Raw genomic sequence first — 57,671 nt, 5'->3', positions numbered from 1 at the left:
CAGGGCGGGCCCGTCCGGGTTGCCGGCCACCGCGTCGGCCAGCAGACGAGGCAGCACGCGCGGTGGCAGTCCGGCGCTGCCGTGCTGGGAGAGCAACAGTGCCCGCTCCGACGGGTGCAGGATCTCGAGGGCGCCGATCCGGTCGAAGGGCCTGCGCGCCACCGCGTCGAGGACGCGGAGCAGGACGTCGACGATTCCGGCCGCGGTCCGCCGGTCGAAGAGGTCGACGGCGTAGGTCAGTGCGCCGCTCAGTCCGTCCCCGGTCTCCGTGAGATCCAGGGTCAGGTCCACCGGCGCGGCCACGGGACCCGAGTCCAGGACGTCGATCTCCAGTCCGGCGGCCACGAGAGTGGGCGGAGTCTGGTTCTGGAACGCGAACATGACCTGCACGACGGGGTGGTGCGCGGTGGAGCGCACCGGATCGAGAGCGTCGACGATCAGCTCGAACGGCACGTCGGCGTGGTCGAGGGCCGCCACGGTGTCCTCGCGCACCTGATCGACCAGAGCCGCGACGGTATCGGTACCGGTGACGAACGCGCGGTGCACGACCGTGTCGACGAACATGCCGACCAGCTCGTCGAGATCCTCGTGACCGCGGCCTGCCAGCGGTGTTCCGACGGCGATGTCCTCGCTTCCCGTCACGCGGGCGAGAGTGACGGCCCAGGCCGCCTGCAGGACCATGACGAGCGTCGCATGGTGGGCGGTGGCGAGCGCACGCAGCGCCGCGGTCGTGGCGTCCGGCACCGTCACGCGTACACGCGCCCCGCGGTGCGAGGCCACCGGCGGCCGCGGTCGATCGGTCGGCAACGGCAGCACGTCCGGGAGACCGGCCAGGCGGTCCGTCCAGAACGCGACTCGACCACGGATGTCGTCCGCGTGATCCTGTTGCCACACGGCGTGATCCGCGTACTGCACGGGCAGGGGGTCGACAGTCCACTCTCGGCCGGACCGGCGCGCCGCGTAGGACGCCGTGAGATCGCGGGTGAGCGGCGCCAGGGACCAGCCGTCCGCGGCGATGTGGTGCAGCACGAGAACCAGGACGTGATGCTTCTCGGTCACCGCCACGACGGAGGCGCGCAGCGGGAGATCCGTTGCCAGGTCGAACGGTGCCGACGCCATCCGCTCGAGGACGGCCTCCGGTGTCTCCGACTCCCGGTCGATCGCGATCCGCGCGTGATCGAGAACGTGTTGCTGCGGAACACCGTTCACGGCGGGGTAGACGGTGCGCAGTATCTCGTGGCGGTCGACCACGTCGGCGAGTGCGCCCTGTAGCGCGCCGTGGTCGAGGACACCGCGCAGCCCGAGTGCGAGCGGGATGACGTAGCCGCTGTCGCTGGAGACCGTGTTCAGGAACCACATGCGCTGTTGGGCGAACGACAGAGGCACCATGTCGGGGCGCGGCCGTGTCCGCCGCGGTGCGAGAGCGCTCCGAGGCACGGCGTCGATCTGCGCGGCGAGTGCGTGCACGGTCGGTGCCTCGAACACGCTACGGACCGGAACCTGCAGTCGGGCAGCGACTCTGGTGGCACTGAGGCAGTGGCCACCGAGCGCGAAGAAGTCGTCGTCGAGTCCGACGGGGTCCGCGAGTTCCAGGACCGTCGCGAAGATGGCCGCGACGGCGACCTGCCCGGCGGTGGACGGAGCGCGGAACTCGGCCGTGTCGAGGGGCGGGCGGGGCAGCCGCGCGCGGTCGAGTTTGCCCGACGTCGTCATCGGCAGTGCGTCCATCACGACCACCGCGGCGGGAACCAGATACCGCGGCAGTGCCGCCGCGGCGGCGGCCGACACCTCTGCCGCGTCGATACTGTGCCCGTCGGCAGCGACCACGTAGCCGACGAGACGCTCGTCGATCACCCCGGCCGCGGCGGCGCCGACGCCCGCGGCGCCGACGAGCGCGGTCTCGACGTCCCCGAGCTCGATCCGCAGGCCGCGCACCGTGATCTGGTGATCGGACCGTCCGAGGTACAGCAGGTCGCCGACGGCGTTGCGGCGCATCAGGTCTCCGGTACGGTACGTCCGCTGTCCGTCGGGAGCCGCGACGAGGCGGGACGCGGTGAGTCCCGGCCTACCGAGGTACCCGCGTGCGAGATGGTCGCCTGCGACGTACAGCTCACCGACCACGCCGTCCGGAACCGCGTGCAGGCGGACGTCGCGAAGCGAGACCTCGACGCCGAGAGTCGGGGACCCGACGGTCACGGGATCCCCGGCGGCCAGGAGTGCCGTCGTCGACCAGATGGTCGCCTCGGTGGGTCCGTAGACGTTGGTCATCGTCCGGCCGGGTGCCCACGTGTCGACGAGACTCGGCGGGCACGCCTCGCCGGCGCTCATGACGACGCGGAGGTCACCGCCGGGATCGGGTGTCGCGTCCAGCGCGCGGGGTGTCATCAGCGTGTGGGTGACGCGGTGCCGCCGCATCAGGTCGCGGAGTTCGACACCGGCGTAGACCTCGGGAGGGGCGACGACGAGTGCGGCGTCCAGTGCGAGTGCGATGACCAGTTCGCCGACGGACGCATCGAACGTCGTCGACGACACAGCGAGCACCCGGGCATCGGATGCCGGTGCGTGCCGGGCCCGTTGGTCCTGGACGGCGTTGTGGAGTCCGCGGTGCGTGACGGCGACGCCCTTGGGCCGTCCGGTGGATCCCGAGGTGTAGAGGACGTAGGCGAGGTGGTCGGGTCGCAGAGTCGAGCGACGGTCGCGATCGGTGATCGCTGCGTCCGACAGCGCCGCGACCGCGGCGAGTGTGGCGGGATCGTCGACCGTGATCCGGACGACGTCGGTCGGGAACGGTGCCGCCGTGTCCGTGAGCACCAGCGTGGGCGCCGCCTCGGTCAGGATGTCCGCGAGCCGAGCCCTCGGCTGCTCGGGATCGATCGGGAGGAACGCGGCTCCCGCGCGGCTGATCGCCGCGACGAGAACGAGGTACCGCGCCGACCTGGCGACGGCGACCGCGACGACGGTCTCGGGACCGGCACCGAGCGCGATCAGACGGCGCGCCCACCGGTTCGACGCTCGTGCCCACTCGTCCCGCGTGAGAACGGTGTCGCCCTCGATCACCGCGACTGCGGAGCCGTCCGCGTGGGCGTCGAGCAGGGCGGGGAGCGTCGTCGGGGTCGTGCGGGCGTCGGGATGCGTCCACGTGTCGGGCTCGTCCGCTCCGCGGATCGCGATGTCGCCCACTGCGATCTCGGAACCCGGGGCCGCCGCGCGCAGCACGTGCTCGAGGACGGAAGAGAGGCATTCCGCGGTCGTGTGATCGAACAGGTCGCACGCGTAGGTGAGGACGACCGCGAGGCCGGCGCCGGCGGGGCGGACGTCGACGGTGAGGTCGAAGGTCGCGGGTGCCGGCCCGACGTCGAGCACCTCGATGTCGGGACTGCCCTGGAGCGGATCCACGTCCTGGAAGGCCAGCACGACTTGGAAGACCGGGTGATGCGCCGACGTGCGAGCCGCACCGAGGGTGTCGACCACGTGGTCGAACGGGACGTGCGCGTGCGCGAAGGCGTCCACCGTCTCGTCTCGGGTGCGGGAGAGCAGCTCGGCGAACGACTCCGACGGATCCACGCGGGTGCGCAGCACGACGGTGTCGACGAACAGGCCGACGAGGTCGTCGAGCGCAGGATCCGGTCGACCCGAGATCGGTGATCCCACCGCGATGTCCGTCGACCCGGTCCAGCGCGCGAGGGCGACGGCGAGGGCGGTGTGCACGACCATGAACACCGTGGCCCGGTGAGCGACGGCGAGCTCGCTCAGTGCGGCCACGGTCGCGTCGTCGAGATCGAGGCGCACCGCGGCACTCGCCCGGCCGCGCCGCTCCGGGCGCGGTCGGTCGAGCGGCATGTCGAGGACGTCGGGCAGTCCGGAGAGACGGCACTTCCACCACGCCGCCGCGTCGGAGTCGACGCCCAGTTCCGTCTGCCGCACAGCGACGTCGGCGTACTGCACCGACAGTGGCGACTGTGCCGGTACTCGTCCGGAGCGATGGGACTGGTACGCCGACCGCAGGTCTCGCGTGAGAGGGGCGAGAGACAGACCGTCCGCGGCGATGTGGTGCACGGTCAGCAGCAGGACGTGCTCGTCGTCGGCGAGGCGCAGCACCTCGGCCCGCAGGGGTGGTTCGGTGGCCAGGTCGAACCGCGTGGTCCGGGCATCCGACAGTCGCTCCACCAGTGCGTCGGGTGCGACGGCGGTGACCGTGAGGGTGGTCGGCGCCGGGGGCGGCAGCACGACCTGGTGCACGACACCGTCCGCATCGGCGTAGACGGTACGGAGGATCTCGTGGCGAGTCATGACGTGACCGATCGCGGACGACAGCGCGCCGAGATCCAGGTCGCCGCGGACGCGCAACGCCAGCGGCATGACGTAGGACCCCGGTTCGTACCGGTCGAGGAACCACATCCGGTGTTGGGCGTGCGTGAGCGGGATGCGGTCGGGACGCGCAGCGTGGAACCCGTGGTCGGTGTACGCGTCTCCCGCATCGACGGCGGCAGCCAGCCCCGCGATGGTCGAGACGTCGAAGAGCGTGCGGAGCGTCAGGTCGCGTCCGGTCGCCGACCGGATGCGCGCGACGACCCGCGCCGCGCTGAGGGAGGTGGCGCCGAGCGCGAAGACGTCGTCGTCGGCACCCACCGGAGCGGAGGTCTGCAGGACGGCCTCCACGATGTCCGCGACGACACGCTGGGTCGGTGTGAAGGGAGTGCGGTGGACCCGGCCGCGGCGCGCGGGTGCGGGCAGCGCACGCTTGTCGACCTTGCCCGACGCGGTGAGGGGAACGGTGTCGATCTCCACGATGTCGTCGGGGACCAGATGGCGCGGAAGCGACGAGCGCAGCGACTGCAGCAGCGCCTCCGTGACGGCTGAACGGCCCTGTGCCGGAACGACGTATGCGACCAGTCGATCTCCGACGACCGCTGCCACCGCGCGGTCGATCAGGCCCGACCTCGTCAGCACGGCCTCGATCTCCGCCGGCTCGACGCGCACGCCGCGCACGGACAGCTGGTCGTCGCTCCGGCCGAGGAAGTACAGGTCGCCGGCGGCGGACCAGCGGACGCGATCGCCGGTCCGGTAGAGACGAGATCCGTCCGGTCCGGCGACGAACCGCTCCGCGGTCAGCGCGGTGCGATGCGCGTAGCCGCGGGCCAGTTGCGCACCACCGAGATACAGCTCGCCGGGGACGTCGACGGGAACGGGACGCAGGGCGTCGTCCAGCACGAGGGTCGTCGTGTTCCACACCGGCCGCCCGAGGGGGACGTCCGTCGTGTCGGCGTCGGTCACGACGTGGGCGGTGACGTCCACCGCCGCTTCGGTCGGCCCGTACAGGTTCACCACTCGTACGGGGAGCACGGCGCGGACGGCGGCGGCGACCCCCGCGGGCAGCGCTTCGCCCGACGAGAGGATCGTGCGCAGCGACGTGCAGGCGGCGAGGCCCGGTGCGTCCGCCATGAGCGCCAGCATCGACGGGACGGCGTGCACCACGCTGACGCGGTGCCGTGCGATCAGTTCCACCAGCAGATCGGCGTCGCGGTGGTCGTCCGGATCCGCGACGACGACGCGGGCACCGATCTGCCACGGCAGGAACAGCTCCCACACCGAGACGTCGAAGGTGGCGGGTGTCTTGTGGAGCACGATGTCGTCCGCGGTGACACCGACGAACTCGGCGCGCCAGCGCAGTTGGTTCACGATCGCGGCGTGCGACACCCCGACACCCTTGGGCTGCCCGGTGGAGCCGGACGTGAAGAGCACGTAGGCGAGGTGGTCCGGGCGCAGGGGTGCGAGGCGATCGTCGTCGGTGAGGGGTGTGTCGGAGAAGGACCCTAGGGGCGCATCGCTGATCGTGATCCATTCGACCGCCTCGGGAAGCGTTGCCGCACTCCCGATACCGAGCCGCGCTCCCGACATGGTCACCGTGTGTCGGAGCCTCTCGGCGGGATGGCCGGGATCGAGCGGGACGTAGTGCGCGCCGGTGGCCACGACGGCGTGCACGGCGACGAGCAGATCGATCGACCGCTCGAGCGCCACCGCGACGGCCGTCTCCGGTCCGGCGCCGCGGCTGATCAGGTACCGGGCGAGGCGGTGGACGCGAGCCGAGAACTCGGCTCGGGTGACGTGTCGATCGCCGTGAGTGAAGGCCACACGGGACGGATCCAGAGCCGGCACGGCGCCCGGGAGTGTGGTGGGGACGAGGGGGTGCCGGGTGGAGTTCCACGTCTCGGTGACGAGGGTGCGCTCCGTCGCCCCGAGCAGGTCGATCTCGGCGAGCACACGCGAGGGGTCGAGTGCCTCGAGCACCCGCAGGAGTCGGTCCAGCAGTCGGTCCACGGCGTCGGTGTCGAGGACGTCGCGGCGGTGCGTCGCGCGCACGACGAGGCTCTCTCCCGGTTCGACCGCCAGGGACAGCGGGTAGTGCGTCGCGTCCCGCGCCTCGACGCCGAGAACGGAGAGGTCACCCGCCGCCGCGGTCAGAGCGGTGCGATCCAGTGGATACGACTCGAAGGCGAGCGACGTGTCGAATCCGGCGCCCGGCCCGACCTCCGCCTCGATGGCGGACGGAGCGAGGTGATGATGATCGAGCAGCGCGGCCTGCTCACGCTGCAGTCGCTGAGCCGACTCCCGCACCGTCGCTGTGCGATCGAGCCGCACGCGAACCGGAACGGTGGAGATGAGGAGCCCCACCATGGATGCGGAACCGTCCAGCTCGGCCGGTCGGCCCGAGACGGTGGCTCCGAAGACGACGTCGGTACGGCCCACCGCGGAGCCCAGTACGAGTGCCCACGCGAGTTGCACGAGGGTGTTGACCGTGACCCCCGCGGCGCCGGCGCGCGCCACGAGTTCGGCGGTGCGCTCGGTGCTCAGCGTCGCGATGCGCTGTCCCGGTGCCTCGTCGGTTCCGGAACCGTGCGCGGGAGCGAGCAGCGTCGCCTCGGTCGACCCGGTCAGGGCCTCCGACCATGCCGCGAGCGAGGCCGTGGTGTCGCGTTCGCTCACCCACTGCAGGAAGCCGCGGAGTGAAGGCGGCGCGGGCCGGGGGTCCTCGCCGGCGTAGTCGGCCAGGAGGTCGGCGAGGACGATCGGCAGGGACCAGCCGTCGAGGAGCAGATGGTGATGGGTGAGCACCAGGGTGTGCCGCTCGTCCCCGGTGCGCAGCAGAGCGACGCGCAGCAGCGGTGCGGTGGCCACGTCGACGGCGACGCCGCGATCGTGCGCGAGGAAGGCGTCGAGCACGGCGGCAGGGTCGGGATCGGCCCGGACGTCCACTTCCGTCCACGGCACCGTGACGGATGCCGCGATCACCTGGACGTCCGTCCCGTCGGCGGTGGTGTCGAAGGCGACCCGCAGCGCGTCGTGACGGTCCAGCAGCGAGTGCGCGGCCCGCTGCAGACGGCCGCCATCGACCGCTCCACCGAGGTGCACGATCGTCTGCACCACATAGGGATCGACGCTCCCGGCGGCGAGGCGGGCATGCATCAGCAGGCCCGCCTGCAGTGGCGCGGTGGGCAGGACGTCGATCAGCGTGGGATGACGCCCGGTCCACCCGTCGACATCGAATGGTGTCGCATCGACCAGCGGGAAGTCCGACGGTGACCGCCCGCCAACGCCGGGGGTGTCGACGTGCCGCGCGACGGCCGTCGCCGCCTCGACCCACAGCGAGACGAAGGCCTCGACGTCCGCGTCCGCCAGGACGGCGTCGAGCGTGCTCAGTCGTGCGATCAGGGTGTCCCCGAGGACGACGGTGTCGATCTCGAGCACGGCGGCCGCACCCAGGTCGTCGGGCCGTGGTCCCGACAGCGGGGAGATGCCGGGAACCGGGAGCCAGTCACCGGTGTCCGTCGTCGTCATCCTGCCGAGGTGCGCGAACGAGATCTGCGGTGTCCAGCGCAGGGCGTCGCGCGCGTCGTCGTCGGCCCCGTGCCGCAGCAGCCCGTAGCTCGCGCCGTGGTCGGGAATTCGTGCGAGGTGGTCCTTGACCCGCCGGATCGTCTCGCCCGCAGCAGGTCCGCCGCGCAGCGCCTCGGCGAGGTCGAGACCCGTGAGGTCCAGTCGTACGGGGAACACCGTGGTGAACCAGCCGACGGTGCGCGCGGTGTCGGCGCCGGGAACCAGGTCGTCCTCCCGTCCGTGTCCCTCGAGTTGGACGAGCCTCGTCGGTGCGTCGTCCTGTCGCCAGGCGGCCAGCGCGAGGGCGAGCGCGGCGAGGAGCGCGTCGGTCGGCCCGGCGTGGAACAGGGTGGGCGCGCGGACCAGTAGTGCGTCGGCGATCTCTGCTGGAAAGGCGACGTCCCGGGCCGTCGTGTCCCGTACCCGATCCACGACTGGGTCGAGAAGTCGTTGTCCGAGAACGGGATCCGGGCCGTCCAGAACGCCGGTCCAGTACGGCAGCCGCGCGCTCGCGTCGTGCGCTGCGAGACCGGACGACCAGCGCCGCATCGACGTGCGGACGGGGGCGAGAGTCGGTGCGGCCCCGTCGCGCACCGCGGCCCACGACGCGACGAGATCGGCGACGAGGACGCCCCACGACACCACGTCCACCACCAGGTGGTGCGCCGCGATCACGAGTCGTCCCGCCGTGTGCTCGCCGACGCCGTTCCAGCCGAGCCCGAGCATCACGCCGTTCTCGGGATCGAGTGTCGCGACGATGTCCTCCACCGCGAGATCGGCGCCGCGGCGCAGCAGTCCGTCGACCCGGACGGCATCCCGCGGGCGCACCTCGAGGTGTACGCCGTCCGCGTCGCGGACGAGCACGGAGCGCAGCATGTCGTGGTGCGCGACCACGGCCTCGATCGTGGACACCAGGGATGCGCGGTCGATGCCGACCGGGAGCGAGAGCGTGAGGGTCTGAGCGAACCGATCCGGTGTTCCGCCGCGCTCCAGCAGGTGGCGCACGATGGGTGTCGGGTCGACGCGGCCGATGCCGCTGCCGGGTGGCTCGTCGACGGTGCCGACCGTGTCCGCCACGCGCGCGAGCCCGGCGGCACTGCGTTGTTCCACGACGTCACGAGCGCTGATCCGCACGCCCGACGCCGCCGCGACGGTGACCAGTCGGATCGAGAGGATGCTGTCACCGCCGAGCGCGAAGAAGTCGTCGTCGACCCCGACATCGTTGCGGGACAGCACGTGTGACACCGCGTCGAGCAGCCGCCGCTCGACGTCGGAGGCGGGTTCACGGCGGGTCGTGGTCCGGCGCTCCGGCTCGGGGAGTGCGCGGACGTCCACCTTGCCGGAGGCGCTCAGCGGGAGCGCGTCCAGCGGCACCACGTGCACCGGGACGAGGTGGCTCGGCAGCGTCCGGACGGCGGCGGCGAGAACGTCCGCGGGGTCGGCGTCACCGGTCACGTACGAGACCAGCTGCTCGCTGTCGCCGTCACGGCGGACCACTGTGACGGCCTGCGTCACACCGGGAACCGCGACGAGGGCCGTGTCGATCTCGCCGGGTTCGACGCGGCGTCCTCGTACCTTGACCTGACTGTCTGTGCGCCCCAGATACTCCAGGTCACCGGACGACGTCCACCGTGCGCGGTCACCCGTGCGGTACAGCCGCGTTCCGTCGACCCCGGCCACGAAGCGCGCCGCGGTCTCCGCCGACCGTCCGACGTACCCGCGGGCCAGGCCGGCTCCGGCGAGGTGCAGCTCACCCGGAACTCCGACCGGGACGGGTCGCAGGCGGGAGTCGAGCACCACGGCGCGCACTCCGGGCAGGGGACGCCCGATGGTGACGGTTCCGGACTCCGCCAGCGGCGCGGTCCCGGTGGCCCACACCGTGGTCTCGGTGGGCCCGTAGTCGTTGTGCAGCAGGAGGTCCGGTGACGTCGACCACCGGGACGCCAGCGCGGGCGAGCACACGTCGCCGACGCTGAGGACCTGTCGCAGCGACGGAGCTTCGGTCGGGGACAGTGTCTCGAGCACCCGCGGAGTCAGGATCGCGTGGGTGATCGATTCTCGTCGCAGCAGATCCTGCAGAGGTGCACCGGAGTACGCGTCGGAATCGGCGACGACGAGGCAGCCGGACAGTGCGAGGGCGAGAAGGTGTTCCGAGATCGACGCGTCGAAGGTTGGAGCCGCGACGGCGAGGACGCGACTGCCCCCGACCTCCGGAACCCGTGTCTCGGGACCGCGTGCGCGGTGGCCGGCCACGACACCGTGCAGTCCGGCGTGGGTGATCGCGACGCCCTTCGGACGGCCGGTGGAGCCGGAGGTGTACATGACGTAGGCGAGGTCGGTGATCGCCGGCCGCTCCCTCGTCAGCGGCTCCGGTGCGACGTCCGTGACGGCCACCCGGGTCGTTCCGCTCGGCAGATCGACGGGATGTCGATCCGTCGTGACGACGAGGGTCACCCCGGATTCGGCCAGCACGGCGGCGAGCCGCTCGACGGGGTCCGCGGGGTCGACCGGGAGGAACGCGGCACCGGTGCGCACGACGGCCCAGAGCGCGATCACCTGGTCGACGGACCGCGGAAGTGCCAGCGCCACCACGGTTCCCGGAGTCGCCCCCGCATCGCGGAGAGTGCGGGCGAGGCGCCCGGAGGCGTCGTCGAGTTCGCCGTACGTGAGCGTGGCCGTTCCGCCGCGCACGGCCGGCGCCGCCGGGTCGCTGCGCACGACCGCCGCCATGAGGTCCCCCAGCGTCGTCGCCGTCGGTGCCGGCCCGCCCGACCGGTCGAGCAGATCGGACGCCTCGCCGTCGTCCAGGAACGCGAGATCGCCCACGGTGGTGTGGTCGTCCGCCGCGACGATGCCGCCGAGGAGTCGCGTCAGCCGCACGCCGTGCCGGTCGATGTCGAAGGCGTCGTAGCGCTCCGGGTTCCACTGGATGTCCAGCGTCAGTGTGTCGCCGGTGTAGATGTTGATCGCGGTGTCGTGGACGGGCCCCGACGACAGGATGCCGACGGGAGCCGAGATGTCGTCGAACTGCAACGGGGCGACGAACGGCATGATGTTCACGACGGGGCCGAAGGAGACGCCGAACGGCCGCACCTCCGGTGCCAGAAGCTGATCCCAGTCCCGGAAGCGTTGGTGCCGAAGCGCCCCGGTGATCTCCCGCCGTACCTGTACGAGCAGTTCTCGCACCGTCGTGGTCGCGTCGACCGTCAGCCGCAGCGGCACCAGATTGGCCATCATCCCGGCCGTCGCCCGCAGAGCGGCGGTGGTGCGTCCGGTGACGGGGAAGCCGAGGACCACGACGTCGGTGTCGAGCACCCGCGACTGATGCACGGCGAGAGCGGCGACGACGGCGAGCGGGTCGGCTGCGGTTCCCCTCGGCTGGGTCCACGGCAGGCGCGTCGCGACGGGTTGCCGGGGTGCGCTCGGGGGTGCCGCCGACAGGGCCGTGGGGCCGCCGACGTCGGCGAGGTGCTCGCGCCAGTGGGCGAGGTCGGTGTCGTGGCGACGTGACGCGGCGTAGGCGACCTCCGCATCGTGGATGCGGGCGGCGGTGTCGGGCGTCGGCGCCGGTCCCGGAGCCGACGTCCCCGAGTAGTGGCCGGCGATCCGTCCGAGGAGGGTGAAGGCGCCCTGGCCGTCGAGCACCACGTGGTGGGCTCGCAGATACAGGAACGTGCGGTGATCGTCGAGTCGGAGGAACACGCATCGAACCAGCACGGTTCCGTGGAGATCGACGGGCTCGCGGAACTCGGCGCGCATCCACGCGTGAGCGGACGCCTCGGGGTCGGCGTCGCCGCGCAGGTCGAGCACGTCGAGGTTCATGACGGCGTCCTCGACGTGGATCAGACACGGCTCGTCGTCCTCTCCCTGCGCGAGGCGGGTCTGCCGCAGGCCGGACTCGGTGCCCGCGGCGTACATCGCCCGTTCCAACCGAGCGAGGTCGACACCCGAGCCGACCGGAGCGGAGATGTCGACGTACAGGGCGACGGTGAGAGCCGCGTCGGGATCGAGGCGCTGGGCCAGCCAGAACGGCCGTTGCGCACCCGTCAGGGGAACCCGGGCGGGGCCGCCGTCCGGTTCGGGGGACACGACCGCCCCCTCGTTCCGGTCGTCTCCCACAGGACGAAACCTATCCGCGGGAATTGCCCGTTCGGTCGGGCTCGCCGTCTTCTGGAGGACTCACAGGAGGCGGCGACGACTGCTGGTCCGGGCCACGCCCCACGGCTCGGGAAGAGAGACACATTAATAGTTGTTTACCTCAGGTATCTATCTATATAGTTGCAGACAGCAAGTAAACGAGTTCGAGGAGAGATCGCCGTGGCCGTCCACACCGAGACAGCAGAGCTGCTGATGGAAGAAGTCTTCCGCTTCGGCCGCGCACTGCGCGTGGCCGTGTCGACGGGGGACGACCGCACCGAGTTGCCGGCCGCCCTGGTCGGCGTACTGGGAACGCTCGCCACCCACGGCGAGTGCCGACAGTCCGAACTGGCGAACGCCATGTGCACCAGCCAGTCCGTGCTCAGCCGCCAGCTCGCCGAGCTGGTGGACGCGGGCCACGTCGTGCGTACTCCCGATCCCGACGACGGACGTGCCACCCGGGTTCGGGTGTCCGACGCCGGACTCGCCTGCTTGGACCGCATCAAGGAGCACCGAGTCGCACGGTTGTCCCGCATGTTGGGGGACTGGGACGAGGACCAGGCGAATGCCGCCCTCGACTCCATCCGTCGACTCACGTCCACCTTCACCGACGAGGCGCAGGCCCGGCACTCCGGCCAGCGCATCCTCTCGCATAACTGAGAATAGGAAGAACCACAGACATGACCGTCACACACGACACTCCGCCCTCCCGGGTGAGTGACACCGATCAGCTCTCGGCTCCCGCCGAGGCCGCCGCGGACTCGACCCCGATGACGCACCGGCAGATCCTCGAGGCCCTGATCGGTCTGCTCGCCGGGCTCTTCACCGCCCTGCTCAGCACGACCATCGTCTCGACCGCCCTGCCCACCATCATCGGTGACCTGAAGGGCTCGCAGACCGCGTACGCCTGGGTCATCACGACGGCACTGCTCGCCAACGCGGCCTCGACGCCGATCTGGGGCAAGCTCGCCGACCTCTTCAACAAGAAGCTGCTGGTCCAGAGCTCACTCGTCATCTTCGTCATTGGCTCCGTCATGGCCGGCCTCGCGCACAACGTGCCGATCCTGCTCGCCGCTCGCGTGGTGCAGGGCATCGGCATGGGTGGTCTGACCGCACTCGTCGTCGCCATCATCGGCAGCATCGTGTCTCCTCGTGAGCGCGGTCGCTACTCCGGCTACATGGGCGCCGTCATGGCCGTCTCGATGTCCGGCGGCCCGATCCTCGGCGGCGTCATCGTCGACAGCCCCCTCGGGTGGCGCTGGTGCTTCTTCGTCTGCATCCCGCTCGCCGTCATCGCTCTGCTGCTGCTGCAGCGCACGCTGCACATCACCACCGAGCGCAAGGACGACGTCTCCATCGACTGGCTCGGCGCGCTTCTCCTCACCGCCGGTGTGTCCGTGCTGCTCATCTGGGTCTCGTTCGCCGGCAAGGCCGGGTACTACGACTGGATCTCCCGTGAGACCGCGATGTACGTCGGCGGCGGTGTCGCTCTGCTGATCCTCACCGTCCTCGTCGAGGCGAAGGTCAAGAGCCCGATCATCCCGCTCAAGATCGTCACCGAGCGCACCACCGGACTCGCCATCATCGCCTCCGTCGCCGTGGGTGTCGGCCTGTTCGGCGCCACCACCTTCCTGGGTCAGTACTTCCAGACCGCTCGTGGCTACTCGCCCACCGCGGCAGGCCTGCTCTCCATCCCGCTCGTCGCCGGCATGCTCGTCTCGTCGGTCGGCTCCGGTCAGCTGATCTCCCGCTTCGGCAAGTGGAAGCCCTTCATCGTCACCGGTTCCTTCCTGCTCGTCGTCGGCTTCGGTCTGCTGGGCACGCTCGATCACGCCACCAACCTGTGGCTCGTGGGCGTCTTCATCGCCATCGTCGGCCTGGGCACCGGCATGCTGATGCAGAACCTCGTCCTCGCCGTCCAGAACACGGTCAGCGTGCAGAACATCGGCGCCGCATCGTCCACCGTCGCCTTCTTCCGTACCTTCGGTGGAGCCATCGGCGTCTCGGTCCTGGGCTCGGTTCTCGCCACCCGCGTCGCCGACAACTCGGCCTCCGGACTCGCCGCCCTCGGTGTCCCCGCCGGCTCCAACGGCGGCGGCACCCTGGACATCGGATCGCTGCCCGACCCGATCGCCGCGGTCATCCGTACCGCCTACGGTGACGCCACCGGACGCATCTTCCTGATCGCCGGGTTCGTCGCACTGGTCACCGTGCTCGCGGTGCTGTTCATCCCGAACCGCCCGCTGCGCACCACGATCGACCTGAAGCCGCAGGGTGAGCAGGCCGTGCCCGTCGAGGGCTCGGACGTGCAGGGCGAGACTGTCGTGGACATGCAGAAGGACGAGGCTCGCACCGACACCGCGGACACCACGGAGATCGCACCGGTGACCGCTCCCGTCGGCAAGCACGAGGCCGCGGAGGGCTCCGCACCGTTCGACGGACTGAGCACCGATGCCCGCGACCGGCTGCTGTCGCTGCTGCTGCCCAAGCCCGCGGAGACCCTCGACGCACTCGAGGAGGCCGAGGTGCTGCGCGCCGAGGTCGCCGAGCTCCAGCAGGAACTCGACTCCAAGATGCTGAGCTTCGACGCCGTGTGCGAACGACTGCGCCGGTTGGGTCTCAGCGAGGACCAGATCGCTCGCGTTCTCGGTGACGTCCACGTGCCGGACGTGCACTCGCGATTCGACGCCTCGCACAACTAGTTCGACGACGACAGAGCGGACGCACCCGATTCGGGTGCGTCCGCTCTCTCGTGCGTGGGATGCACGGGTTCCGTGATGTGCACACCCCTTCTATCCGGCGGACGAGGGTGTGCGGCGCGGGAACCTGTGTGCGCGAGCGCTCATCGGCCGTTGCAGGGGGTGTGTTCACCGGCAGTGGTGACTGCACACACCTTTCAGTCAGCTACACGGGGTGTGCGGACACCGAGAGGGGTGTGCGCTCCGGCCCAGACGCTGGACCAGTCGACCTACTGCACCGTCACGGGCATGCTCGCGTACCCGCTCGCACCGTCGGGAACGGTGTCGACGCGCACGTCCGTCTGCACCTCACCGGTGCCGTCGGTGGCCCGAGCCTCGATGCGGTGCTGGCCGGAGGTGGCCGTCCAGGCGTACGACCATTGGCGCCAGGTGTCGCGCGAGTACTCGTCGGAGAGGGTGGTCTCGGTCCAGGGGCCGTCGTCGACGCGGACCTCGACACGGGAGATGCCTCGATGCTGGGCCCACGCGACGCCGGCGATCATCACCGTGCCCGCCTGGACGTCCTTGCTGCCGACGGGGGTGTCGATACGGCAGGCTGTCTTGATCGGTCCGCGCTCGGACCATCCGCGGTCGGTCCAGTACGCGCGAGCCTGGCTGAACTTGGTCACCTCGAGGTCGGTGACCCACTTGGTCGCCGAGACGTAGCCGTACAGGCCGGGGACGACGAGGCGCGCCGGATAGCCGTGCTCGATCGGCAGCGGCTCCCCGTTCATGGCGACGGCGAGCATGGCGTCGCGCCCGTCCATGAGGACGTCCAGCGGGGTGCCGGCCGTGAAGTCGTCGTGCGACGAGGACAGCACCATGTCGGCCGATGCCTGCGGACGTGCTTGTGCCAGAATGTCTTTCAGGGCGTAGCCGGTCCAGGTGGCGTTGCCGACGAGGTCGCCGCCGATGGGGTTGGACACGCAGGTGAGCGTCACCATCCGTTCGATGGACACGCGCTGTTCGAGATCGGCCAGCGTCAGCGTCATCTCGTTGTCCACCATGCCGTGGATGCGCAGACTCCAGTCCTGCGAGTTCACCCGCGGCACCACGAGAGCGGTGTCGATCCGGTAGAACTCGGCGTTCGACGTGACGTACGGGGACAGGCCGGGAAGCCGGAGATCCGCGGCGGCGGGCACGGGCGGCGCCGGGCTGTCGGGCACCGGGACGGTGAAGGCGTTGCGGTCCTGCGTGACCGCCCGCGTGGAGGCGCCGAGCACCCGTCCCGCGGCGCCGGTCGCGACGGCCGCGGCAGCGCTGATCCCGGCGAGCATCACGAAGCGTCGACGGGAGAACCCCTCCGACGCGTCCGGGTCCGCGCGCTCGACGAGCGACCGTAGGACGAGGATGCCGACCGCGACGCCGACGACGGTGGGGAGGGCTGCGATCGATCCACTGCCGGAGCGCGAGATCGCCGCCAGGACCCCGAGTACGCCGAGAACCACGAACAGTGCCGATCCGATGGGTCGCCGAGCACGTTCGAGGATGCCTGCTCCGGCGGCGAGGAGGGCGATGACGACACCCATACCGATGAAGAGGGCGAGCTTGTCGGAGGTGCCGAACGTGTCGATGGCCCACTCGCGGACGCCTGCGGGGGTGTTGTCCACCGCGGCCGACCCCACAGCGACGATCGGTGACGAGTCCGGGCCGACCACGGCGGCGAGGAGTTCACCGACACCGAGCACGAGGGCGGCCGAGAGGATTCCGGACAGGGCCCTGCGCATCACGTTCACTGTGTCACTCTAGTCGCGCGAGCACCGTGTCCGAATAGTCGTTTCCGAAGGTGCCGTGGGGATCCACTCGCTCGCGTTCGGCCACGACGTCGTCGAAGCGCGGGTACAGCGAACGAAGTGTGCCCGCGGTGAGGGAGTGCAGCTTGCCCCAGTGCGGTCGTCCACCGACATCACGAGCGATCGCCTCCACCGCGTCGAAGTACCCACCCACCGGCCGCCGGTGGTACTGGTGGACCGCGACGTAGGCGGTGTCACGGCCGTGCGCGGTGGACAACCAGACGTCGTCGGCGGCGGCGCAGCGGACCTCGACCGGGAAGGTCACGCGGTAACCGGTCCGCGCGATCCAGGCCTCGATCGCGCGGATCACGCTCGGCACGGACTCGGGCGGCACCGCGTACTCCATCTCGCGGAAGCGGACCCGACGGGAGGACGCGAACACGGACGAGCTGCGATCGGTGAACGTACGACCCGACCAGGCCGCCGCCGACACCGTGTTCACCCTCGGGATGATGGACGGGATTCGCGTCGTCACGCGATTGATCACCTCGAAGGCGCTGTTGGACAACAGTTCGTCGTCGATCCAGGACGACACGCGGCCCACGGGAGACAGTGGCGTGTCGGCGGGCAGCCGCGTGTTGCGCTTGGTCAGCACCCGATCCGTGTGCGGGAACCAGTAGAACTCCGGATGGTCGACGTCGCGCATGTCGTCGGGGAAACGCTCGAGTGCCTCGCCGAGGCGACCCGGGGTCTCCTCGGCGTGCAGCGCGAAGGCCGGAACGCACCGCATCGTCACGGCGGTCAGGATCCCGAACGCCCCGAGGCCGAGTCGCGCGCACTCGAACAGCGGCCCGTCCGACACCGTGACCTCCGTGCCGTCGGCCAGCACCAGTCGCGCCCCGACCACTTGGGCGGACAGCCCGGCGAACCGCGCCCCGGTGCCGTGCGTGCCGGTCGAGATCGCACCCGCGAGTGTCTGCACGTCGATGTCGCCCATGTTGGTCAGCGCCAGTCCGCGGGCATGCAGGAGATCGTTCAGGGTGTGCAGCCGCGTTCCGGCGCGCACGGTGACGTCGGTGGTGCCGTCCGGTCCCGCGGCCACACCCTCGATGCCCGTCAGATGGTCGAGCGCCACCAGGACGCCGTCCGTCAGCGCGGCGCCGGTGAACGAATGGCCTGCTCCGACCGCGTGGACCCGGCCCTGCGCGCGCACGACGACGTCCGGGATCTCGTCGGCGCTGTGTGGTCTCACGATCGACACGGGCCGTGCGCGCTGGTTTCCCGCCCAGTTCGTCCATTCGGTCATGGATGGATACAAGTACTGGACAACCGTCCAGGTCAACCCCCTAGACTTCGACCATGACCGTGCGCCTCCCCGCCGATCTCCGGCGTTCGCAGCTGATCGAGGCCGGGCTCACCGTGGCAGCGGAGGCCGGGATCGCCGCCGTCACCGTGCGCGCCGTCGCCGAACACGCGGAGGCCTCGCTCGGCGTCGTCCACTACTGCTTCGAGAACAAGGAAGCGCTCGTCACGGCCATGGGCGAGGCGTTGGTCCAGGAGCTCGGCGCCGCCGTCGGCACGGCCCTGCACGCTGCCGCCGCCGACGGTCGGCGGGACTGCGCCGGCCCCCGTGCGCTGCGCGAGATACTGCACCGCGGCGTGGCCGCACTCTGGTCGGTCATCGAGAGCACGGCCGACCGGCAGCTGCTCACCTACGAGATCACCGCCTACTCGGTGCGCTCCGCGGGAGCCGGACCCGGCATCGGCACGTTGCAGTACCGCGTCATGGACACCGAGACGGAGAGCTTCCTCGAGGCGGCGGCCGAGGCATCACGGATGCGGTGGACCGAACCGATGGCGTCGTTGACGCGTTCCGCACTGGCGACCATCGACGGGGTGGTTCTCCGGTGGCTCGTCGACCAGGACACTCTCGCCGTCATCGCGGAACTCGACGACCTGGCCGCGCGCATCGCGGCGAAGGCGGTGCCGTCGTGACCGTGCTCGATCGGCTCGGTGCCGCGACGGCAGAGCTCGACCCGCCGCTGCTCGCGATCGACCAGGAGTCGCTCGCGGCCAACCTCGCGGACCTGGTGCGACGGGCCGGCGGTACTCCCATCCGTCTCGCGTCGAAATCCGTCCGTATCCGCGGTGTCCTCGAGCGTGCGCTGGTCGTGCGGGGGTTCGCGGGCGTCATGGCCTACTCGCTGCGAGAGGCCTTGTGGCTGAGCGAGGTACCGGACATCCTCGTCGGCTATCCGACCGTGGATCGACAGGCGCTCGCCACCCTGGCCGCGGACGCCGACGCGTGCCGCCGCATCACTCTCATGATCGACTCGCGAGCACACCTCGACGTGATCGACGCCGCCGGTCCGTGGGCAGCTCCGGTGCGGGTGTGTCTCGACGTCGACGCGTCGCTCCGCATCGGACCCGCACACATCGGCGTTCGTCGGTCGCCGCTACGTCGTCCGGCCGAGGTAGCCGCGCTGGCGCGGGAGGCGGTCCGGCGCGGCGCGTCCGTCGTCGGCGTCATGTTCTACGAGGCGCAGATCGCGGGGCTGCCCGATTCCGGACGAGCGGTGCGGTGGATGAAGCGGAAGTCGGCGTCCGAGTTGGCCTTCCGGCGACGCGCCGTGGTCGATGCCGTGCAGGACGAGGTGGGCGTGCTCGAGATCGTGAACAGTGGCGGCACCGGGTCGATCGAGGTGTCGGCTGCGGATCCGGCGGTGACCGAGGTGACGGCGGGATCCGGCTTGTTCGCGCCGACGCTGTTCGATCGCTACGACGCGTTCACTGCACGACCGGCGCTGTTCTTCGCGCTCCCCGTCGTCCGCACGCCGACGCGGACCATCGCGACAGCGTTCTCGGGTGGGTACATCGCCTCGGGACCGACGGGGGCCTCTCGCGTGCCGTCACTGATCGGACGCGGGGCGTTGATCCGCACCGAGGGGGCCGGGGAGGTCCAGACGCCGGTGGCGGGATCCGGTGCGGCGGTGGGGGATCGGCTGTGGTTCCGGCATGCCAAGGCCGGTGAGGTGTGCGAGCGCTTCACCGAGGCACACCTCGTGTCCGCGGACGGTTCTCGCACGACACTGCCCACCTACCGCGGTGAGGGCCGGGCCTTCGGCTGACCGGCATCACTCGTCGGGGCTCACCCGCATGAAGGCGCCGACCAACGACAGCTCCGCCGGTGTCGAGGGCAGATAGTGCGTCAGCGCGGGTGAGCGGACGACGTATGCGGCCCACTGCCCCCGCGACAAGGCGACGTTGATGCGGTTGCGCGACAACAGGAACTGCATGCCGCGCGGCACGTCCTCGGGGGCCGACGCGGCCATGGACACGATCACCACGGCGGCCTCCCGGCCCTGGAACTTGTCGACGGTGCCGCACGAGGCCTCGTGCAGTCCGGCATCGTCGAGCGCCGCGCGCACGGTGGCGACCTGGGCGTTGTAGGCCGCCACCACGAGCAGGTCCGAGGCGCCGAGCGGCCGTGTCTCCCCGTCACACGTCCAGGCCGATCCCACCAGTGACCGTGCGAGTCGGACGATCTCGACCGCTTCCTCTCGCGAGGACGTCGCGTTGTCCTCGTGGTCGACGAGAACTGTGTGCACTCCCGGGTCGACGCCGTCCAGGTGCCGTCCCAGCACTGTGTCGTGCGAGCGGAGCCGTCCGTCGTAGGACAGGTCGGACACCACGGAACACAGCTCGGGGTGCATGCGGCGAGTGGTGGCCAGGAAGTACCCGAGGTCGGCCGGGAGCGTGTCGGAGCCGTCCGCGAGCCAGCCCAGAGCAGAGGTGTCCACCGGTTCGGGGTGGCTGCCCTGGCTCACCTGCGGCAGCTGCTGCGGATCGCCGAGCAGCAGGAGGTTGCGTGCCACCCGCGCCACCGCAATGGTGTTGGCGAGCGAGAACTGGCCCGCCTCGTCGACGACCAGCAGGTCCAGCTCCTGCTCTGCGAACTCTTTGCGGTTGGTGAACGGCCAGGCCGTCGCACCCACGACGCATCCGCCGGTGTGTGTGGCCAGGTAGCCGGAGTACGAGTCCACGCCGAGCCACGAGTGCGTGCTGTCGGACGACCCCTTCTTGGCGACGCTCTCGGGATCGAGCCCGGCGGCGACGACACCGTCGAGAAGGTTCTCGATCACCGAGTGCGACTGGCCGACCACCCCGATGCGCCAGCCGTGATCGCGTGCGAGTGCGGCGATCACTCGCGATCCGGTGTAGGTCTTCCCCGTTCCCGGCGGCCCTTGGACCGCGATGTAGGAATCGTCGAGATCGAGGAGCGACGCCGTGATGGCCGCAGCGACCTGCTCGTCGACGACCTCGGCGAGCGGTGCGCCGGACCGGGTCCGGGGAGGATCACGACGCAGGAGGTCGACCACGGCCGAGGCGCGGACTTCGGGAAGGCGATCCGCTGCCTCCGCCGCGGTGGCGGCGATGGCCTCCCGCAGCGTGGTCGTGTTGACGAAGGCATCGGGCGTCGTGGCGACCGGTGCGACATCGTGGGGTTCGGCGCCCTTGGACAGCGACTCCTCGAGCGTGAGGTGGGCGCCGTCCTCGGACACCTCGACGATCGTTCCGGGCATCGTCCAGCGATACTGCGGGTTCGCGCGTCTGTCGGGCGCGATCCAGTCCGGAGCAGGCGGCGCGTAGAGCACGGTCACCTTCGACCCCACGCGCCCACTGCCGGGCCCGAACTCACCGCGCACCACGCTCGTGCGCCGCTGGACCCGCTTGCCGGGCGGTGTCGCCCACTCGGTCATGGACTCCACCACCTCGACCATGAACACGTCGCGGGTGTCCGCCCACTCGTCCATCGGCGAGGCCAGTCGGTCGAAGTGCGCCCACCAGTAGGGCTTCTCCTCGCGCTGGTGATATCCGACAGCGGCCGCGAGCAGGGCGATCGCCTGCTGGTCGGTCGTGCGTGAGACTGATTCACCGGCAAACTCCCACAGGGCGTCTCGCACCGCGTCCCGGTCCTCGTCGACCGGTTCGGCCGCACCGAGCGGACCCCGGGGCACCACACCCGCGCGCTCGGCGTGACCGAGCAACCAGTCGCGCAGTTCCAGCGTGGAGCGGCAGTCGTACTCGTTGTAGTCGGCGATCTCGGCGAGGACGCCGGCCGCCTCGTCGAGGTCGCCACGGTCGCGCAGATCGCACCACCGCGCGTACTCGGTGATGGAAGCGACGGCGTCTGCCACGTCGCCGCGGTGATCGGTCATGTACAGCGGTTCGAGCTTCTTGATGCTGTAGCTCGGTGCGCCGATGCGCAGGGCGGACCGCACGACGGGATACAGGTCGACGAGGATCTGCTGCCGGAGAAGGTCGTCGACCTCGTTCTCGTACACCCCGTACCGCGAGGCCAGACGCAGCAGAGCCGACTTCTCGTATGCCGCATAGTGATACACGTGCATGCCGGGGAACGCCTCGCGGCGTGCGCGCACGTACTCGACGAAGGCGACGAAGGTGGCCCTCTCCTCGTGCCGGTCGTGGGCCCAGAACGGCCGGAACGCGCCGTCGGACTCCATGACGCCGAAGAGGTACTCGAGCCCCCAGTCGGAGGAGCCGCGTTCGGCGTACAGCGGGTCGCCCTCGAAGTCGAAGAAGATGTCGCCCTCGTCCGGAGCGGGCAGTGCACCGAGAGCGCTCGGGGTGTGCACGTCGACCACCGGTGACCCCGACTGCTCCTGCTGAACCTGGGCGAGGGCCTGCGCGCGCAGGGTGCCGAGGGACCGCTCCGAGAGGTCCGCGACGGAACCGGTGTGTGCGGCCAACTCGTCGATTGTCGTGATCCCCGCGGCGTGCAACGTGGACCGCTGGGAGACGCGCATCCCGGCGACCAGCAACAGGTCACGCTGTGCCTCGACCTCGGGGGTGCAGTGCTCGCACCGGAAGCAGGCGCGAATGTCGAGGTCGGCCCAGGATGCCGGGAGCAGTTGCGTCAGGTGGCCGGACAGCAGGGCCACCATCTCGCGCCGTGCGCGGCGGTAGACGGGGAGGACGTCCGGCAGGTGCACGAGATGGTCGGTGCCGTCACCGAGGACGAGGTGGCCCGTGGCGGACGTGGGAACTCCGACAGCCTCGAGCGCGTCGGCGTACGCCGCGATCTGCAGGACCGACGGGACGCGCTCGGTGCGCGACAGCTTGGTGTCGTGCACCGCATAGGTGTCGGTCGACGGGTCGTGGATCAGGAAGTCGCTGAAGCCGAGGAACTCGCCGTCGAAGAACGTGCCCTGGTAGATGACGGGGACGCGCTGCTGCGCCGCGGCGAGGGTGGCCTGTGCGGCGGCGGCCAGCTCGGACGGGATGCTCTCGGCCGGCCGTTCGATGGTCACGACGCCGCCCGGATGCTCGCGCTCGAGTCTCAGCAGCTCGCGGGCCTCGTGCTGACTGCCGAGGCGCGCGAGCCGGGCGAACATCGCGTCGTCGACCTGCTCGGTCTCGATGCGGCCGAGGTTCGCGTCGAGCGTGCGCAGGAGTGCGTGCTCGCACCGGGACGCCAGCGCGAGGTCCCCTGCGCTGTGGACGAGGGTGTCTCCGGTGACGAACATGCCGCCACCCTAACGAGACCGGCCGACAGGTCAGCGGGTCGCGAGGGCCGGTGCGATCGTCGTGCCCCACGCTTCCTTCAGCTGATCCTCGAACAGTGCCCAGCTGTGCGAGCCCTCGCCGCGCATCGAGATGGTCGCAGGCACGCCCGCCCTCCGCACCGCGTCGGCGAAGATGCCGGTGCACGTGTTCACCATGGCTTCGACGGCTGCTCCACCGAACGGGGGAATGCTGCCGGGCGGGATGCGGTCGACGGGGCCGGGAACACCGCTCGCGGATCCTGCGTAGACAGCCGTTCCGCGGAGGCGGTCGGCGTGGAGGGACGGGTCGTGCTGCGCCCATGCGGGAGCGCCGGGAGGGCCCCACATGTTGAAGGGGTTGTTCAGGGCGCCGCCGATCATGATCGAGATCGCGGCCTGGGCGAGCGGGTTCGACGAGGCGGGGCACCCGCTGATGGACGCCGCGGCACGGTAGAGGCCGGGCGCCTGCACGGCGAGATCGAGTGCCGGACCGCCGCTCATCGACACCCCTGCCACCGCGTTGCGGCGCGTACTGCCGAAGTGCTGGTCCATGACGCCGGGCAGTTCCTGCGTCAGATAGGTCTGCCATTTGTTGGATCCGAGGATCGGATCGTCGGCGAGCCAATCCGTGTAGAAACTCAGACGCCCACCGATGGGGAGCACGACGGTGACGTTCTTGTCGGCGAAGAATCCCGGGGCGCCGGAGTTGTTGATCCAGCCGACTCCGTCCTCGTTGCCCAGGGCGCCGTTGAGAAGGTAGAGCGTGGGGAGCGACCCGCCGCGAGCCGGGCGGAGCACGTCGTTCGGCACGACGCGGTTCATGGCGGGGGAGTAGACGTCGACGACCGAGTGTGTCGGCGAGAGCTGCCGCACCCCGACCACTCGGGCACGCTCCGCAGCGGTGGCGGCGGGCGCCCCGAGAAGAGCCGCGACGACGGCGACGACGATGACGAAAACCAACCTCATGGTCCGATGCTCGCACGGCGGAGGGAACCGTGGGGTTCGGTTTTGTGTCGAACCGGTGACTATTGAGTCACATCAGCCACAATGGCCACATGCCGTTCTTCGAAGGACCCCGAGGTCGCGCCCACTACCGCCAGTGGGGACCCACCGAGGACCCTGCCGCGACCCTCGTGTTCCTGCACGGGCGGGGACAGCACACCGGCCAGTACCACCGGTTCGGCGCTGCCCTGTCAGCACACGGCATCGCCACCTGGGGCCTCGACCACATCGGCCACGGCTTGTCCGAAGGAGAGGCGGCCGACGACGCCGCCTACCTCGACGCGCTGGCGGAGAACGCACGTCATCTCCTCGACGTCGTGGTCGAGGCCGGCCACCGACCTGCGGTGATGGGCCACTCGCTGGGGTCCGCGACCGCGGTGCGGATGCTCGCGACCGGCGGGGGCGCGCCCGCCGTCGTGCTGGTGGCGATGCCGCCGCGCGCGATCTCCCGCGAGGATCTGACGGCAGCGACCCGGTCGCCCACCCTGGCACTGCACGGTGTGGACGACCGCATGGTGCCGATCGACGGCGTCCGAGACCTCGTGCGCGGCATCCCGACGATCACCCTGCGCGAGTACGCCGACGCCGGACACGACCTGCTGCACGAGAAGATCCACCGGACCGTGACCGACGCGGCCGCGGACCACGTCCTCGCGAACGCCTGACGTCAGCTGACGATGATGGTGCGGGTGTGCCACCCGGTCGAACCACCGGGGATCGGCGGGGTGCGCTCCTCGACCTGCGTGTTCCCGTCCTGATCCGTCGCGCGGACCTGGATGTTGTGGTTGCCCGCAGTGGCGTCCCAGTCCCAGAACCACTGGCGCCAGGTGTCGATCGTGTACTGCTCGGCGAGCGTCGCCTCCTGCCACGGTCCGTTGTCGACACGGACCTCGACGCGCTCGATGCCACGCTGCTGCGCCCAGGCGGTACCTGCGACACGGACGGGACCGGGTGTGACGGGGGCGAAGGCGGCCGGCACGTCGATGCGTGACGCCGTCTTGATCGGTGCCTTGTCGCCCCAGCCGCGGTCGGTCCAGTAGGCCGTCGCCTCGTCGAAGCGCGTGAGTTCCCAGTCGACGACCCACTTGGTGGCAGAGACGAATCCGTACAGACCGGGCACGACCTGACGCACCGGGTAGCCGTGCTCGACGGGCAGCGGCTCGCCGTTCATCGACACCGCGAGCATCGCGTCGCGGCCGTCGGTGAGGGCCTCGACCGGCGAACCGATGGTCATGCCGTCGATGCTCGTGGACAGCAGCATGTCCGCGTCGGCCTGCACACCCACCTCGTCGAGGATGTCCTTGATGGGGAACCCGATCCAGGTCGCGTTGCCGGCGAGCGGTCCGCCGACCTCGTTGGACACGCACGTCAGCGTCACGACGCGCTCGATCGGAGTGCGAGCCATGAGGTCGTCCCAGCTCAGCGTCATCTCGCGGTCGACCTTGCCGTGGATCTTGAGCTGCCACTCGGCGGTGGTCAGCTGCGGGACCTGCAGAGCGGTGTCGATGCGGTAGAAGGTGTTGTTCGGCGTGACGAAGGTGGTCGCGCCCTCGACACCGATGTCGGTACCGGCCGGAATGGCAGCGGCTTTCTCGCCGGCCGCGACCGTGGGGAGGCGGAAGTTCTTGATGTCGTCGGCGACGCCGGCGACACGATCGCCGAGGTACCGGCCGACCGTGCCGGCTGCGACGGCCACCGCGGCGGCAGCGCCGAACAGGACGAGGAACTTGCGACGCGGCATGAACCCGTCGACCGTGCCCGCCGGCACCTCGAGCGCTCGCGTGAGGGCTTGCAGGACCGCGATGCCCAGGACGACGCCCACCACGGTGGGGATGACATCACTGAGCGAGGACGTCGGCCGCTGCAGCACCGCGTAGACGCCGACGGCACCGAGCACCAGCAGGATCACCGATCCGATGGGACGGGACGGGCGCTCGAGCAGGCCGGCGATGGCGGCGATGATCGCGATGCCGATGGACATGCCGACGAACAGGGCGGCCTTGTCGTTGGTGCCGAAGGTGTCGATCGCGAACTCGCGGGCGAACGCGGGCGTGCGGTCCACGGTGGTGGAGCCGACGGCGAAGAACGGTGACGACGCCGAGCTGAAGAGGAGCGAGAGGATCTCGCCCACGCCGAGCACGACGCCGGCGGCGACCACTCCGCTGAGCATGCGTGCGAAGGGGTGGACGCGCGTACGCGCGGAGTCACCCGAGGTCTGGCGTTCGGTGGTCGTCGTGGTCATGACTGCTATTCGTCACGATGGCAGTGTCGGCTTGCTCCGGTGGGCGTGTTGACGAGCCACAACGAGCGAGGCGCGCCCGTGAGGAGTTCTCACGGGCGCGCCTCGGGTGGGTCGGACGAGTGTCAGCCGCCGTAGATGTCGGCCACCTCGGTGGCGTGCGACTCCAGGATGACGTTGCGCTTGAGCTTCATGGTCGGCGTCAGTTCTCCCGACTCGATCGTGAAGTCACCGGGCAGGATCGTGTACTTCTTGATCTGCTCGGCCTTGGAGACCTTCGAGTTGGCCGTGTCGACGGCCTTGTCGATCTCGGCGATCAGGTCGGCGTTGGTCGTCAGATCACTCGCGGACGTGCTCTTGTCGAGACCGTGACGCTCGAGCCAGCCGGGCAGAGCCTCGGGATCCAGCGTGATGAGCGCCCCGATGAACGGCTTGGCGTCGCCCACGACGAGGCATTGGCTGACCAGCGGGTGCGACCGGATGGAGTCCTCGAGGCCGGCGGGCGCGACGTTCTTGCCACCTGCCGTCACGATGATCTCCTTCTTGCGACCGGTGATCGAGAGGAAGCCCTCGTCGTCGAGCGAGCCGAGGTCACCGGTGTGGAACCAGCCGTCGCGGATCGATTCCTCGGTGGCCTTCTCGTTGTGCCAGTACCCCGAGAACACGACGGGACCCTTCACCAGGATCTCGCCGTCCTCCGCGATCTTCACGGCGTGTCCCGCGAGCGGGCGGCCGACGGAACCGATGCGCTGCTTGTCGGTGGTGTTGACCGTGACGGCGGCGCTGGTCTCGGTGAGTCCGTAGCCTTCACGCACCGGAACGCCGATGCCGCGGAAGAAGTGGCCCAGTCGAGCGCCGAGGGGGCCGCCGCCGGACAGCGCACTGGTGCACCGTCCACCGAGCGCGGCGCGGAGCTTCGAGTAGACCAGCTTGTCGAACAGGGTGTGCTTCGCCTTGAGCACCAGGCCGGCGCCGCCCTTGTCCTGCGCGATGCTCCACTCGATCGCGACGTCCGCAGCCTGATCGAAGATCTTGCCCTTGCCGCCGTCGTGCGCCTTCTGCTTGGCCGAGTTGTAGACCTTCTCGAACACGCGGGGGACCGAGAGGATGAAGTCGGGCTGGAACTCGGCGAACTGCTCGACGAGCGTCGTGGTGTCGGACGTGTGCGCCACCGTGACCTTGGCCTCGAAGGCGCCGAACGACACCGCGCGAGCGAACACGTGCGCCATCGGGAGGAACAGCAGGGTGCGCTTGCCCTCGGTCATCTGGTCGTGCAGCGCCACCTGGGTGGCCGTCGTCTCGGCGTAGAAGTTCGAGTGCGTGAGCTGGACACCCTTCGGGCGGCCGGTGGTCCCCGAGGTGTAGATGAGCGTGGCGGCCGACGACGCGGACACCTGCTGACGACGGGCGTGCAGATCGTCGTCGGACACGGAGGCGCCGCGGGTGGTGAGCTCGTCGATCGCACCGCCGTCGAAGCTCAGCGTCTCGCGGAGATCCGCGGCGCTGTCGGTGACGTCCTTCATGCGGGTGAGGTGTTCGGAGGTCTCGACCACGAAGAGCTTGGTCGCGGAGTCCTCGAGGATCCACTGCGCCTGATCGGCTGCGGACGTCTCGTAGATGGACACGGTGCAGCCACCGGCGGTCCAGATCGCGTAGTCGAGCACGACCCACTCGTAGCGGGTGCCGGCCATGATGGCGACGCGGTCACCGAACTCGATGCCGGAGGCCATGAGGCCCTTGGCCACGCCCGCGACCTCGTCGGCGAACGTGCGCGCCGTGACGTCCTTCCACGAGCCGCCGACTCGCCGTTGGAACGCCACCCACTCCGGGGTCTCGCTCGCGTAGCGGAACACGGTGTCGGCCATCGAGACGTCGTCCGGGATCGTGTAGGACGCGGGTACCGAGTATTCGTGCACGGTGTCTGTACCTTCCAGTAGCAGCAGGTTTGTTGTGTATTGGATCACATGAAGCGATGCTGCGGTGATCGTAGTGCCGTATCCGCTTTGTCCTGTTCGAACAGTTGTCGTTCTGCAGGTGGTCGCTGGACTAGACTCTGGTGCACATGAGCACTTCCGAGTCGGAAACGGTGTCCACCGACACCCCCTCGTTCGTCGATCTCGGTATCGACGAGCGTGTGCTGAAAGCCCTCGCGGACGTCGGGTACGAGACGCCGTCGCCCATTCAGGCAGCCACCATCCCGCCGTTGATGGCCGGGAACGACGTCGTCGGCCTCGCGCAGACAGGCACCGGCAAGACCGCCGCGTTCGCCGTGCCGATCCTCTCGCGCCTCGACGTCGCCAACCGGGTGCCGCAGGCGCTGGTTCTCGCGCCCACCCGCGAGCTGGCCATCCAGGTGGCCGAGGCGTTCGGCAAGTACGCCACCCACATCGAGGGCCTGCACATCCTGCCCATCTACGGCGGGCAGGCGTACGGCATCCAGCTCTCCGGTCTGCGGCGCGGCGCCCACATCGTCGTCGGCACGCCCGGTCGCGTCATCGACCACCTCGAGAAGGGCACGCTGGACCTGTCGCACCTCGAGTACCTCGTGCTCGACGAGGCCGACGAGATGCTGAAGATGGGATTCCAGGAGGACGTCGAGCGCATCCTCGCGGACACCCCCGAGTACAAGCAGGTGGCGCTGTTCTCGGCCACCATGCCGTCGGCGATCCGCAAGATCTCGCAGCAGTACCTGCACGATCCGGTCGAGATCACGGTGAAGACGAAGACGTCCACCGCCCCCAACATCACGCAGCGGTACGTGCAGGTGGCGCATCAGCGCAAGCTCGACGCGTTGACGCGGATCTTCGAGGTCGAGGACTTCGAGGCGATGATCATCTTCGTCCGCACCAAGCAGGCCACGGAGGAGCTCGCCGAGAAGTTGCGGGCGCGGGGCTACTCGGCCGCCGCCATCAACGGTGACATCGTTCAGGCGCAGCGCGAGCGGACCATCGGTCAGCTCAAGAACGGTGCGCTCGACGTGCTCGTCGCCACCGACGTCGCGGCCCGCGGTCTCGACGTCGAGCGGATCTCGCACGTCGTCAACTACGACATCCCGCACGACACCGAGTCGTACGTGCACCGCATCGGGCGGACCGGTCGCGCCGGGCGCGCGGGCGAAGCGCTGCTGTTCGTCGCGCCGCGGGAGCGTCATCTGCTCAAGGCCATCGAGAAGGCGACGCGGCAGCCGATCACCGAGATGCAGCTGCCGAGCGTCGACGACGTCAACGCGCAGCGCGTGGCCAAGTTCGCCGACTCCATCACCCAGTCGCTGTCCTCGACGTCGCTCGGGCTGTTCCGTCGACTCATCGAGGACTACGAGCGCGAGCACGACGTGCCGCTCGCGGACATCGCCGCGGCGCTGGCGACGCAGTCGCGGGACGGCGACGCGTTCCTCATGTCGCCCGAGCCGCCGCCCCCGCCGCGGGAGAAGCGCGAGCGCCCCGAGCGCAAGTTCGACGATCGGGACGCACCGCCGTTGCGCAAGTCTCGCAAGGGCGATCAGGATCTGGCGGTGTACCGGATCAGCGTCGGCAAGCGGCACAAGGTGGCGCCCGGTGCCATCGTCGGTGCCATCGCCAACGAGGGCGGGCTGCGGCGCAGCGACTTCGGGCACATCAGCATCCGGCCGGATCACAGCCTGGTCGAGCTCCCGGCGGATCTCGCGGACGAGACGTTGGAAGCGTTGCGCCGCACCAGGATCAGCGGCGTGCTCATTCAGCTGCAGCGCGACGGCGGACCGCCGCGCGGCAAGCACTGACAGCAGCGCACCCCCGCGAGATTCTCGCGGGGGTGCGATGCGTCAGCTCTTCTGCAACGCCGAGGGATGCGCGTCGGTGTCGACGCCCGGAACCCCGCGGCCGCGGATCGACGCGCCCGCCGTCTCGGCGACGAAGAACAGCGCGATGAGGCCGACGACGCAGGCGCCCATCATGTAGAACGCCGGGACGAGATCGTTGCCGGTCCGTTCGACGAGCCACTCGTTGGCCGCCGGCGCCGTCCCGCCGAACAACGAGGTCGACACGTTGTAGGCGATGGCGAAGCCGGCGAACCGGACGTGCGTCGGGAACATGGCCGGGAACGTCGCCGAGATGGTCGAGAGCTGCAGGACGTAGAGCAGGCCCAGCACGGTGAACGCGACGATGGCCCAGCCGAAGTTGACCGTCATCAGCATGTACATCGGGATCGCGAAGATCAGCAGTCCGACCATCGAGACGAGCCACAGTGGCTTGCGGCCCACCTTGTCCGACAGTGCTCCGGCGAACGGAATGACGAGCATCATGGCGAACTGCCCGATGACGACGAGGAACAGCGACGACGTGCTCGACAGGCCGATCCGGCTCTCCAGATAGGTCGGCATGTAGCTCAGCAGGGTGTAGTTGCAGACGTTGAGCGCGACGACGAGGCCCATCAGCGTGAGGATCGGTCGCCAGTAGGTGGCGATCAGTTCGCGGAACTGGGTGGACGTCTTGTGCTCCACCGCGTCCTCGTTCTCGAGTTCACGGAACACCGGGGTGTCCTCGAGCTTGGACCGCATGTAGAGCCCGATGAGCGCCAGCGGCCCGGCGACGAAGAACGGCAAGCGCCAGCCCCACGTGTCCATGAACGCGTCGGTGGAGAGCAGGTCGACGGCCAGCACCACGAGGGCGCCGAGGGAGAAGCCGCCGAGTGTGCCGAACTCGAGGAAGCTGCCGTAGAAGCCGCGCTTGCGGTCGGGGGAGTACTCGGCCATGAAGGTGGCTGCGCCGCCGTACTCACCGCCGGTGGAGAAGCCCTGGATCATGCGCAGGATCACCAGCAGAACCGGTGCCCAGAAGCCGATCGAGGCGTAACTCGGGATGACACCGATGAGGAAGGTCGCGGTGCCCATCAGGATGATGGTCAGTGCGAGGACGTGCTTGCGGCCGAGACGGTCCCCCAGTGGTCCCCAGACGAGGCCGCCGAGCGGCCGCACGAGGAAGGACACCGCGAAGATGCCCAGCGTCAGCAGGGTGGCGGACTCGAGGTCGTCCGGGAAGAACGCGCGGGAGATGTACGTGGCCGTGTAGGCGTACACGCCGTAGTCGAACCACTCGGTCGCGTTGCCCATCGCCGAGGCGCCGATCGCGCGCCGGAGAACCCCGGGCGGAGCGTCCTTCAGCGCCGGTGTCGGGTTGTCGACAGAACCTGATTCGGAAGTACTCACTCACCCAGACCTACCGAAGTAGTGGCCGAACCTCAGCATCGAGAGGGGCGATCGGTCTCTTCGTTATCGAGTCGTTACGGCGCCCGGGCCGCCGCGACAGTGGCCGTTCGGCACCGAAAACCACCTCTCACCTGGCCCTCGCACGGACCGTCGTCGTCGGTGTCGCGGCGCGGGAGCGGCGGCATCCGATCTCGGGCACTGCTGGCAGCGTCGGCGCCGTCCGCGCAGGCATGACTGCTGCCTCGGCGCTGCTCGTCTTTCCACTGCTCAGCTAGGTTGTGGACGGATAGATTGTGGTCGGACAGGTCGTGGTTCGGGGGACACGCTCACGCGCGGTGGTCGAGGAGGACGAGTCGATGGTGTCGACGCCCGTTCCCCCACGAGTGACCGCTGCGGCGCTGGACCGATCGCGCCTCGGTGGGCCCGTCCGGTCGCCGGGGCGCTACCTGGCGGCGTCGTTCACGGTGGCCGCCGTGGTACTGGCCGTCTACCTGATCGTGCCCGCATCGATCCGGACCGGCGTCTTCGCGGTGGGCGCCATCGGCTGCATGGTCGTGGTCCTGGTCGGCCTGCGGCGCAACAGCCCGACCGACACGTACGCCTGGCGGTGCATGCTCGGCGCGGCGACGTCCTTCCTGGTGGGCCTCTCCGCGCGGAGCGTGCGCGCGGACCTGCCGTCGGCGATCCGGCTGCTGCCGGAGGTGCTGGTGTTGCTCGGCTACCTGCTGCTCGTTTTGGGCATCGTGGGCTGGTCGCGGCGAGGGGGAAACTCGCGGCCCACCCCGACCATCATCGACGCGGTCCTGGTCACGCTGGGCATGACGTTCGTGTCCTGGGTGCTGCTGGTGGCTCCGGTCCTCTCGACCACGCGCGACGTGCCGTCCGTGGTGCTCAACGGGCTGTTCCCCGCGATCGACGCCGGCCTGTTCACGATGGCGTTCTTCCTGCTGTTGTCGAAGAGCCGCTTCAACGTGTCCCTGGTTCTCCTCGTCGCCGCACTGCTCGTCACCATCGTCGGCGATCTCGGCTACGCGATCGCGACGGCCCGCTCGGTCGCCCCGCCCGCGGTCGTCCTCGACGCGATGTATCTGCTCGCGTTCGTCCTGCTGGCCGCCGCGTCGCTGCACCCGTCGATGGCGTGGGTGGGCCGCGCGGGAGGTGTGACGGCCGCGCTCACCCGGCAGCGGATGACGGTGTCCGTCGCGCTCGTCGCCACCTGCGCCGCGCTGCCGCTCGTCGGCGACGCGGTGGGGACCGCGGACGTGGTGGTCCGCTCGACCTTCCTGGCCGTGATCCTGGTGGGAATGTTCGTCCGCGGCGAGCGGGCGCTGAGCCGGGTGCAGCGCAGCGAGGACAAGGCCCGCCACGACGCCACTCACGATTCGCTCACCGGTCTCCCCGATCGGTCCATGCTCGAGTCGATCCTGGAACGTGCCGCGCGGAGGCCGTCCTCGTCGGCGTCGGCCACCACGGTGCTGTTCGCGGACCTCGACAACTTCAAGGTCGTCAACGACTCGTACGGCCACCGCGCGGGCGACGAGCTCATCCAGGCGGCGGCGCAGCGCATCCGGCGCGTGGTCTCCGCCGACGAGGACGTGGTGCGGTACGCCGGCGACGAGTTCGTGGTGGTGGCGCACTGTGATCGCGCCCGCGCCGAGGAACTCGCGGAACTGCTCCTGGCCGCGTTCGCGGAACCGTTCGAGTTGAGTGTGGCGTCGCTGTACGTGAGCGTCAGCATCGGCATCGCGACGTCCTGCGGTCCCGCCGGGCTCGCGGACGATCTGGTCCGCGAGGCCGACACGGCGATGTACGACGCCAAGTTCCGCGGGCCGGCGGCCTACGCGTTCTTCGACGAGTCCCTGCGCACCGCGGCGACCCGGTCGGTCGAGCTGGGCAGCGCGCTGCGCGGCGCGGTCGCGCGCGGGGAGATGGCGGTGCACTACCAACCCATCGTGTCGCTGCGGACCCACGACGTGCTGGTCTACGAGGCCCTGGTGCGGTGGAAGCATCGCGGCCGCTGGGTCGGGCCGGACGAGTTCATCCCGGTCGCCGAGGCCACCAACATGATCTCCGAGATCGGGACCTGGGTACTCGACACGGCTCTGGGCGATCTGGTGCGACTGCGGGCGGCGGGAGCGCCGCGCATGTCGATGTCGGTGAACCTCTCCGTGCTGCAGCTGCGTGACGAGCGGCTCCCGGACGTCGTCGCGGACCTGCTGGCGTCGCACGGTCTGGACGGGTCGGTGCTCGGGCTCGAGGTGACCGAGAGTGCCCTCATCGCCGATCCGGTGGTGGCCAATCGGGTCCTCGCACGTCTCGCCGAGCAGGACATCGTGCTGGTGCTCGACGACTTCGGGATGGGGTACTCCTCGCTCGGTCGCCTACGAGATCTGCCCATCACCGTCATCAAGATCGACAAGTCGTTCATCGACCGCGTCCCGGTCGACGACGCGTCGGTGTCCATCGTGACGGCCATCGAGGCCATGGCCACCGCGCTGACCATGCGCACCGTCGCCGAGGGCGTGGAGACGACGGAGCAGGAGCGCATCGTCACCGAACTCGGCTGCACGTACGCACAGGGGTACCTCTACGGGCGCCCCGCGCCCGTGGAGACGTTCCTCTCCTGACGCGTCAGCGGAGCCGTCGGCCGTGGCGGACCGGGATCGAGTTGACGGTGCGGACCGACCAGCCGTCGTCGTCGCGGACGACGACGCTCACGCCGGCGTTCGCGATGCGCGGCGCAGGGTGGCCGGTGATGGACCTCAGCACGGCCCGGATGATGCCGCCGTGTGCCACGGCGACGAGGGACCTGCCGGGGTTCTCGTCGGCCAGCAGGTCGAGTCGACGACGCCCCCGCTCGGCGAGCGCCTCGTGCGACTCGGCGCCCGGGTAGTCACCGTCGGGCCAGTACGCCCACGCCTCGTAGCCGGTCATGCCCTCGGCACGTCCGAAGCGACGTTCCATCAGGTCCTCGTGGTCGGCCGAGCGGGTGAGCCCGATGACGTGGCCGATGATGTCGGCGGTCTCCGACGCCCGCGAGAGCGGCGAGCTGACGAGGGTGTCCCACGAGTCGTCGGCCAGCGCGGCGGCCGCGGTCCGGGCCTGGCTGCGCCCGATGTCGTTGAGCGGGATGTCGGAGGAGCCCTGCAGACGCCCCTCGACGTTCCAGTCGGTCTCGCCGTGGCGCACGAGGGCCACTCGGACAGAGGTGCTCCGCGCCCGGGAGTCGAGGTGATCGGTCATGGTCGGGCCCAGAATATCGGTCGACGGCACCCCTGTCCGAGCCTGGTTACCGGAGAGTACGGTGCTAGAGATCAGCGAAGGACTTCGAAAGGTCACAGATGAACCTGGCACTCACCGATGAGGAAGCTGCGTTCCGCGACGAGATGCGAACTTTCTTCCGTACCGAGATCCCTGCCGATATCCGCGAGCGCAACGCGGCAGGCGAGGAACTCGAGCGCGAGGACATGATCACGACGCTGCAGATCCTGAACAAGCACGGCATGGCGAGCCCGCACTGGCCCGTCGAATGGGGTGGCAAGGACTGGACCCCGATGCAGCACCACATCTGGTTGGACGAGCTGCAGCTCGCGTCGGTGCCCGAGCCCCTGGCCTTCAACATCTCGATGGTGGGGCCCGTCATCGCGACCTTCGGCAGCGAGGAGCAGAAGCAGAAGTTCCTCCCGCCCACGCAGAACCTCGACATCTGGTGGTGCCAGGGCTTCTCCGAGCCCGAGGCGGGATCGGACCTCGCGTCGCTGCGCACGGTCGCTCTGCGCGACGGTGACGAGTACGTCATCAACGGTCAGAAGACGTGGACCACGCTCGGCCAGTACGCCGATTGGATCTTCGTGCTGGCGCGCACCAACCCGGACGCGCCGAAGAAGCAGGCCGGTATCTCGTTCATCCTGGTCGACCTGAAGACCCCCGGCATCACCGTGCGCCCGATCAAGCTGATCGACGGCGGCCACGAGGTCAACGAGGTCTGGTTCGAGGACGTCCGCGTCCCCGTCGAGAACCTCGTCGGCGAGGAGAACGCCGGCTGGACCTACGCCAAGTTCCTGCTGAGCAACGAGCGCACCGGCATCACGCGACTCGGCTTCACCAAGACCAAGCTGGCGCAGGCCAAGGCGCTCGCGGCCGAGACCACGGTCGGGACCGGCACGCTGCTCGACGATCCGGTCTTCGCCGCTCGGTTCGCCGAGCTCGAGAACCAGGTGCTCGCACTCGAGCTCACCCAGCTGCGCATCGTCTCCAGCTACGTCTCCGGCAAGGAGAACCCGGCGTCGTCGGTGCTCAAGCTCCGGGGCAGCGAGCTGCAGCAGCTGGCCACCGAGATCCTCACCGACGTGGCGGGACCGGACTCGCTCCCGTTCGCGGCCGGAGAGGACTCGCCGACACCGGTCTGGGCGCAGCGTGCGACCCCGACCTACCTGAACTTCCGCAAGACATCCATCTACGGCGGCTCGAACGAGGTGCAGCGCACCATCATCGCGTCCGGCATTCTCGGTCTCTAGGAGCGCACGACATGCAGTTCGAACTGGACGAAGAACAGAAGCTGCTGCGCGACACGGTGCGTGACGTGCTCGCCCGCAGTTACGACAACGAGAAGCGCAAGGCAGCGGTGGAGAGCGAGCGCGGCTGGACCGAATCGGTCTGGAAGCAGTTCGCCGAGCTGGGCCTGCTCGGCCTCAGTTTCGCCGAGGACGACGGCGGCATGGACGCCGGACCGGTCGAGACCTTCGCGGTCATGACCGAGATCGGTCGCCGCCTCGCACCCGAGCCGCTGCTGGACTGCGTGCTGATTCCGGGTGGTCTCATCACCGAGGTCGGATCGACCGATCAGCGTCAGCGCATCCTGCCGGGCGTCGCGGAGGGGCAGACCCTTCTCGCATTCGCGCATTCCGAGCCGGGCACCCGCTGGCCGGCGGCCGAGGTGTCGACGTCGGCCACCGAGGACCTGCGTGAAGGCCGGAGGCCGGCCGGATCGGGTGGCTCGTGGGCACTCTCGGGTGTGAAGAACCCTGTGCTGCACGGTGACTGCGCCGATCACTTCGTGATCAGCGCGGCGCTGCCCGGCGGCGGCGTGGGCCTGTTCCTGGTCGCGGCCGATGCCGAGGGACTCACGCGCAAGACCTACCGCACCCACGACGGACTGCGCGGCGCGTCGCTCGAGCTGTCGGACGTCGCGGGCGAACCGCTCGGTGACGGCGGCGACGCCAGTGCCGCCATCGTGGCGTCCAACGTCCGTGCGCAGGCGGCTCTCGCTGCCGAGGCGCTCGGTGCGATGGAGGAGTCGCTGCGACTCACCACGGAGTACCTGAAGCAGCGCAAGCAGTTCGGTGTGCCGCTCGCCAAGTTCCAGGCACTGACGTTCCGCGCTGCGGACATGTACGTGCAGCTCGAACTGGCACGCAGCATGGCGCTCTACGCGACGATGTCGCTGGCCGACGGATCTCCGGATCCCACGGTCGCGTCGCGAGCGAAGCTGCAGATCGGACGCTCCGCCCGGCAGATCGGCCAGGAGTCGATCCAGCTGCACGGCGGAATCGGTGTGACGGACGAATACCCTGTGGGACATTACTTCTCGCGTCTCACGGCCATCGAGCACACGCTCGGCGGGGTCGACGATCACCTCCGGGTGATCACGTCGTCGCTGAAGGATCACGAGATGCTCGGCGTCTCCTAGCACCGCCTCGACGAAGGCCGGTCGCCCGCGTGGTGACCGGCCTTCGTCCTGTTCGGGGTCAGCCGACCAGGTTGATCAGCGGGGTCCCGTCGGCGAGATGCCGGATGTTGGCGACGATGTCGCGGCAGCGGCCCTCGAACGTTCGGCGCGTGATGCCGGACGAGTGCGGCGTCATCAGCACGTTCGGCAGGCTTCCGAACGGGAGTGCACTCGGCTCGCCTCGCCCGTCCGGGCCGGGGTAGCTGTACCAGACGTCGATGGCCGCGGCGCCGAGCTCGCCGGTCGCCAGCGCGTCGTGTAGCGGCCGCTCCTGCACCAGCGGCCCGCGGCCGACGTTGATCAGGACTCCCGCCGGCCCCAGCGCGCGGAGCTCGTCCGCGCCGATCATGCCGGTCGTCGCCGCGGAGAGAGGTGCCGAGACGACGACGATGTCCGACTCCGCCATCAGCCGCGGAAGTTCCGTGGCATCGCCGGCCCAGTCCAGGCCGTGAGCGGCCACGTCGACGGCTCCGCGTCCGGTCACGGCGGCGCCGAGGCAGCCGAGGGTGCGCAGCAGCGACCACGAGCGCTGCCCGATGTGGCCGAAGCCGACGAGGCCCACGCGGGCGCCCGCTGTCGCGGACGGCTGGGGCAGCGTGTCGTCGTACACCGAGGTCGACCAGACACTCTGTCGCAGTGCGTGATCCTGCGTCAGGAAGCCACGCCGCAACAGCACCGCAGACGCGAGCACGTACTCCGCGATGGAGTCCTCGTGGTGGAACGTGTTGGCCAGCAGTGTGGTCGATGGAAGGGCCGCACGGGCGACGTTGTCGACGCCGGCTCCCGCGACCTGGACGAGTCGCAGGCCCCGGCCCGCCTGCGCCATGGCCTCGGTGACCCGGCCCCCGACATGGACGTCCGCATCGGCGAGGTCGGCGACGAGCGCGTCCTCGTCGAAGCGTTCGTGCCACGACACGACGGTGCCGTCCGGCATCCCCGCCTCGACGGCGTCCCGATGCGGGAGGAGGTTGCGGTCCGCGACGACGACCTTCATGCGCGCTGCAGGCAGGGGCGCTTGCTGTCGAAGGTCCAGTTCGGCACCAGGTACTGCATGCCGACCGCATCGTCGCGGGCCCCGAGGCCCTCGCGCTGGTACAGCTCGTGTGCGGCCTCGACGCGCTCCATGTCGAGGGTCACTCCGAGACCCGGCACGTCGGGGACGGTGAGGTACCCGTCCACGATGGGGAACGGATTCGTCGTGATGCGCTGCCCGTCCTGCCAGATCCAGTGCGTGTCGATGGCGGTGATCTCACCGGGAGCGGCAGCTGCGACGTGCGTGAACATGGCGAGCGAGACGTCGAAGTGGTTGTTGGAGTGCGATCCCCACGTAAGACCCCAGGCGTCGCACAGCTGCGCGACGCGGACCGATCCGTTCATCGTCCAGAAATGGGGATCCGCGAGCGGGATGTCGACGGCGCCGGATCGAATGGTGTGTCCCATCTCGCGCCAGTCGGTGGCGATCATGTTGGTGGCGGTGGGCAGGCCGGTCGCGCGCTTGAACTCGGCCATCACCTCGCGCCCGGAGAATCCGCCCTCGGGTCCGACCGGGTCCTCCGCGTAGGCGAGCACGTCGCGCAGACCACGGCAGGTCTCGATCGCGTCCTTCAGGAGCCACCCGCCGTTGGGATCCAGGGTGATCCGCGCAGAGGGGAATCGTTCCGCGAGCGCACGGACCGCGTCGGCCTCCTGCGCTGCGGGGAGTACGCCGCCCTTGAGCTTGAAGTCCTGGAAGCCGTACCTGGCGTGCGCCGCTTCCGCGAGTGCGACCACGGCGTCGGGAGTCAGTGCCTCCTCGTGGCGCAGACGGGACCAGGCGTCGGCGGAACTGCCCTCGTCCGAGGGTGCGCGGTACGCGAGATCCGTCTTGTTCCGGTCGCCGAGGAAGAAGAGATACCCGAGCGCCTGCACTCGGTCGCGCTGGCGGCCGTCGCCGAGCAGGGCCGCGACGCTCACACCCAGGTGCTGGCCGAGCAGATCGAGCAGTGCGCTCTCGACGGCCGTCACGGCGTGTACGGCGATCCGCAGATCGAAGGTCTGGGCGCCGCGTCCGCCGGAGTCGCGGTCCGCGAACGCGCGGCGCATCGCGTTGAGCACGGCGTGGTAGTTGCCGACCGAGGCGTTCTCGACGAGGACGCGGGCGTCCTCCAGGCAGCGGCGGATGGGCTCGCCACCCGGCACCTCGCCCACACCGGTGCGCCCGTCGGAGTCGGTCAGCACGACCAGGTTCCGGGTGAAGAACGGTGCATGGGCGCCGCTGAGATTCAGCAGCATGCTGTCGTGGCCGGCGACGGGAACGACGCGCATCGCGGTGACGACGGGCGTGGCATAGGAGGTTCGGACCTCGGTGACGGTGCTCACGTCGACGAGCCTAGGGCGGGTGATTCATTCCCGTCCAACACCATTTGTGGATGCAGCTATGCAGGGTGAGTATCGATCGAGTGCGCCGGCGCCGAGTGCGCCGGCGCCGAGTGCGCACATCTGCCATGAAGCGCACACCCCGTCCAGCCGGCTGTAGCGGGTGTGCGCTCACCAGAGGGTGTGTGCGCTCCCGGAAGCGCCAGCGCTGCACCCACCGCAACCGCACACCTCACACCACCGCATCGACCAGCAGCACGAGCGCACCACCCGCCGAGACGACGATGGACACCCATCGCAGCCGACGACGGTCGAGTACGCGGTTCACCCAGCGCGAGGCCACGTACCCGAGTGCGACGACGGGCAGGAGCAGGGCGCCGGTCGCCAGGGAGTGCGCGTCGAGGGAGCCGGTGACCCCCAGCGCGGCGAGCGACATCAGGGAGCCGATCAGGAAGAAGCCGCTCATGGTGCTGCGCAACGCGGCGCCGCTGCTGCCGCTCCAGATCAGCGCCATGGGTGGCCCGCCGATGGAGGTGGCGGTGCCGAGCAGTCCGGACGCGGCGCCCGCGGTCATGAGCGATCCGCGTCGCGGTGTCGGCGACCAGCCGATCGCCGTGGCCACGACGCCGAACAGCACCACTGCGCCGAGCATGATGGAGACTCCCCGCTCGGGCAGCACGACGAGCAGCGCGGCGCCGGCGATCACGCCGGGCACCCGTCCCACCAGTGCCCAGCCGGCCCCGCGCACGTCGATGCTCGTGCGCTCCCGCACCACCACCAGCGCGGTGAGCGCGGTGGCGAGCAGGATGATCGTGCCGGGCACCATCCGCGGATCGATGATGGCCAGGACGGGCGCCGCGACCATCCCCATCCCGAAGCCGATGGACGACTGGAGACACGACGCCGTGAAGATCGCGACGCCCACGACCAGCCATTCGAGGCCCGTCACGCGAGCACGGTCATACGGCCACGGCGTCCGATCTCGGGTGGTGGCACTCGGCGATGTGCAGGTTCCCGAGACGCCCGACCGACGGGGGGATACCCGTGGCGCAGACGTCCGTCGCGTGCGCGCAGCGCGTGCGGAAACGGCAGCCCGACGGCGGGTTCAGAGGCGACGGGACCTCTCCCTCCAGGAGGATGCGCGAACGCCGGGTCGAGGGATCCAGCGTCGGGGCTGCCGACATCAGTGCCTCGGTGTACGGGTGCGTGGGGTGGTCGAAGACGTCGTCGGTCGGACCGGTCTCGATGATCCGGCCGAGGTACATGACGGCGACCCGGTCGGCGACGTGGCGCACCACCGACAGATCGTGCGAGATGAAGACGTAGCTGATGCCGAGCTCCTTCTGCAGATCCGAGAGCAGGTTCAGCACCTGCGCCTGGACCGACAGGTCGAGAGCCGAGACGGGCTCGTCGCACACCACGACACTCGGGTCGAGTGCCAGGGCCCGCGCGATGCCGAGACGCTGGCGCTGACCACCGGAGAACTCCTGCGGGTAGCGGTGCTCGTCGCTGGGGCGCAGACCGACGAGGTGCAGCAGCTCCCGGACGCGGGCGGCGCGGTCGCGCTTGGTCTTGTACATCGTGCGATGCGTGTGCCACGGCTCCGAGATTATCTCCGCCGCCGACATCCTCGAGTTGAGCGATCCGTACGGGTCCTGGAAGACCATCTGGATCCGACGACGCCACGCCAGCAGTTCCTTGCCCTTCAGGCCGAACGGATCGACGCCGTCCCACGACACGGTGCCCGTGTCGGGTCGTTCGAGCATCATCAGCGTGCGCGCGAGTGTGGACTTGCCGCAGCCGGACTCACCGACGAGGCCGAGGGTCTCGCCGCGTCGCAGCTCGAGGTCGATGCCGTCGAGTGCCCGCAGTTTCTTGTGGCCGCCGCTGCCGGCGGCGACGTCGAACGTCTTGGAGACTCCACGGACCTGGAGCAACGGTGCGCCCTGCGTGGCCGCGGCCTCACTCGCCACTGTCGTCGTAACGGACACCGGACACCTCCTCGGGGAAATGGCATGCGGTCGCACGGCTGGTGCCGGCGACACTGCGGAGTTCGGGGCGCTGCGCGACGCAGACGGCGCGCGCGATGGGGCATCGGGCCTGGTACACGCATCCCGGCGGGATGGAGTGCAGATCCGGCGGGGTGCCGCCGATGGACTTCAGGTGCTCGCCGCGCACGGTGGCGACGGGGACCGAGTCGAGCAGTCCCTTCGTGTACGGATGCTGCGGTGAGCCGAACACCTCGGCGACGGGTCCCGTCTCGACGACGGTGCCGGCGTACATGACGGCGACGTCGTCGGCTTCCTCCGCGACCAGCGCGAGGTCGTGCGTGATGAGGATGACGGCCATGTCGTGCTCGGTGCGCAGGTCGCGCAGCAACGACATGATCTGCGCCTGCACGGTGACGTCGAGAGCGGTGGTGGGCTCGTCCGCCAGCAGCACGGTGGGCCCCAGGGCGACGGCCATCGCGATGAGCAGGCGCTGACGCATACCGCCCGAGAACTGGTGCGGGTAGGAGTCTGCGCGCGACTCGGGCTCCGGGATGCCCACCCGCTCCATCAGCGAGATCGCTTCGACACGTGCAGCTTTCGCCGACATGCCGCGGTGGATGCGGAACGGTTCCGCCAACTGTGTGCCCACGGTGTAGACGGGGTTCAGTGCCGTCAGCGCGTCCTGGAAGACGATGGCGAGCTCGGTGGCGGCGATGCGGCGTCGAGTCCTGGAGTTCGCCGTCACCAGATCGGTGTCGCCGAGCATGACGGTGCCGTCGACGATGTCGGCGATCGGCTCGAGCAACCCGACGAGGGCCTGGGCCGTCATGGACTTGCCGCAGCCGGATTCGCCCAGCAGTGCGAGTGTGCGGCCGCGCTTCGCGCTGAACGACACTCCGTCGACGGCACGCACGGTGCCCGACGGGGTGCGGATCTCGACGGTCAGACCGTCGACCTCGAGCGCGGTGCGGGCGAGAGCGGGAGCACTCATCGACGTGCCTTTCTCTTCGAACGCGGGAGGGTGAGGCGCCAGCGCTGCGCCGGGTCGGTGGCGATGCGGGCCCACGCGGCCAGCACGGTCGCGGACACGGTGGTGATGACGATCGCGAGTCCGGGGAAGAACGACAGCCACCAGGCGCTCTGCAGGTAGGTGCGGCCCTGGGACACCATGAGGCCCCAGCTGATGTCGGGTGGCTGGATCCCGATGCCGAGGAAGCTGAGCGACGACTCGGCCAGCATGACGAAGCAGAAGTCGAGCGTGGCGACGGTCAGCAACGTGGGCAGCAGAATCGGCACCACGTGGCGACGGATCACCGCGCCGCTGCCGGCGCCGAACGTGCGGGCCGCGTCGACGAAGACTCGCGATCGGAGTTCCGCGCTCTCGGCGCGGGCCGTGCGGAGGTAGATCGGGATGCGGGTGATGGTCAGGATCAGCACGATGTTCGCGGCGCTGGGGGAGAAGACGTACAGCACGACGACGGCCATCAGCAACGACGGGAAGCTCATGATGACGTCGGCGACGCGCATGGCGGCGGTCTCGCGCCAGCCGCGGTGGTAACCGGCCCACATGCCGATGATCGAGCCGATGATGCCGGACAGGATGACTGCGGGGATCGCGACCGACAGCGTGGTCCGGCTGGCGAGGATCAGGCGGGCGAGCATGCTGCGGCCGAGCGGATCGGTGCCGAGGATGTTCATGACGCCGGTGTCGAGGGAGAACGGTGCCAGGTTGGATCGATCGAGGTCCTGACGGGTGGCGGCGTCGCCGACCAGCATGGGACCGAAGATCGCGGTGAGGAAGACGAGCACCAGGATGCTCGCCGCGATGGTGGCGACGCGGTCCCGCAGCAGCAGACGCCACAGCGGCATGGAGGTCGTGCGCGAGGGCGCCGCGGACGCGGCGTCCGGGGTGGGCGGCAGCACCGGGGGAACCGGAACGCCCGAGCTGTCCTTGCTTGCTTCGAGTGTCATGGGTGTACCTCTCAGACCTTGGCCTTGTCGCGAACCCGTGCGTCGAGCAGCGCGTAGCACGCGTCGATCACGATGTTCAGAACGAAGATGCTCACGGCCGTCAGGAGGACGGCTGCTTGGAGGACGGCGAAGTCGCGCTGCAGGATCGCGTCGATCATCAACTTGCCGATGCCGGGCCACCCGAAGATGGCCTCGACCACGACGGCGCCGTTCACCAGGCCGACGGTGAGGTCGCCGGCGACGGTCAGCGCGGGTGCCGCGGCGTTGCGCAGCGCATGGTGGGTGACGACGCGCAGATCGCCGGCACCCTTGCTGCGAGCGAGGCGGACGTACGGGGCGGAGAGGGCGGAGACCATCGCGCCGCGGACCACCTGGGTGAGCACGCCGAGCGGACGGATGAGCAGTGTCGCGATGGGGAGCACCCATGCGACGGCGCCCCCGGTGCCGGAGGTCGGCAGGACACCGAGCACCACGGCGAAGATCCAGACGCCGGTGATGGCGAACCAGAAGTCGGGGATGCTCGCGGCCGTCATGGACAGCAGGCTCGAGAACCGGTCGGCGAGAGAGTTGGGACGGTACGCGGCCCAGCAGCCGATGACGATCGAACCGATCACGGCGAGGAGCATCGTGACGAACGCGAGCTGCAGGGTGGCGGGGAAGGCGCGCAACGCCATGGTGGACGCGGCTTCGCCCGTCCGGAGCGACTCACCGAAGTCGAGGTGCAGCACGCCGCCGAAGTAGTCGACCATCTGTGTCCACACGGACTGGTCGAAGCCGTTCTGGGCGGCGAACGCCTCGCGCTGGGCGGGTGTCGCCGACTCGGGAAGGTAGAGGCTGGTCGGATCACCGGTCAGACGAGCGAGGAAGAAGACGCCGATGAGGACGACCAGAAGTGGGACGAGGCTGGTGTAGACGCGGCGTCGCAGAAAGGCGAACATGGCGGTCACTCCCTTCCGGAGGAGGGGCTGGTCGGCCTCTCGATCGAGGTGGGCTGCTGGTCGGGGTCGTGATCAGTCGGTCGCATCGGAACTCCGGGTCATCTCGGCCAGTCGCATCTCGTCGACGGTGGCGGAATCGGGGGTGTAGTCGATGCGCGGGTCCTTGGCCAACACACCGTTCATGTGCGCGATGTACGCCATCTGCGTGATCTCCTCGGGTTCACGGGCGAAGAGATCGGCGAACGCGGTCTGTCGCTCCTCGTCGGTCAGCGATTCGGCCTCGTCGATCCCCTCGTCGAAGTCGGTTGTGCCGTAGGAGCTCTGGAAGCCGTCGCTGCGCATGTACTGATCCATCGTGAACGCGGCGTCGCCGGCCTGATTGCCGTGCTGGATCACCAGCAGGTAGGGCCCGACGTTCGGGAACGGCCGTTCCTGGAACTCGGCGGTGGCCGCCGTGTCCTTCATCTCGATCTTCACGTTCAGGCCGATGCCGGCCAGCGCGTTCTGGATGACCTCGACGGTCTCGTTGATCTTCGGGAACTGCCCGGTGCGGCCGATGAGGCGGATCTCGGTGTCGACGGGAACACCGTCGGCGCGAGCCTCGTCGATGAGGGCCTTGCCCTTCTCCATGTCGTACGGCCACGGGGTGAGCTCGTCGTTGTAGCCGACGACGCCGTCCGCGATGAGTTGCGCAGCGGGCGCTCCCATTCCGCGGAACAGAGCCTTGACGATGCCCGCACGGTTGATGGCGTAGTTGATCGCCTCGCGCACGCGCTGATCGTCGAGTGGCGGTGTGGTGGCCTGCATCCGCAAGGCGGTGGTCTCGTTGTTCGGGAAGGCGACACCGAGGTCGCCGGCTCCGTCCTCGGGGCCGAGGCCGGTCGCGATGTCCGCCTCGCCGTTGGTGACCATGGCGGCGCGGACGCTGCCCTCGGTACGCCACTGGTAGACGGCCCGCGTGAATTCCGGTGCGTCGCCCCAGTAGGTGTCGTTGCGCACCAGGGAGAGTCGCTGGCCGTAGTCCCACGAGTCGATGCGGTACGGGCCGGTACCGATCGGCTCGCGGGTCCGCTCGGCGCTACCGACCTCGCTCTTGACCATCTCGATGAACGAGAGCCGAAGCGGCAGAATCGGATCGGGAGTCGGCGAGGCGACGGTCAACGTCGTCGGATCCACGGCGCGGACGGTGAGGTCGTCGTCGCCGAAGACGTATCCCTCGACGTTGCAGGCCAGATCGGAGTTCACGGCGCGATCGACCGACACGGCGGCGTCCTCGGCGTCGAACGGTGTGCCGTCGCTGAAGGTGACGTCGTCGCGCAGGCGGATCGTCCACTCGGTGTCCGACGTGCGCTCCCACGACGTGGCGAGCTTCGGTTCGAGGTCACCCGTGGTGGGGTCACGCTCGATCATGGGTTCGGTGATGTTGGACCGCGTGACCACGCCGATGGCCGTCAGCGAGACATCGCACGGCTCCAGGGTCGGTGGTTCCTGCGGCAGCACGATCCGGACGGTGTCGGGACTCGCGGCGTCTCCGCTGTCCGAGTTCGCGACGGTGCATCCGGTGAGGAGTGCGGACGCGGCGATCACCGACACCAGGGATGTGGCGCGGGTGGATCTCATGGATTCCTCCAAGCTGAGGGGGCTTCACCGGGTGCGAGGTGTCGGGGCTGACGACGCACGCCGAGTGGAGCCGATGGACCGCCTGTGACGGTAGACACACGGTAGGAGTGGGGGGAGTGACCGTCAACAGGCGATCGGCCGGGAAATCGCAGTTCGGGGCCGATTTCGGGCTCGCCGTGACGGCGTCGAGCGGTCCGCATCACACTGCCGAGGCTCTGACCTGCTGCGTCACGAGAAGACACGATATCAATACCGGAAGAGTATGGATCCATGCTAATTGCGTGTTGGACCGGTATTCGTCGGCCGACATACGATCACCCCAGAGGATGGCCGTCGCTCCCGGTGGCCGTCGCACGGTGAAGGAGGCGGCATGACCGACGGTGGAACGCCGAGCTCGAACGGATCGGCATCGAGTCCCGATGAGGCGCAGCGATTTTCGCGCGTTCTCCGGGTCGGCGGACTCAAGCCTTCGCTCATGGAGACACTCGAGGCCGGCGGCGCGCTGGTGCTGCCGGACGACGATCGCGACGATGTGCTCGGCCGGCACGCCGACGAGATCGTCGCCGTCGTGACGTCCGGCCGTGTCGGCGTCAAGGCGGACCTCATGGACCGCCTGCCCGCGCTGCGCGCGATCGTCCACTTCGGAGTCGGGTACGACGGCACCGATGCCGAGGAGGCCCGCCGCCGCGGGATCGGTGTCAGCAACACTCCGGACGTCCTCACCGACGCCGTCGCCGACACCGCCCTCGGGCTGCTCATCGACACCCTCCGCGGCTTCTCCGCCGCCGACCGCTACGTGCGCGCGGGCGAGTGGACCACCAAGCCCATGCCGCCGTTGGCGCGGCAGGTCAGCGGATCTCGGGTCGGCATCCTCGGTCTCGGGCGCATCGGCGGCGCCATCGCGCACCGCCTCGAGGCCTTCGGCTGCACCATCGGCTACCACAACCGCAACGTCGTCGAGTCGAGTCCGTACCGGTACCACTCGTCTCCGCGGGAACTCGCTGCGGCAGTGGACGTTCTGGTCGTGGCCGCAGCCGGCGGACCGGAGACGCAGCAGCTCGTCGACAGGGAGACGCTGGACGCACTGGGGCCGGACGGCTTCCTGATCAACGTGGCTCGCGGCAGCGTCGTGGACGAGGACGCCCTCGTCGAGGCGCTGCAGAGCGGACGGTTGGCCGGCGCCGGGCTCGACGTCTTCGCCCACGAACCCGAGGTGCCGGACGCGCTTCGCGCCCTCGACACCGTGGTGCTGCTTCCCCACGTCGGGAGTGCCACGGTGCAGACTCGCGCCGCGATGGAAGCACTCACCCTCGAGAACCTGAACTCGTTCCTCGCCGACGGCACGCTCGTGACGCCGGTCTTCCAGCCCGATCAGAAGGAGACCCGATGAGCGTCGTCGTGGGATACGCGGACACCGTCGAGGATCGCAACGCACTGTCGTTCGCGTTCCGCGAGGCCAAGATGCGCGGTACCGACGTCACCGTCGTGGTCGACGGTGATCGCAGTGCGGTCGACGAGCTGATCATGGCTGCCCGCACCGACTCCGGCGCCGACGGCGTGGCGGCGCGGGTGGCGGAGCCGGTACCCGGCCGCTCGCACGCCGACAACCTCGTCGACATGTCCTACGAGCCGGATGTCGAGCTCCTCGTCATCGGCGTGCGTCGCCGCTCACCCGTCGGAAAGCTGTTGCTCGGCAGCCTGTCTCAGCGTGTCCTACTCGACGCACACTGCCCGGTCGTGGCCGTCAAGCCGCCGGTCGAGGTCGCGCACTAGTTCGCGGACGCAGCAACCGCCGGCCGTGATCTCACTGCAGTGAGGTCACGGCCTTCACGTCCGTCAGCACACGGTGCAGGGCGGGGTTGGCGGCGTCGTGACGCCACGCGGCGTTCAGTCGCACAGGTTCCTCGGTGCTGGAACGGATCTCGCGGAACACGACGCCCTCGGTGTGCATCGTGCGTGCCGAGGCCGGCACCAGTGCGCAGCCCAGGCCGGAGCTCACGAGCATCAGCATGGTGTGCACCTGCGTCACGTACTGCACGTATCGAGGCGTGACCCCGGCGACGGTGAAGGTGCTGATGAGGAGTTCGTGGAAGTAGCGGGCATCCACCGGCGAGTACATGATCACGGGTTGATCGTCGAAGTGCGTCACGCTGAGACGCTCCACGTCGAGGAGTTCGTGCCCCTCGGGAAGCGCAGCGACGAGTGCCTCGCGGTGGATGGGCCGCGTCAGGATTCCCGGTCGCGTGACGGTGGGACGGACCAGACCGAGATCCAGTTCCCCGCTCGCCAGGGCGTCGATCTGAATCGACGACACCATCTCCCGCAGCACCAGTTCGACGTCCGGGAGAGCCGCGCGCACGTCCGAGAGCAGCCGAGGCAGGACGGCGTGCGCGGACGCCGCGGTGAAGCCGATGACGACGGTGCCCAGATCACCGGCGGGGACGCGCTTGACGGTCAGTGCGGCGCTCTCGGCCAAGCGGACTATCCGGCGGGCGTCGGGCAGGAACGCCACGCCGGCGGCCGTGAGGGTCACCGAGCGTGACGTCCGGTCGATCAGCTGCACGCCCAGTTCACTCTCGAGCTGTTGGATCTGCCTGCTGAGCGGGGGCTGGGTCATGTGGAGCCGCTCTGCGGCTCGGCCGAAGTGCAGCTCCTCCGCGACGGCGATGAAGCACGTCAGGCGCGAGAGCGAGAACATCGGCTCAAGATAGCCGACCGTGTGAACGGCCGGTCACCATCGCGGCGAGGAGTTGACGAAGTCGGGTTCGAGACTCTGGCGGTAGCCGGTGTCGTCACGGTCCCTGATCCCGCAGTCGAGGTACTGCTGGTGCAGCCTCGCCAGCGCGTCCTCGTCGAGTTCGACGCCCAGCCCCGGTCCCGTGGGTACCGCGACGGCGCCGTTCTCGATACGCAGAACGCCCGGGACCACGACGTCCTCGGTCTTCCACGGCCAGTGTGTGTCGCAGGCGTACGTGAGATTCGGCGTGGCGCCGGCGAGGTGCACCATCGCGGCGAGCGAGATGCCGAGATGGGAGTTCGAGTGCATCGACAGGCCGAGTCCGAAGGTGTCGCAGATGCCGGCGAGCAGCCGTGAGCGTTGCAGTCCACCCCAGTAGTGGTGATCGGACAGCACGACCCCGACCGAGTCGCGTCGGACCGACGGCTCGAGCTGATCGAACGCCACGACACACATGTTGGTCGCCAGCGGCATGGCGGCCTTGCGGGCCACCTCCGACATTCCGTCCAGGCCCGGTGTGGGGTCCTCGAGATACTCGACGACACCGGTCAGGGCCGACGCGACCTCGAGGGACGTGTCGACGGTCCACGCCGCGTTGGGATCCAGCCGCAGTGGGAGATCGGGAAACGCCTCGCGCAGCGCGTGCATCGCGGCGATCTCCTGCTCGGGTGGGAACACCCCGCCCTTGAGCTTGATCGCGCCGAAGCCGTACCGGTCGATCATCCGTCGGGCCTGCGCGACGATGCCCTCGGGATCGAGCGCGGCACCCCACTCGTCGTCCGCGGAGCCGGGGTGCCCGGCCCACTTGTAGAAGAGATAGGCACTGAACGGTACGGCCGTGCGCACCAGGCCACCGAGAAGATCGGAGACGGGCCGCCCGAGTCTCTTGCCCTGGATGTCGAGGCACGCCACCTCGAACGGCGAGTACACCCGATCGGTGGTGCTGGCCGTCGTGATCATGCCGGCCACCCCGTCACCACCCGTCACCGTCAGGCCACCCAGGCACTCGTCCACGACGGCGCGCAGCGCGTGGAGTGCGAAGACGTCCACCCCGACCATGGCCTCGGCAGCAGCGTTCAGGCGAACGAGATGCGCGGTGTCGGCGTAGGTCTCGCCCAGACCCACGGCGCCGTCGTCGGTCCGGATCTGCACGATCGCGCGCAGAGCGAACGGCTGATGGACTCCGACGGTGTTGAGCAGCGGCGGGTCGGCGAAGGCGACGGGGGTGACGGTGACGGAGGTGATGCGGCTGCTCACGAGTGCACGGCCTCCTTGGTGACCGAGTCGGCTGCGAGGGAGTCGGCGAGCACGGCGCGGCCGGCTGCGATGATCGCAGTGAGGGCCTCCACGTCCGCGGGGGCGGCGTCGATCAGCGGTGCCCGAACGGGGCCGGCGGCAACACCTTCGAGGGTGACGCCCGCCTTGATCAGGGAGACGGCGTAGCCGGGTACCGAGTCGCGCAGACGCACGAGTGGGTGGAAGAACTCGCGCAGCAGGGCGTCGGTGAGCGTGACGTCGTCGTTCTCGAGCGAGGTGTAGAACGCCAGGGCCAGCTCCGGGGCGAAGGCGAACGTGGCCGACGAGTAGAGCGTGACGCCGATGGCGCGGTAGGCCTGCTGCGAGACCTCGGCCGTGGGCAGTCCGTTGAAGAACTGGAACGCCTTGCCGGTGGGCGCCAGGGAGTCCTCGACCGCACGCACGATACGCGAGACGCGATCCAGATCGCCTGTGCCGTCCTTGAATCCGACGACAGTGGGGAAGTGGGCGACCTCGACGGCGGACGCCTCGTCGTAGCGCGCGTTGCCGCGGTTGTAGACGATCACCGGCAGGTCGGTGACGGAGGTGACCTCGCGGGTGTACTCGACCAGGCCGGCCTGCGGCATGGTCACCAGGTAGGGCGGGAGCAGCAGGATGCCGTCGGCACCGTTGTCACGAGCGGATCGGGCGAAGATCTTCGCCTGGGCCACCGAACCACCCGCGCCCGCGTAGACCGGGACGCGGCCGGCGACGGTACGCACCGCGGTGGCGACGATCTCGCCGAACTCGACGGCTTCGAGAGCGTGGAACTCACCGGTGCCGCAGGCGATGAAGACACCGCCGGGGCCCGCGTCGACACCCTTCGCGATGTGCTCGGCGAGAAGTGCGTGGTCCACCTCGCCGGAGTCGGTGAAGGGGGTGACAGGGAAGAAGAGGACGCCGTCGAGCATGAGATCTCCTGGTGTACGAGGGTGTGGTGCGGGAAGGCCGGAGGCCGGCCGGTGTGGTGCGGGAGGGTGGAATCAGTCGCGGGAGAGTTGGCCGTCGACACGCCGCCAGATGCCGTCGGGGTTGCCGTCGGCGATGGCGCTGGGGAGCAGCGCGGCGGGAACGTCCTGGTACGCGACAGGGCGCAGGAACCGCTCGATGGCGAGCGAGCCGACCGATGTCGAGCGTGAGTCGGACGTCGCCGGGTAAGGGCCGCCGTGGACCATCGCGTGGCCCACCTCGACGCCCGTGGGCCACCCGTCGAAGAGGATGCGTCCGGCCTTCAGCTCGAGGACGCGGAGCAGGCGTCCGGCGTCGGCGTGATCGGCGGCGTCGGCGTGGATCGTCGCGGTGAGCTGACCTTCGAGAGCGCGGGCCACGGCGGCGACCTGCTCGGCCGAGGTGCAGCGGACGACGAGCGCGGATGCGCCGAACACTTCGGCCTGCAACACGTCTCGGTCGAGGAACGTCGCGGCGTCGGTGCTGAAGAGTGCCGCGCGGCCGGCGTTGGGTGCGTCGGTGACGGTGCCGCGGGCGACCTCGTCTGCGGCGGCGCTCAGCGCGTCGACACCCTTGCCGTAGCTGTCGGCGATGTTCGGCGTCAGCATGGTGGTCGGGGTGCTGGCCGCGACGGCGTCCGCAGCGGCCGCGACGAAGGCGTCGAGTTCCGGTCCGTCCTGCGCGATGACGAGGCCGGGATTGGTGCAGAACTGTCCGGAGCCGAGCGTCAGGGAGGCGACGAAGGCGCGGCCCAGATCTGCGGCCCGCGTCTCGAGGGCGTGCGGGAACAGGAACACCGGGTTGATGGAGCTCATCTCGGCGTACACCGGGATCGGTTCCGGTCGACCGGCTGCGGCGCGTACCAGAGCGGTTCCGCCGGAACGGGATCCGGTGAAGCCGACGGCCTTGACGCGCGGGTCGGTGACCAGAGCGGTGCCGATGGTGCGGCCGTCGCCGTAGACGAGCGAGAACACTCCTGCCGGCATGCCGGTCGACGCGGCGGCCTCGGTGATCGCGCGGCCGACGTATTCGGACGTACCCGGGTGGGCGTCGTGGGCCTTGACGATGACGGGGCATCCGGCGGCGAGTGCCGATGCGGTGTCGCCGCCGCCGACGGAGAAGGCGAGCGGGAAGTTGCTGGCGCCGAACACGACCACCGGTCCGAGTGAGACCGTGCGCTGGCGGATGTCGGCGCGGGGAAGGGGTGCGCGATCCGGCTGTGCGGGGTCGATGCGGGCACCGTTCCAGCTGCCCTCGCGGAGCACCGAGGCGAACAGGCGGAGCTGTCCGCTGGTGCGGCCGACCTCACCGGTGATCCGACCGACGGGCAGGCCGGACTCGGCCACCGCGCGCTCGATGAGCGTCTCGCCCAGCGCCTCGATGTTGTCGGCGATGGCGTCGAGGAAGTCGGCGCGCGCCTCGGACGTGGTGGAGCGGTAGGCGTCGAAGGCCTCGTCCGCCGCCGCGCAGGCCGCGTCGACGTCGGCCATCGTGCCGTGCCGGTAGGCGGGCTCGAGATCCGCGCCGGTGGACGGATCGATGCCGTGGACGGTCGTGCCGGTGCCGGGGACGGTGGACCCGGCGATGATCAGCTCCCCGGTCAGAGGAGCGGTCGTCGTCACCGTTGCAGTCATCAGTGCATCAGCCCTTCTCGCAGTGCGTGGTTGTACACACGACGCTAAGGCGCCGTGTCATACAAGTCCAAGTCAAAATTGCACTGCAGCGATGCACTGTCGGTATCGACAGGGGTGACGCCTCGGTTCCCGCGGGCGTTGTGTGTTCCCGTGGTGGTTGCAGCGGCCGCGGGAACACGGAACGTCAGCGGGAGCGCACTCGCACGGCGACCGTGCCCACGAGAACGACGACTGCCGCCGTCGCGGCAGTCCACCCGACGGTGGTGTTCAGGACCTCGCCGGACAGGCGCCCCTGCGCGACCCACCCGAGTCCCCACGCGAGAGACAGTGCGGGCGCGATCCGTCCGGCGGAGACGGTGGCCAGGAACAGTCCGACGAGCGCCGCGACGACGAGAACGAGAACGGCCCACAGGGTGGCCGCCGACTCGACGCCCGTCGACGCGAGCCATGCGCTGACGTTCGCGACCGTCGCGATAGCCACCCATCCAAGGTAGAGGCCCATCGTCCCGTCGGTGATCACCGTGTCGACGGCGGTGGTCCGCGGAGCCGCGATCAGCCGCGCGAGCACGAACGCCAGGCTCGCGAGCAGCGCGACGATCACGACGACGCTCAGCAGTACCTGCCCGAACTGCACCACGGTGATCCACGCGGCATTGAGCAGCATCGTCACGGCGATGGGTACGCGGAGTGCTCGTTGCCGCTCGGACCGGCGCTGGGCGGGCAGAGCCTGCCACACCGCGTAGGCGATCAGTCCGAGGTAGATGACCGACCAGATGGAGAATGCGGGCCCCGCCGGTGCGACCAGGGTGGCGGTTGCGCTGAGGGCGCCGTCGGCTGCTTCGGCGATCGGTGTGCCGACCACGGCGCCCGAGCCCAGGAATCCACCGACGACGGCGATGATCGCGCTGACGACGACCAGGAGAACCTGGCCCGACGATGCGGGCTCGGTGCGCTGCCGAGGTGTGGCCGTGTCATGGGTCATGGGAGTCCTTCGAGCGAGTGGATGGTGGCCGTGGAGTGCCCGAAACCGCGATCCGAGAAACAGGGTGAAAGATTTGTGTGACCCACCATTCCAGTATCGGCATCCGGGATTGGCCGAAATTGCCCACTGGAACCGCTCTTACGCAATGGCGCAGTAATGGCTGATAATGGCTGGCTGGGGCCATTTCGCCGGGCCGCGCATGGTGTAACTTCCCGGGCGCGAACGGTTTTGAGATACGTCCCAAAGAGCTTCCCGGATCCCCCATCCGCTTTGGGACATGTAACGAATGGGTAATCAGCTAGCGAAGCAATGGTTGAACCGCGCCGACCTCCGGCGTGGAGGACACGACGGAAGTGAACCCCATGAACAAGACCACGAAGGGTGCCCTCGCTGCGGGTGCCGCCGGTATCCTCCTGCTCGGTGGCGCGGGAAGCTACGCGCTGTGGAGTGACGCCGAGACCGTCCAGGGCGGCACCATCACGGCGGGCAACCTGGACATCTCGCCGGTCGCCGCAGGTGTATGGACCGACGTCTCGCCGGGACCGGTCAAGACGCCGGGCCCCCTCGACATCACCACGTTCCGGATGGTTCCGGGCGACGTCCTCCAGTACAAGGCGCAGTACCGAGTACTCGCGGACGGCGAGAATCTTCGTGCGACCATCGCCGCGGATGCTCAGAGCATCCAGCGCACTGGCGAACTGACCCCGACGAACACCCCGGTGTCGTTGGTCAGCACGTACAACGGCACCCCCCTCGTCAACAACCAGATCACGGAGGCGGACAACAACCGCCTCGTCGATGTCACGGTGACCGTCACGTTCGTCGAGACGACGCCGAATCAGGTGGGAACCGAGGACTCGGTGAACCTGTCCGCCTTTCGGATCAACCTGCAGCAGGCCGCCCGCACGACTGCTCCCTGACGCGCCGATCTGCCTGATTCCGAACACCCATCCAGCGAGGTGAACTGACGTGCCGCGGAGAATGTGGCTCGGGGCGGCGGTCGTGGGGGCCGCCGCCCTGGTGTTCGGCTCGGTGCAGAGCACCGGGGCGCTCTGGCGTGACGACGTGACGGTGGCCGGTGCGACCGTTCGGACCGGAACGTTGTCACTGGCCACCGGATCGCCGTCCGGGTCGGACTACGTGTTCAGCGAACTGACCAAGAACCCGGTGGCTCTGAACGAGGCGGTGCAGGCGCCGCTGGTGATCACCAACACCGGTGACACCCCGCTACGCTTCCGGTTGTCCGCTGCGGGCCCGGCCGTCTCCACGGCGAACGCCGCCGCGACGGTGTCCCTCGCCGGCGCGGTGCTGTCGTCTGGCGCCACGTGCTCCGCGACCACTCCGATGGGGACGGCCTTCGGAACCTTCACGACGTCCGCTCCGACCACCGCGGTTGCCCCGTTGTGGCAGAGCCTTGCCAAGGGTGCGAGTCAGACCTGGTGTATCAGAACGACTCTCACTCAGGTCACGTCGACCAGCGCGGTGGCCTACACCCACCGCTTCGCCTTCGCAGTGGAGCAGACACGATGACGACACACGAGGACGCGACCGAGCGCCGCACCGGTCCGTTGTGGTGGATCGGCACCGTTCTGTCCTGGGTGCTGCTGATCGGCGTGGTGGGTGTACTTCTGGCCGCCGTGGTCGTGCCGAAGTTTGCCGGGGCGCAGCCGTACACGATCCTCACCCAGTCGATGGAACCCACCTACCCTCCAGGCACCCTCGTCGTCGTCAAGCCCAGCGAGCAACTGAGCGTCGGATCATCGATCACGTACCAGATCCGCTCGGGCGAGCCCGACGTCGTGACACACCGCATCATCGCGACCGGTCTGGACAAGGACGGCGCTCGGGTCTACACCACTCAGGGCGACAACAATCCGCAGCCCGACCCGGATGTCGTGCAGCCGGGCCAGATTCGCGGCGCAGTCTGGTATGCCATCCCGTACCTCGGCTACGTCAACAACTGGCTCACCGGTCAGACGCGCACCCTCGTCGTGGGTGCCGGCGCTGCACTGCTGTTCCTCTACGCCGCAGCACAGTTCGTCTCGGCAGCGCGGGACCGACGACGTACGGGTAGGCACGCGTCGTGACGTTCTCGGTGAGCACCGCCACCAGCGTACGTCTGCGAGCGATCCTGGCGTCCGGCCTGGTGTTCGGCCTCGGCACCGTCGGGACCCTCGCCGCGTGGTCGACGTCCTCGACGACGACGTCCGGCCAGTTCCTCACAGGGTCGGTCGACATCACCGTCAACGGAACAGAGGGCGCACCTACGCCCGCCACGATCACCCTGCCCGCGGGAAACATCCTGCCCGGCAGGTCGACTGCGGCGCTGGTCAACGTCCGGAATGCTGGAACCCTCCCGTTCACCTATATACCGACGGCGACAACGGCTGAGGGCGGTCTCGGAGCCAACCTGACCACCACGGTGAGAGCGGGAGCTACTACCGGAACCACCGCGGGAGCCACGGTCACCTCCACTACGAGCGGCCTCACCTGCACTGGCGGGAACTCGTCGGTCCTGGGCACGTCCCGCCCGATTGCCGTAGGCGCGACGGAGCCCTTCTGTGTTCAATTCGACCTGGCGAGCGGCACACCCAACAACTTTCAGGGTGTCAGTAGCAACGTCACGTTCACCTTCGCCGCGACGGGGGTGGCAAGTGGCTGACAACGCCGACATGTCCGACACGTCCGCACCCGACACATCGGACGCAGGCCGACGATTCGCCGACCGCACACTCACCGTGGCCGCTGTGCTCGGCGCCCTCTGCATCGTGTTCGCGGTCTGCGCCTCCGTGTTCTCGTTGACACCCTTGGTCTTCCGATCGGGCTCGATGGAACCGTCGATTCCAACCGGATCGCTGGCGCTCGCGCGGGAGACTCCCGCGGTGGAGGTTCAGGTCGGAGATGTGGTCAGCGTGCTGCGATCCGACGGATCCCGCATCACTCACCGCGTGGACCGCGTCGACTTCGCCGAGGGGGAGACCGCCGTCCTGATCCTGAAGGGTGACGCCAACTCCACACCGGACGCCGATCCGTACATCCTGTCCACGGTCGATCGGGTTGTCGCGCACGTGCCGTACGCGGGCTACGCGGCGTCCTGGTTGTCCACTCCGTTCGCGTGGGTCGTCGGTGGTCTCGCCGCGGCGGCTCTGCTGTACGTCGTTGTACGGCCGACGAGCCTCCGTCGGGAGACAAGTTCCGGTCGGGAGTTGCCCGCCCCTGCCGGTCGACACCGAGTCCACTCCGGAGTCGCGACCGTGCTGGTCGCGGTGGTGGTGATTCCCGGGTTCGCTGCGACTCAGCGAACCGAGGCCGCACTGCAGGACACTGCGCGGGCGAGCGCGGTTCCAGCGGCGGCGACGCTGCTTCCGCCCGCATCGCTCAGATGCGACAACGTGAACTCGAACTCAGTGAGGTTGACGTTCCCCAAGCGTTCGTCCCCCGGGCCGGTCTTCGACTATCAGCTCTCGGTCGCAGGGATGACGCCGACTGCGCTACAGCCCAGCACCACGGATCCTGTGGTGTACGAACTCACCCGCGGATTTCTCGGGGGTCTTTTGACCGTCGGCAGCAGAACTGTGGATGTGAGAACGACTCTCGGTTCGTGGATTTCGCCGACTTTCGTACGTCAGACCGTCAACTACTCATTACTGTCCGGTCTCACGTGTGCGGCAAATGGGAGCGTTGCAACATCCTCCTCTGGGGCCGCCACATCGTTCGGCGCTGCCCGCGTCGCACCGACCTCGGCGGCACCCGACACCACGACCGCAGCATCGTCAGCGACCGCGACCACATCGGCCGCGCCGACCACTACGACAACCGCGCCCCCGGTCACCTCGACCACCACCACGACCGTCGCCCCGGCTCCGACCACCACACCTCCTGTGACGACGACGACAGCCCCGCCGCCGCCCCCGGCACCGCCGGGACGCCCGCGCGGTGCCGGCGCACCTGCCGGTGGCGGCTTCCGTGGTCGTCCCGGTGGCGGTGGCCGTCCCGGCC

38 protein-coding genes (1 of these 38 running past the window's edge) are annotated in these 57,671 nt (G+C 69.5%); 16 read left to right on the top strand and 22 right to left on the bottom strand.

What is annotated here, in order from left to right; genetic code table 11:
- A protein-coding gene (locus HQ306_RS12245; RefSeq protein WP_222631649.1) for an amino acid adenylation domain-containing protein crosses the window boundary here: on the bottom strand, positions 1 to 11,994 show its 5' portion. Its footprint begins 5,658 nt before the window's first position; 11,994 of the gene's 17,652 nt are visible here — the first part of the coding sequence; the start codon lies at positions 11,992 to 11,994; its stop codon lies beyond the left edge, outside the window.
- Positions 11,995 to 12,192: 198 nt separating this feature from the next.
- Here HQ306_RS12245 and HQ306_RS12240 point away from each other — a divergent pair, with 198 nt between their 5' ends.
- Positions 12,193 to 12,672 (top strand): MarR family winged helix-turn-helix transcriptional regulator, encoded by a 480-nt coding sequence (locus tag HQ306_RS12240; protein ID WP_027504681.1) that lies wholly within the window; start codon positions 12,193 to 12,195, stop codon positions 12,670 to 12,672.
- 110 nt (positions 12,673 to 12,782) lie between these two features.
- Positions 12,783 to 14,714 (top strand): MDR family MFS transporter, encoded by a 1,932-nt coding sequence (locus HQ306_RS12235; RefSeq protein WP_222632584.1) that lies wholly within the window; start codon positions 12,783 to 12,785, stop codon positions 14,712 to 14,714.
- A 266-nt stretch (positions 14,715 to 14,980) separates the two neighbouring features.
- On the opposite strand, the gene HQ306_RS12230 is transcribed toward HQ306_RS12235, so the two are convergent.
- Both HQ306_RS12230 and HQ306_RS12225 read right to left on the bottom strand, forming a co-directional pair.
- Entirely contained in the window at positions 14,981 to 16,477 is a 1,497-nt protein-coding gene (locus tag HQ306_RS12230; protein WP_222631646.1) for a molybdopterin-dependent oxidoreductase, read from the bottom strand.
- Between the two features lie 13 nt (positions 16,478 to 16,490).
- The gene (locus HQ306_RS12225; protein ID WP_222631644.1) at positions 16,491 to 17,789 is read right to left on the bottom strand and encodes a D-arabinono-1,4-lactone oxidase; all 1,299 of its coding nucleotides are present in this window, start codon (positions 17,787 to 17,789) and stop codon (positions 16,491 to 16,493) included.
- Positions 17,790 to 17,842: 53 nt separating this feature from the next.
- Here HQ306_RS12225 and HQ306_RS12220 point away from each other — a divergent pair, with 53 nt between their 5' ends.
- A complete protein-coding gene (locus HQ306_RS12220; RefSeq protein ID WP_222631642.1) occupies positions 17,843 to 18,478 on the top strand; it encodes a TetR/AcrR family transcriptional regulator in 636 nt (211 codons plus the stop codon).
- On the top strand, positions 18,475 to 19,611 hold the full coding sequence (locus HQ306_RS12215) for an amino acid deaminase/aldolase (RefSeq protein ID WP_222631640.1): 1,137 nt from the start codon (positions 18,475 to 18,477) through the stop codon (positions 19,609 to 19,611). The genes HQ306_RS12220 and HQ306_RS12215 overlap by 4 nt, the downstream gene beginning before the upstream one ends.
- Before the next feature lie 6 nt (positions 19,612 to 19,617).
- Here HQ306_RS12215 and HQ306_RS12210 read toward each other — a convergent pair whose 3' ends face one another.
- Together HQ306_RS12210 and HQ306_RS12205 are read right to left on the bottom strand one after the other, a co-directional pair.
- Positions 19,618 to 23,031 carry a bifunctional RecB family nuclease/DEAD/DEAH box helicase gene (locus HQ306_RS12210; RefSeq protein ID WP_222631638.1) on the bottom strand — a complete coding sequence of 1,138 codons (3,414 nt, stop codon included), beginning with the start codon at positions 23,029 to 23,031 and terminating at the stop codon, positions 19,618 to 19,620.
- Between the two features lie 30 nt (positions 23,032 to 23,061).
- On the bottom strand, positions 23,062 to 24,015 hold the full coding sequence (locus tag HQ306_RS12205; protein ID WP_222631636.1) for an alpha/beta hydrolase family protein: 954 nt from the start codon (positions 24,013 to 24,015) through the stop codon (positions 23,062 to 23,064).
- Between the two features lie 89 nt (positions 24,016 to 24,104).
- Between HQ306_RS12205 and HQ306_RS12200 the strand changes: the two genes are divergently transcribed.
- Positions 24,105 to 24,716: an alpha/beta hydrolase gene (locus tag HQ306_RS12200; protein WP_222631634.1), complete on the top strand. Its 612-nt coding sequence runs from the start codon at positions 24,105 to 24,107 to the stop codon at positions 24,714 to 24,716.
- A 2-nt stretch (positions 24,717 to 24,718) separates the two neighbouring features.
- Here HQ306_RS12200 and HQ306_RS12195 read toward each other — a convergent pair whose 3' ends face one another.
- Positions 24,719 to 26,293 carry a molybdopterin-dependent oxidoreductase gene (locus HQ306_RS12195; protein WP_222631632.1) on the bottom strand — a complete coding sequence of 525 codons (1,575 nt, stop codon included), beginning with the start codon at positions 26,291 to 26,293 and terminating at the stop codon, positions 24,719 to 24,721.
- Between the two features lie 122 nt (positions 26,294 to 26,415).
- Positions 26,416 to 28,206 (bottom strand): long-chain fatty acid--CoA ligase, encoded by a 1,791-nt coding sequence (locus tag HQ306_RS12190; RefSeq protein WP_027504699.1) that lies wholly within the window; start codon positions 28,204 to 28,206, stop codon positions 26,416 to 26,418.
- Between the two features lie 146 nt (positions 28,207 to 28,352).
- Here HQ306_RS12190 and HQ306_RS12185 point away from each other — a divergent pair, with 146 nt between their 5' ends.
- Entirely contained in the window at positions 28,353 to 30,047 is a 1,695-nt protein-coding gene (locus HQ306_RS12185) for a DEAD/DEAH box helicase (protein WP_051613107.1), read from the top strand.
- 42 nt (positions 30,048 to 30,089) lie between these two features.
- Here the strand turns inward: HQ306_RS12185 and HQ306_RS12180 are convergent, their stop codons facing one another.
- Positions 30,090 to 31,376 (bottom strand): MFS transporter, encoded by a 1,287-nt coding sequence (locus tag HQ306_RS12180; protein WP_222632582.1) that lies wholly within the window; start codon positions 31,374 to 31,376, stop codon positions 30,090 to 30,092.
- Between the two features lie 431 nt (positions 31,377 to 31,807).
- Here HQ306_RS12180 and HQ306_RS22595 point away from each other — a divergent pair, with 431 nt between their 5' ends.
- Positions 31,808 to 34,099: a bifunctional diguanylate cyclase/phosphodiesterase gene (locus tag HQ306_RS22595; protein ID WP_222631621.1), complete on the top strand. Its 2,292-nt coding sequence runs from the start codon at positions 31,808 to 31,810 to the stop codon at positions 34,097 to 34,099.
- Between the two features lie 4 nt (positions 34,100 to 34,103).
- On the opposite strand, the gene HQ306_RS12170 is transcribed toward HQ306_RS22595, so the two are convergent.
- On the bottom strand, positions 34,104 to 34,715 hold the full coding sequence (locus HQ306_RS12170; RefSeq protein WP_056441939.1) for a histidine phosphatase family protein: 612 nt from the start codon (positions 34,713 to 34,715) through the stop codon (positions 34,104 to 34,106).
- A 98-nt stretch (positions 34,716 to 34,813) separates the two neighbouring features.
- Between HQ306_RS12170 and HQ306_RS12165 the strand changes: the two genes are divergently transcribed.
- Both HQ306_RS12165 and HQ306_RS12160 read left to right on the top strand, forming a co-directional pair.
- A complete protein-coding gene (locus HQ306_RS12165; protein WP_027504702.1) occupies positions 34,814 to 35,989 on the top strand; it encodes an acyl-CoA dehydrogenase family protein in 1,176 nt (391 codons plus the stop codon).
- Between the two features lie 11 nt (positions 35,990 to 36,000).
- On the top strand, positions 36,001 to 37,161 hold the full coding sequence (locus tag HQ306_RS12160; RefSeq protein WP_027504703.1) for an acyl-CoA dehydrogenase family protein: 1,161 nt from the start codon (positions 36,001 to 36,003) through the stop codon (positions 37,159 to 37,161).
- Between the two features lie 58 nt (positions 37,162 to 37,219).
- Here the strand turns inward: HQ306_RS12160 and HQ306_RS12155 are convergent, their stop codons facing one another.
- From HQ306_RS12155 to HQ306_RS12120, 8 genes are all read right to left on the bottom strand, one after another.
- Positions 37,220 to 38,194 carry a 2-hydroxyacid dehydrogenase gene (locus HQ306_RS12155; protein WP_222631619.1) on the bottom strand — a complete coding sequence of 325 codons (975 nt, stop codon included), beginning with the start codon at positions 38,192 to 38,194 and terminating at the stop codon, positions 37,220 to 37,222.
- Positions 38,191 to 39,504 carry an enolase C-terminal domain-like protein gene (locus HQ306_RS12150; RefSeq protein WP_222632580.1) on the bottom strand — a complete coding sequence of 438 codons (1,314 nt, stop codon included), beginning with the start codon at positions 39,502 to 39,504 and terminating at the stop codon, positions 38,191 to 38,193. The genes HQ306_RS12155 and HQ306_RS12150 overlap by 4 nt, the downstream gene beginning before the upstream one ends.
- 283 nt (positions 39,505 to 39,787) lie before the next feature.
- Entirely contained in the window at positions 39,788 to 40,504 is a 717-nt protein-coding gene (locus HQ306_RS12145; protein WP_222631617.1) for a sulfite exporter TauE/SafE family protein, read from the bottom strand.
- 10 nt (positions 40,505 to 40,514) lie between these two features.
- Positions 40,515 to 41,546, bottom strand: coding sequence for a dipeptide ABC transporter ATP-binding protein (locus HQ306_RS12140; protein WP_308115342.1), 1,032 nt, complete (start codon positions 41,544 to 41,546; stop codon positions 40,515 to 40,517).
- Complete coding sequence (locus tag HQ306_RS12135; protein ID WP_027504708.1) at positions 41,518 to 42,537, bottom strand: ABC transporter ATP-binding protein; 1,020 nt, start codon at positions 42,535 to 42,537, stop codon at positions 41,518 to 41,520. Before HQ306_RS12135 ends, HQ306_RS12140 begins: the two co-directional genes overlap by 29 nt.
- Positions 42,534 to 43,517, bottom strand: coding sequence for an ABC transporter permease (locus HQ306_RS12130; protein WP_261769874.1), 984 nt, complete (start codon positions 43,515 to 43,517; stop codon positions 42,534 to 42,536). The genes HQ306_RS12135 and HQ306_RS12130 overlap by 4 nt, the downstream gene beginning before the upstream one ends.
- An 11-nt stretch (positions 43,518 to 43,528) precedes the next feature.
- Positions 43,529 to 44,455, bottom strand: coding sequence for an ABC transporter permease (locus tag HQ306_RS12125; RefSeq protein WP_222631615.1), 927 nt, complete (start codon positions 44,453 to 44,455; stop codon positions 43,529 to 43,531).
- A gap of 72 nt (positions 44,456 to 44,527) precedes the next feature.
- Positions 44,528 to 46,075: an ABC transporter substrate-binding protein gene (locus HQ306_RS12120; RefSeq protein ID WP_222631613.1), complete on the bottom strand. Its 1,548-nt coding sequence runs from the start codon at positions 46,073 to 46,075 to the stop codon at positions 44,528 to 44,530.
- A gap of 370 nt (positions 46,076 to 46,445) precedes the next feature.
- Between HQ306_RS12120 and HQ306_RS12115 the strand changes: the two genes are divergently transcribed.
- Together HQ306_RS12115 and HQ306_RS12110 are read left to right on the top strand one after the other, a co-directional pair.
- Positions 46,446 to 47,465: a 2-hydroxyacid dehydrogenase gene (locus HQ306_RS12115; RefSeq protein WP_222631610.1), complete on the top strand. Its 1,020-nt coding sequence runs from the start codon at positions 46,446 to 46,448 to the stop codon at positions 47,463 to 47,465.
- Complete coding sequence (locus tag HQ306_RS12110; RefSeq protein ID WP_222631608.1) at positions 47,462 to 47,848, top strand: universal stress protein; 387 nt, start codon at positions 47,462 to 47,464, stop codon at positions 47,846 to 47,848. The genes HQ306_RS12115 and HQ306_RS12110 overlap by 4 nt, the downstream gene beginning before the upstream one ends.
- A 31-nt stretch (positions 47,849 to 47,879) precedes the next feature.
- Here HQ306_RS12110 and HQ306_RS12105 read toward each other — a convergent pair whose 3' ends face one another.
- The 5 genes from HQ306_RS12105 to HQ306_RS12085 all read right to left on the bottom strand — a co-directional run bounded on the left by HQ306_RS12105 (position 47,880) and on the right by HQ306_RS12085 (position 53,672).
- The gene (locus tag HQ306_RS12105; protein ID WP_027504713.1) at positions 47,880 to 48,773 is read right to left on the bottom strand and encodes a LysR substrate-binding domain-containing protein; all 894 of its coding nucleotides are present in this window, start codon (positions 48,771 to 48,773) and stop codon (positions 47,880 to 47,882) included.
- Positions 48,774 to 48,806: 33 nt separating this feature from the next.
- Complete coding sequence (locus HQ306_RS12100; protein WP_222631606.1) at positions 48,807 to 50,069, bottom strand: glucarate dehydratase family protein; 1,263 nt, start codon at positions 50,067 to 50,069, stop codon at positions 48,807 to 48,809.
- The gene (locus tag HQ306_RS12095; RefSeq protein WP_222631604.1) at positions 50,066 to 51,019 is read right to left on the bottom strand and encodes a 5-dehydro-4-deoxyglucarate dehydratase; all 954 of its coding nucleotides are present in this window, start codon (positions 51,017 to 51,019) and stop codon (positions 50,066 to 50,068) included. Before HQ306_RS12095 ends, HQ306_RS12100 begins: the two co-directional genes overlap by 4 nt.
- Positions 51,020 to 51,091: 72 nt before the next feature.
- Complete coding sequence (locus HQ306_RS12090) at positions 51,092 to 52,690, bottom strand: aldehyde dehydrogenase (NADP(+)) (RefSeq protein WP_027504716.1); 1,599 nt, start codon at positions 52,688 to 52,690, stop codon at positions 51,092 to 51,094.
- 184 nt (positions 52,691 to 52,874) lie between these two features.
- The gene (locus tag HQ306_RS12085; RefSeq protein ID WP_222631602.1) at positions 52,875 to 53,672 is read right to left on the bottom strand and encodes a TspO/MBR family protein; all 798 of its coding nucleotides are present in this window, start codon (positions 53,670 to 53,672) and stop codon (positions 52,875 to 52,877) included.
- A gap of 362 nt (positions 53,673 to 54,034) precedes the next feature.
- On the opposite strand from HQ306_RS12085, the gene HQ306_RS12080 reads away from it, so the two are divergent.
- From HQ306_RS12080 to HQ306_RS12060, 5 genes are all read left to right on the top strand, one after another.
- A complete protein-coding gene (locus tag HQ306_RS12080; RefSeq protein ID WP_222631595.1) occupies positions 54,035 to 54,592 on the top strand; it encodes an alternate-type signal peptide domain-containing protein in 558 nt (185 codons plus the stop codon).
- Between the two features lie 49 nt (positions 54,593 to 54,641).
- Complete coding sequence (locus HQ306_RS12075; protein WP_222631593.1) at positions 54,642 to 55,202, top strand: hypothetical protein; 561 nt, start codon at positions 54,642 to 54,644, stop codon at positions 55,200 to 55,202.
- Positions 55,199 to 55,759 (top strand): signal peptidase I, encoded by a 561-nt coding sequence (locus HQ306_RS12070; RefSeq protein WP_222631591.1) that lies wholly within the window; start codon positions 55,199 to 55,201, stop codon positions 55,757 to 55,759. The genes HQ306_RS12075 and HQ306_RS12070 overlap by 4 nt, the downstream gene beginning before the upstream one ends.
- Positions 55,756 to 56,334, top strand: a complete 579-nt coding sequence (locus HQ306_RS12065; RefSeq protein WP_222631589.1) for a hypothetical protein — start codon at positions 55,756 to 55,758, stop codon at positions 56,332 to 56,334. Before HQ306_RS12070 ends, HQ306_RS12065 begins: the two co-directional genes overlap by 4 nt.
- Positions 56,327 to 57,671, top strand: a 1,345-nt coding sequence (locus HQ306_RS12060; protein WP_222631587.1) for a signal peptidase I, incomplete at its 3' end; no start/stop codon positions are given. The genes HQ306_RS12065 and HQ306_RS12060, both read left to right, overlap by 8 nt.

Source organism: Rhodococcus sp. BP-160 (assembly GCF_019836205.1).
In the GTDB taxonomy this organism is placed as follows: Bacteria; Actinomycetota; Actinomycetes; order Mycobacteriales; family Mycobacteriaceae; genus Rhodococcoides.
This window is presented reverse-complemented; position numbering and strand designations above follow the sequence as displayed.

Excerpts from the sequence above, each read along its gene's own strand:
- HQ306_RS12235 (WP_222632584.1), top strand. The coding sequence starts at position 12,783 with ATGACGCACCGGCAGATCCTCGAGGCCCTGATCGGTCTGCTCGCCGGG.
- HQ306_RS12230 (WP_222631646.1), bottom strand. The coding sequence starts at position 16,477 with ATGCGCAGGGCCCTGTCCGGAATCCTCTCGGCCGCCCTCGTGCTCGGT.
- HQ306_RS12225 (WP_222631644.1), bottom strand. The coding sequence starts at position 17,789 with ATGACCGAATGGACGAACTGGGCGGGAAACCAGCGCGCACGGCCCGTG.
- HQ306_RS12220 (WP_222631642.1), top strand. The coding sequence starts at position 17,843 with ATGACCGTGCGCCTCCCCGCCGATCTCCGGCGTTCGCAGCTGATCGAG.
- HQ306_RS12210 (WP_222631638.1), bottom strand. The coding sequence starts at position 23,031 with ATGTTCGTCACCGGAGACACCCTCGTCCACAGCGCAGGGGACCTCGCG.
- HQ306_RS12205 (WP_222631636.1), bottom strand. The coding sequence starts at position 24,015 with ATGAGGTTGGTTTTCGTCATCGTCGTCGCCGTCGTCGCGGCTCTTCTC.
- HQ306_RS12200 (WP_222631634.1), top strand. The coding sequence starts at position 24,105 with ATGCCGTTCTTCGAAGGACCCCGAGGTCGCGCCCACTACCGCCAGTGG.
- HQ306_RS12195 (WP_222631632.1), bottom strand. The coding sequence starts at position 26,293 with ATGACCACGACGACCACCGAACGCCAGACCTCGGGTGACTCCGCGCGT.
- HQ306_RS12185 (WP_051613107.1), top strand. The coding sequence starts at position 28,353 with ATGAGCACTTCCGAGTCGGAAACGGTGTCCACCGACACCCCCTCGTTC.
- HQ306_RS12180 (WP_222632582.1), bottom strand. The coding sequence starts at position 31,376 with ATGGGCAACGCGACCGAGTGGTTCGACTACGGCGTGTACGCCTACACG.
- HQ306_RS12170 (WP_056441939.1), bottom strand. The coding sequence starts at position 34,715 with ATGACCGATCACCTCGACTCCCGGGCGCGGAGCACCTCTGTCCGAGTG.
- HQ306_RS12165 (WP_027504702.1), top strand. The coding sequence starts at position 34,814 with ATGAACCTGGCACTCACCGATGAGGAAGCTGCGTTCCGCGACGAGATG.
- HQ306_RS12160 (WP_027504703.1), top strand. The coding sequence starts at position 36,001 with ATGCAGTTCGAACTGGACGAAGAACAGAAGCTGCTGCGCGACACGGTG.
- HQ306_RS12155 (WP_222631619.1), bottom strand. The coding sequence starts at position 38,194 with ATGAAGGTCGTCGTCGCGGACCGCAACCTCCTCCCGCATCGGGACGCC.
- HQ306_RS12150 (WP_222632580.1), bottom strand. The coding sequence starts at position 39,504 with ATGCGCGTCGTTCCCGTCGCCGGCCACGACAGCATGCTGCTGAATCTC.
- HQ306_RS12135 (WP_027504708.1), bottom strand. The coding sequence starts at position 42,537 with ATGAGTGCTCCCGCTCTCGCCCGCACCGCGCTCGAGGTCGACGGTCTG.
- HQ306_RS12130 (WP_261769874.1), bottom strand. The coding sequence starts at position 43,517 with ATGACACTCGAAGCAAGCAAGGACAGCTCGGGCGTTCCGGTTCCCCCG.
- HQ306_RS12125 (WP_222631615.1), bottom strand. The coding sequence starts at position 44,455 with ATGTTCGCCTTTCTGCGACGCCGCGTCTACACCAGCCTCGTCCCACTT.
- HQ306_RS12120 (WP_222631613.1), bottom strand. The coding sequence starts at position 46,075 with ATGAGATCCACCCGCGCCACATCCCTGGTGTCGGTGATCGCCGCGTCC.
- HQ306_RS12115 (WP_222631610.1), top strand. The coding sequence starts at position 46,446 with ATGACCGACGGTGGAACGCCGAGCTCGAACGGATCGGCATCGAGTCCC.
- HQ306_RS12110 (WP_222631608.1), top strand. The coding sequence starts at position 47,462 with ATGAGCGTCGTCGTGGGATACGCGGACACCGTCGAGGATCGCAACGCA.
- HQ306_RS12105 (WP_027504713.1), bottom strand. The coding sequence starts at position 48,773 with ATGTTCTCGCTCTCGCGCCTGACGTGCTTCATCGCCGTCGCGGAGGAG.
- HQ306_RS12095 (WP_222631604.1), bottom strand. The coding sequence starts at position 51,019 with ATGCTCGACGGCGTCCTCTTCTTCCCTGTCACCCCCTTCACCGACTCC.
- HQ306_RS12090 (WP_027504716.1), bottom strand. The coding sequence starts at position 52,690 with ATGACTGCAACGGTGACGACGACCGCTCCTCTGACCGGGGAGCTGATC.
- HQ306_RS12085 (WP_222631602.1), bottom strand. The coding sequence starts at position 53,672 with ATGACCCATGACACGGCCACACCTCGGCAGCGCACCGAGCCCGCATCG.
- HQ306_RS12080 (WP_222631595.1), top strand. The coding sequence starts at position 54,035 with ATGAACAAGACCACGAAGGGTGCCCTCGCTGCGGGTGCCGCCGGTATC.
- HQ306_RS12070 (WP_222631591.1), top strand. The coding sequence starts at position 55,199 with ATGACGACACACGAGGACGCGACCGAGCGCCGCACCGGTCCGTTGTGG.